Source organism: Catenulispora sp. GP43 (genome assembly GCF_041260665.1).
Lineage (GTDB): Bacteria > Actinomycetota > Actinomycetes > Streptomycetales > Catenulisporaceae > Catenulispora.
This window is the reverse complement of record NZ_JBGCCT010000026.1, coordinates 1-57671: the sequence shown is the minus strand read 5'-3', so window position 1 is coordinate 57671 and position 57671 is coordinate 1. Positions and strand designations below refer to the sequence as shown.

Genomic DNA, 57671 nt, shown 5'->3' with positions numbered 1-57671 from the left:
CTCGCGAACCACGAGGTCCGCACCGGGGATCCAGGGACCCGGCGGGTCCAGGGCAGGTGGCGTCTCGGACCAGGTCCAGTAGGTGAACCGGTCGGACGGCAGAGCGGTCGGCGGCGCGGCACGGGAGGTCACGAATGGCGAGTCCTTGGGATGGACGGCGACGATGCGGCCCGTCGCGTAGTCCTGCTCGACGGCCGCCAGCAGGCTGCCTGGATCAGGGCTCTGCTCGACGAAGCCGCGCCCCTCGACACTGGTGACCGCCACGTGGAGTTCGCCGAGGACCAGCAGGAAATCGCCGCTCGCGACGTGCTGCGCGGAAGCCGCGGCGATCATGAGGTCCGGCGAGTGCCGTCCGGCCCCGCACCAGGGCACCGTCGCACCGCCGAACTCGCGGGCGACCCCCGCGGCGAGGTCCGCCGAGGCGGCGGTGATCCGGCGGTCGTCGTCGCCGAACCCGAGGATGCGCTGCCAGCGCTGCTGGAACTCCGCCATCACGGCCCGGGCGGCGCACGGTGGTCCGTCGTCGGCGGTGAGGTCCGGGCCGCACCGGGCGAGCAGCAGCGGCAGGGGCAGCTCGTCGTGGCCGGACCGGACGCACTCGGCCCGGAAGGCGCCCGTCAGCAGGGTACGGAACGCCCGGCCGCACTCGGCGACCAGCCACCGCACGCTGTCCAGGACCAGGCCCAGCGGTGCGGCCAGGGCGTCCAGGACCGGGGTGCCGGCGACGACCTCGACGTCCCGGCGCGAGTCCTGGTACAGCAGGGTCCGGCCGGCGTAGGCCTGCCCGGCGCGGCGCGTGTCGTCGCCGCCGGTGATCTCGCGGAACCGGGCGCCCAGCGTCCGGGTGGCGGCCACGACGGACTCGGCGTCGGCCGCCTCGGCGGCCGCGTCCCGGGCCGCGATCAGGCTGTCCAACGCGGCCAGCAGGTCGTCCCGCAACCGGGCGTCGCCGATCCGGGCGATGCGGTGCCGCAGTCCCCGCTCCGGCCAGGCGTCCACCGGTCCTTCGAGCCCGATGCGGAGCGCGGCCAGTGCGACCAGTCGTTTCAGTGCCGTCTCAGGGGCGGCCACGCCGTGCTCGGCGGCGGTCCGCAGAACGTCGGCGACGGTGCGGTCACCGTCGCAGAACTCGAAGACGGCCAGTTCATCGCCGGTCAGCGGTACCGGACGGCCACGCGGCCGATACAGCGTCCGGCTCAGGACGGTGACCGCGGGACTCCGGGTCGGCGTGAGCCACTGCTCCACGTCGGGCCGGGCCGCGAACGCCCGCGCCACCTCGTCGACGGCCCACATCTCGAAATGCGTGGTGCGGCCGGCGAGCAGCTCCGGTCCGGGCCGGGACTGGAAACCGGGTGCGTCGGGGTCCAGGCGGGCCCAGCCGACCGGGCCGTAGAAGCCGATGGTGTCGTTCTTCAGGGCGTAGCGCTGGAGGTAGGAGATGACCCCGGCCTCCAACTGCCGACCGCGGGAGTTGCGCGCGACCCCGGCCGCCACCTTGTCCAGGCAGTGGCCGACGAGGTCGGGGTTCTGCCAGGCCACGGCCTCCCGGAAGCGGGGGTCGGCTGCGATACGCGTGGTGGCGGCCGCCAGCCGGGCCGAGGCGGCGGCGTAGGCCGCGCGGTAGCCGGAACCGGGATCTGGGTCGGAATCAGGGCTCGAATCAGAGCCGGAGTGGGAATTGGAATCGGAATCAGAGTCGGCGGCGGCAGCCAGATCGAGGTCCCGGATCGCCGCCACCTCCTCAGCCGCGAATCCCGCGCTGCGCAGCACGGCGTCGCACCACAGCCGCCACCCGGTCTCGCCCAGGGGAACCGAGCGGATCGACACCTGCTCGTCAGTCATGAAGGGCTCCCGCCGGGCGCGTCGCGACGAATCGGAACTCCGAGGTGTAGCGGGCGCCGTCGGCGTCGGTCAGCCACAGGTCGTCCGGGCCGGGAAGCATCTCGGTGACGGTGATCCGCGCCGAGTTCTCGGTAGTGGTATCGGCAGCGGCGGCGCGGACGGCCTTGGCCCATATCCCCACGAGCGCCGCGCTCCGGAAGTCCACCGCGATCGGCTTGCCCTCCAGCGGCGTCCTGAAGAACACGAGCTCCGGGATGTCGTTCGCCGCGCGCCACAGCCCCGCTTGCTCGAAGCGTTCGCGCTCGTCCTTCAAGAACGCCCAACGGAGCGCGGACGCGGTGAACACCCAGCACTCGCGGGCGACGACCACACGGTCCACGGTGACCCGCGGCCGGTGCCCGGCGGCCGGGAACGGCTGGAACGCGTTGACGACGACACCGCTGAGGATCTCGCCCAGCATCTCGAGCAGGTCGTGTTCGGCGCCGCCGGCCTCCACGACGAGTTCGCCGCCGGCCTCCCGCACGGTGATCCCGGCCCCGGGCAGCCTGCGACCGGGGGCGGCCATCGATTCCGGATCCGGCGACCACGACCAGTAGGTGAACCGATCGGACAGCAGCGCCGACGGCGGCATGACGCGCGAGGTCACCAGGCGGGAGGTCTTCGGCGGTGCGCACAGGATCCGCCGATCGCCGTGGTCCGCCTCGGAAGCGGCGAGCAGCCGGGCCGGATCAGGGTGCTGCTCCACGTACGAACGGCTCTCCAGCGAGTTCACCGCGAGATGGAGTTCGCCCAGGACACAGGTGAAGTCGCCATCGGCCAGCGCCGCGGCGTCGGCCGCGGCGAACAGCAGATCCGGCGAGTGCTGTCGCGCCGCGCTCCACGGCGCCCGCGCAGCCGGTCCGCCGAACGCGGCGGCGACCGCGGGCGCGATGTCCGCCGCGTCGAATCGGACGGTGCGGACGCCGTCCGGAGCGGCGAGGATGGCGGCCCACCGCTTCTGGAATTCCGCGACCGCCGCCTTCACCAGCGGCGGTGCGGACCCGGCGGCGTCCAGGTCGGGCGCGGCACGATTGACCAGATAGCCCAGGGGCACGCGGCCCTCGGGCCACCGTTCCCGTTCCCGCTGATAAAGCCGGCCGAAGAACTCCCGGTAGGCCGCTCCGACCGTGGCCACCAGCCAGGCGGCGCTGTCGAGCATCAGCCCCAGCGGCGCCGCGACGGCGGCCAGCAGCCCGGGCCCGATCCGCACGTCCACGTCGCGGACGCAGTCCTGGTAGACCAGGGTGCGTCCGGCGTAGGCCTCACCGGGACGACGGGTGGCGGCGGTCCCCGTGACGCGGAGGAACACCTCGCCCAGCACCGCCATCGTCTCGGCCACGGCTTCGGCATCCGCGGCGCGCGCGACGGCGTCGCGAGCCGCGACCAGTCCGGCGAGGGCGGTGAGCGCCGGCTCCGCCACGGCCCGGTCACCGAGCGCCTCCAACCGCGTCCGCAGCGTTTCCTCAGGCCGGGCCTCGACCGGGCCCGACAAGTCGAGCTCCACCGCACCGAGCTCCAGCAAGCTGGTGAAGACCGAGTCCGGGACCGACTGGGAGCGTGCCTTGTCGAGCACTTCATGCAGGGGGCGGACCCCGTCGCACAGATCGAGGACGGTCAGCTGGTCCGGTGACAGTTCCACGGGCCGCCGCCGCAGGCGGTGCAGGACGCCGGCCACCACCTCGATGGTGCCGGCGGGGCGCGGCGGCAGCTGCGCGCGCAGCCCGGGCAGTTCCAGGAATGCCCGCGCCGCCTCGTCGATCGCCCACGTCTCGAAGTACGTGGTCCGCCGGCTGAGCAACGCGGGGCCCGGTACCGCGGCGAACCAGGGCGCGGCCGCCTCAGTCGTCACCGTGGCCCAGCCCACGGGTCCGAACGCGCCGATGGTGTCGTTCTTCAGCGCGAACCGCTGCAGGTAGGCGGCGACCGTGGCCTCGTCGCGGCGGCCCTGCCGGTTCCGCGGGGTGTCCGCGCGCACCCGGTCCAGGCAGCGGCCCAATAGATCAGGGTTCTGCCATGCGACCGCCTCGCGGAACCGGGGGTCCGCGGCCGTCCGGGCCAGATCCGTGCCGATCACCCCGGCCGGGGCGCCGTGCACGGCCCGGGCCCGGGCCGCGGGCAGGCCCGCGCCGCGCACCGCGACGTCACGCCACACCGCCCAGCCGGTCGTCCCCAGCGGGGCCAGGTGCCCCGGCAGGCCGCTGCCGGTCAAGCCGCCGCACCGTTCTCGGACCGTCCGGTCACCGCCGCCACGAAGTCGTCGAACTCGGGGTGGTCGAACAGGGTCCGCAGCGGCACGTCCGTCCCGCAGGCCTGCGAGGACCGGGCGACGATGTCCAACGCCATGAAGGAATGGCCGCCCTCCCAGAAGAAGTCCGTGGCGCCGTCGACCGGCACCCCGAGCGCCTCCTGCCAGATCGACCGCAACTGCTCGGCCAGCGCGACCCCGGTCATCGGGCGTTCCCCTCCCCGGTCTGGTCGACGAGCCCGGCGACAGCCTCGGCCACCAGCTCCATGGGGACGCTCACCAGCGGCAGGTCCCGCTCGCCCAACGGCTCGCCCAGCCCGTCGAGCACGACCATCGCCGCCTCCTTGGGGCCGACGCTCAGATAGCCCCGCTTGTTGTCGACGCCGACGCGGCTCACCACCTCGTCCGGCTCGACCCCGGACGGCAGGCACGACGCGGCACCGAGCAGCGCCACCAGGTCGTCGTGGACGGCGACGTCCGGCGCCGACAGGGTGCCCAGGGCCTGGCCGATCCGGGCGGCCGCGAGCATGCCCAGAGCCACCGCCTCGCCGTGCGAGACGCCCTGGGCGCCGCGGATCCGCTGGTCGCAGAGCTCGACCGCGTGGCCGACCGTGTGTCCGTACTCCAGGATCAGACCCCTGCCTTGCTCCTTCGGGTCCCCGGCGGTCACCCCGGTCTTCGCGGTCAGCCCTTCGTCGAGAAGCCACAGGAGGGCCTCGGCGGAGTTCGTCGTCCCGGAGGCCAACAGCTCGCGCATCGGCTCGATCGCCTGCGGCCGGATGGCAAGGCAGTTCTTGACCGCCTCGCAGAGCCCCGACCTGCGCTCGCGTTCGGGGAGCGTCTGGAGGAACCGGACGTCGGTGAAGACCCCCTGCGGCGTGTGGTACGTGCCGATGTGGTTCTTCCCGTACGCGCTGTTGACGGCCTGCTTGAGCGACAGGGTCGAGTCCATCGCGGCGACCGTGGTGGTCGGGACGTGCACGAGCCTGACGCCCCGATACAGCAGGGCGGCCATCAGCCCCGCCAGGTTGCCGGGCACGCCCCCGCCGAAGGAGACCACGACCGAACCGCGGGTCGCACCGGCGGCGATGCAGCGCTCCAGGTGCGAGGCCAGGGTCGTCTGCGACTTCATGCCCTCGCCCGCGGGCATGCTGATCACTTCGACCGGGGCGTGCGCGGCCAGTTCCGGAAACAGCGTGTCGCCGTGCAGCCCGGCCACGGTGTCGTCGGTGACGACCAGGATGCGGTCCGGCTCCAGACGGCCGATCGACCAGGCGATGCGGTCGACGCAGTCGTAGCCGAACCGATAGGGGAAGGCGACGCCTCCCAGATCGACTGTCCGGGCCAGCCAGTCCTGCTCGGACGCGACGGTCAAGGTATTCACAATGGGTTCCCTCATCGTCCTCATTGGCTCTGATTCCTCATCGGCTGCCCGGCGGCCCCGGGCTGGACGTCGGCGACGACGACCGTGACGTTGTCCGGTCCGCCCGCCGTGAGGGCGGCGTCGACCAGGGCGTGCGCACACTCGTGCGCCGAGCGCACCGAGAGCGCCGCGGTCAGCTCCTGCGGGCCCAGGACGTCGGTCAGCCCGTCGGAGCACAACAGCAGCCGGTCGCCCAGCCGCGCCGGATGGCCGGCGATGGTCGGCACCACGTCGTCCTGGCCTTGCAGCGCCTGCGTCACCAGCGAGCGGAAGGGATGCCGCATGGCGTCGTCGGCGTTGATCTGGCCGCTGTCGACCAGCATCTGGACGAAGCTGTCGTCGCGGGTCAGTCCGGTCAAGGTGCCGTCCCGGAACAGGTAGGTCCGGGAGTCCCCGACGTTGCCGACGACGAATTCGGCGCCGTCGAACACCACCGCGGTCACGGTCGTCCCGGTCCCCTCGATCTCCGGCCGCGCCGAGACCAGCCGGGCGATGGCGCTGTTCGCGGCCAGGATCGCGGCCCGCAGCCGGCCCCGGGTGTCGGCCAGCAGGCCGTCCCGGTCCGCGGTCGCCAGTTCGGCGATGACGGTGGCACTGGCCAGCCCGCCGGCCACGTGCCCGCCCATGCCGTCGGCGACCGCGAGCAGGTGCGCGCCCACGTGGAAGGCGTCCTCGTTCTCCTCGCGGCGCAGGCCGCGGTCGGTCAGCGCGACGGCTGTCAGCACCGCGGTCACGGGCGCACCGCCGCGGCCTCGGTGACGGTCAGGCCCCTGAGCAGCCCGGCGAGTTCGCGCACTGTGCGCGCGTTGAGCGCCAGCCGGGCCGGGACCTGCCGATCCAGGGTGCGGCGCAGGCGTCCGACGATCTCCATGGCGGCCAGGCTGGTGCCCCCGGCGTCCAGGAAGTCGTCGGTCACCCCCAGGCCGTCCAGCTCCAACACCTCGCACCAGACCGCATGGATGGCCGCCTCCAGGTCGTCGGCCGGAGGTTCGGGTTCGGCGGCGGCGCCGCGGTTGTCGCCGACCGCCGACCGCAGCGCCGCCCGGTCGATCTTGCCGTTGGCGGTCAACGGGAGCCGGTCGAGGAACTCGGCGCGGTTCGGCAGCAGGTGCGCGGGCAGCCGCCCCGATATGCGAGCCCTGATCTCAGGCCACGAAGGCGCGTCCTCGGCGCATACCAGGCAGGCCACCAGGTGGCTCGGCGGGCCCTGGGCCGGGGCCGGGACCACGGCGGCCTGCCGCACCCCGGGCACCGCCTCGAGCGCCGCCTCGATCTCGCCCGGCTCGACGCGGTAGCCGCGGATCTTGAGCTGGTCGTCCAGGCGGCCGTGGAACACCAGGCGTCCGTCGCCCTCGACGCGCCCGAGATCCCCGGTGCGGTACATGCGCGCTCCGGGGACGCCCGCGAACGGATCCGGGACGAACGCCGTCTCGGCGGTCCGCTCCGGATCGAGGTAGCCGCGGCCGACACCCGGGCCGCCGAGGTGGATCTCGCCGATCAGGCCGGGCGGCAGCACGCGGCCGGCTTCGTCGAGCACGTAGACGCGTGCCGAGCCGTCGGGGAAGCCGAGGTTCACCTCGGCGTGCTCGTGGACGTCGGCCGCCGTCGAGCCGATGGTCACCTCGGTGGCCCCGTAGACGCTCACCGCGCGTGCGGTGCCGGCGCGCAGCCGGTCCCAGGTTCCCCGGTTCGGCTTCTCCCCGCCGAACACGATGAGCCGGGGCGGTTGCGGCTGGTCCAGCAAGCCCTGCGCGAGCAGCACCGCCAGCTGGGACGGCGCGCAATCGACGACGTCGAGTCCGGCACCGATGAAGGACTCGGGGTCGGCCCGGCGCTCGTCGTCGAACAGGACCAGCGTGTGACCGAGCGCGAGGATCGGGAGCACCTGGTCGATGAAGGAGTCGAAGGTGACCGGGGCCGCACCGCCCACCCGGAGCGGGCCGTCCGGCGAGGCCACCGCGAGGTAGTGCGGGGCGAGTTGGGTCGCGGTGTGTTCGGCCAGGCCGCCGTGCTCGATGAGGACGCCCTTGGGGCGGCCGGTCGAGCCGGAGGTGAAGACGACGTAGGCGAGCTGCTCCGGTGCTGTGGCGGCGGGGCGGGGATCGGCGCCGGTCCCGCCGGCGGTGGACGCTTCGGATTCCCGGGCGGCCATGACCGGCAGCGGCCACCGTGCGCCGGCCCCGATATCGGCGACGATCAGCCGGCGGGCCTGGGCGGCTTGGAGTTTGTAGCGGATCAGGTCGTCGGGGTCGCGCGGATCGAGCAGCAGGAACGCGGCTCCGGCCCGCCAGATCCCGACCATCGCCTCGATCAGGGTCCTGTCACGCGGCAGCAGGACCGCGACCACGTCCTCGGGTCCGACTCCCGCGGCGGCCAGGCGTCGGGCCCAGGCGGTGGCGGCGGCGTCCACGGCGGCGAAGGTCGCGGTGCCGTCGGCGGCCTCGACGGCGATGCGTCGCGGGTGCCGACGCGCCTGGTCCGCGAACAGCTCCGGCACCGGGCGGACCGGCGGCTCGGCGCCGCTGCTCGGGCTTTGGCTTTGGCTTCGGCTTCGGCTTTGCGACACGGAGTGCAGCACGGCGGTCTGAACAGCGGGGGACATGAGCGTCGGCACCTCGGGGGATGCGTGCTCGTGCTCTGATTCCCCGGGCGGGGCGCCGATCAGACCGCTCGCGGCGACGAGCAGGTCGGCCACCCGCGCGGCCGGGTCCGCGCGCAGCCAGTCCAGGATTCGCGCCAGGACGGTCTGCGGGACCGGCGGAGCATCGTCGGGGAGGTCCGGCAGGGTGCCGAACCATCCGACGGCGGTCTGGGACAGAGCCGGGGAGTCGGCACGCCCGTCGGTGAGCGCCGAGGCGATCGCGTGGACGCCCGCCGCTAGTGCTGACGCGTGTAGGCCGAGGCCGGCGGCTGCTTCGTTCCAGCTCGCGGTGCCCTCCGCCGCCGGATCGGCGGCACCGGGTCCGAGCCGGGCTGTGTTCTCCTCCCGATTCGGGGAATCCGTCATGACCTCTCCTCCCAGTCGGCCAGGACCCGCCCGAGCCGCTCCAGCCCGGCCCGGATCAGCTCCGGCGCCACTCCGGTGGGGAACCTGATGCTCCCGGCGGGGCTCGGCGCGTAGTTGGCCGACGTCGTCAGGACCAGCCGGTGCGCGTCGAGCGCGAAGTCGGCGAACGCCTCGATGTCCGGCACCCGCAGATCCAGCCAGTGCTGCGTGCCGCCGTCCGGCACCGGGACGTCGAGCACCGGGTGTCCGGCGGCATGCTCGCGGTACGCCTCGCGTCCGGTCTCGACGGCTGCCAGCAGGACCTCGTTCCCGCCGTCGATCACCGCCGCGGCCTCGGCCTGGGCGCGGCTGTTCACGCACACCGCCTCCCATTCCAGGCGCGGGAGAAGCCGATCCAGGGTCTGCTCGTGCGCGACGATCCAGCCGATCCGGTCGCCGGGCCGTCCGTAGTTCTTCGACATCGAGTTCACGATCGTGAACCCGCGATGGCCGATCGCCACGTCGACCGGCGCCGGGCGGCCCCGCTCCCGGAAGAGGAACGAGTCGTAGACGGCGTCGTAGAGGACGAACACGTCATGCGACGCCGCGAAATCCTCCAGTCCTGCTAGGTACTCGGCGGTCGGCACGATTCCGGTGGGATTGTGCGGGAGGTTGACGTAGAGCACCGTCGGCTCCGTGCATTCGGCGGCGAGCAGCTCCCAGTCCATGGCGCTCCCGGTCAGCGCCACCGCGTGCGGGGACAGACCGGCGGCCGCCATCGAGTCCCGGACGCCCCGGAACGTGGGGATCGCGTGCACGGTCTTGCGGTATCCGGCGTCGAAGCAGTCTCGGAGGATCGTGCCGATGGCGTTCATCCCGCCGGCCGTCACCGCGATGTGCGCCGCCCCGATCAGGGAGCTGCCGGACACCTTCCGCTCCCGTGCGGCGATGGCCTCGACCAGCGCCGGCGCGCCGCGCGAAGGAAGGTAGGAATAGGGTGCGGCGTGGTCGGCGACGACGTGGGTGAGGTCGGGGCGCTGTCCCGGCGGCCAGGCCGGTACGTTCTCCACCAGGACCAGCCAGTCCTCGTCCGGCCGGCTCTCGGCGACGGCGAGCCGGCGTTGCAGCGCGGACAGCCGAGCGGTCATGAGCGGTCCGCCAGGATCGCGGCCAGCCGGTGCGCCAAGGCCAGCGTGGTCAGGGACGGGTTCGCCGCGCCGAGCCTGGGGAACGTCGAGGGGCCTGCGGCGCTGAGTCCGCGCACCGCCCGGAAGCCCTGATCGTCGTCGAGGATCCGGCCCAGCGGCAGGGTGCCGCCTTCGTGGTCCTCGACGCCGAGGTGGCTCGACCAGGTCACGGCGACGTCCCGCGGGGCGGCCCCGATGTCCTCCGGCAGCACGAAGGCGTTGGTGCGCGCGGGATTGGTGAACGACCCGAAGTCCAGGTGCGAAGGCACGCACCCGGTGATCCGGGCGATGTCGTCGTGAACGGTCTGCAGCATTTCGCGCTGCGCCGCGATCAGTGCCAGATCGGCGTCCGAGGGCACGGCGTGCACTCGCATCGGCCACGGCCCGCGGGAAGCGGGTTCGCAGACCACCGCGGTCCGCTCGTCCGGAAGCTGCTCGCCGGTGGCCCGGATGTCGACCAGGACCCCGTCGTCGCCGAGCGGGATCATCTCGGTGAACAGGTTGGAGCGGCTCGACTCCGGACCCGCGGCGAAGTGGTCGCCGGGCCCGAGCCGCTCCAGGATCCGGCGTGCCGGCGCACCGGACAGCTTGAGGAAGAAGCCCTGCACGATGTGGTCCGCCAGGCCGGTCAGCCGCGGTTCGGTGAGAGCGCCGGCCTCGTACAGCGCTTGAGCGCCGAGCCGTGAGTTCTCAAGGGTTCCGGCGGCGAGGACGACCTGTTCGGCCGTGATCTCCATGGACGAACCCTCGGGATCGCGGATCAGGACTCCGCGCGCGGCGCCGTCGCGGACGACGACACCGGTGACGTCCGCGCCGGTCAGGATCCTGATTCCCGCCATCTCCGCCAGGGCGCCGCCCGTGACCGGATCCCGCCAGGTGTCGAGTGCCGAGTACGCGTACCAGCGGTCAGCCCCACCGGCGTCGCGGCTGACCGCCATCGGTGTCCGGCGGAACATGAAGCCGCCGAGGTCCCCGGTCTCGGGCTCGGCTCCGAAGGCGGGCCAAGGCGTCTTCGGCGTCCGCCAGGCGGCGAGCTGCTCCCGGATCCGCTCGTACAGCGAAGGCCCGCCGCGCCAGGAAGCCACCAGATCGGACACCACCGCCGCCGGCCAGTCCGCGGCGGTCAAGGCCCAGTCCTCGATCGGCAGACAGATCCCGTACCAGTACAGGGAGCGTCCGCCCAACCGGCGCCGGCGGCCGCCGGGGCTGGTGTAGTGCGGTGGATCCGCCGACTCCCACGGCCGGTCGAAATAGCGGTCCGTGCCCGGGGCCAGCCAGGCCCGCAGCGCGTCCTCGGACGAGGCCGCCGTGTTGTTGTGGCGGGGATCGCCGACCGGACCCGATTCGAGCACCAGGACGTCGGTCACGCCCGCCCGGCCGAGTTCCTTGGCGATCTCCAGTCCGGCCAGGCCGGCTCCCACTATCGCGATCCGGCACGTCCGGGGGATCGCCCCGGTCCCGTCCGGCCAGGTGATGAGGGGATGCGTGGCCACGGGGCTACCTGTAGGTCTCGAGCCGGCCGGCGCGGCGGACGTCGAGCGACACGCAGTGGAACCCGCCGCCCAGGTCGCGGGCGTGGGTCAGGCGCAGCGGCAGCACGTCCACGCCGTGCTTCTCCAGGACCCTGATCAGCTCCGGCTGGCGGTCGTCCACGATCGCCAGGTCCGGCCGCACCACGAGCAGGTTCATGCCGATCCAGCGGGACGCGCGGGCGACCGGACCGGCGAAGCCGACGTCGACGAGTTCCGGACACCACAGGTGGTCCCAGGACTTCAGGAACGCGGGCATGTTGCCGTCGTTGACGCGCTCGGGGTTCAGCAGGACCAGCCCGGGGCGCAGGGGCACGATCGTCGAGTCGACGTGGGTGGAGGCGTAGACGTCACGGCACGGATGCACCGTGTACCGCTCGCCGAGGGTGGACTGAAGCCACCGCCAGCCCATTTCGTTGCCGCTGTCGGACACCAGGTAGAGCAGGTCGGTGCCGAACCGCAGGATGTTGGCCGCGTCGAAGGCCGGCTCCAGGTCGGCCAGCTTGCCGCCCTGCGGCTGCTCGGGACGGTACATGTCGTCGTGCAGCCGCGGCCTCGGCGCGGAGATCCACCGGGCGCCGCTCTCGAAGTACTCCAGGAGCAGGTCCTTGTACGCCAGTGATTCCAGGAACCGCGCCCGCAGGACCATGGGCGTCTCGATGACGGTGTCGCCGACGGTGAGCAGTCCGTCCCGGGGGCAGTAGTCGTAGAAGCCCTCGGTCTGCCAGTCCGGGGTCGCGGTTATCGCGCTGGTGTCGCGCGGCCCCGGCCGGCGCACCCGGACACCCAGACCGGTCAGCGCGTCGCAGAGTGCTGACAGTTCGGCTTCGGTCCGCTCCTCGATCTGTGTCGGTATCGGGCCGGAGGGGATCTCCTCGGCGCAGTCCAGTCCGGAGAACTCGACGGCGTACAGCCCCCGGTCCGGCTTGGGGACGCGCGCGCCGCGCGCCGTGCCGATGATGACTTCTTCCAGCGGGTCCCACTCGTTGTGCACATCGACCAAGCTCATTGTGTCCCGATCACCTTTCCGTTCCACGTCCTGGGCAGCCGGTCCACGATCCGGACCTCGTTCGGTACTTTGTAAGGACTCAGGTGCTCGCGGGCGTGCCGCAGCAGATCGGCCGGGACGGTGCCCGGATCGGCCTCCACCTCGACCACGATCAAGCTGTCCCGCCCCGGCGTCGGTCCGGTGGCGGAGACGACCGCCTCGCGGACCGCGGGATGTGCGCGCATGACGCCTTCGATCTCCAGGGGCGCCACCCACCGGTCGCCGCGTCTGACGGCGTCGGACTGCCGACCCAGGACGGTCAGGCCCTGATCGGTCAGCGTGACCAGGTCGCCGGTGGCGAACCAGGACTCCTCGGCGTCGTGGCGCACCTGCAAGCTGCCGGGTTCTCCGGCGGGGGCCGGGACGCCCTCGTCACCCACCACCCGCCACTGCGTTCGCGGCACCGGGAATCCCAGGCGGCCCGCGGGCGCGCCCGGTTCGCTGACGGCTATCACGCCGGTCTCGGTGCTTCCGTAGATGGAGACCGGGTCCAGGCCGAAGGTCTCGCGGACCGTCCGGTTCAGTTCGGCGTCGGTGGCGCCGGCACCGACGGCGAACACCCGCAGCGAATTCGACCCGGGCGCGCGGCCGCTGTTCCCGACTCGCATGAGCAGCAGGCGGGTCAGTGAAGCGGTCAGCGCGATCATGGTCGCGCCACCGTCGATCGCGTCCTCGGCGGCGGTCAGAGCGTTCGCCGGCAGGATCAGGGTCCTGGTTCTGGTGGCCAGCGTGTACAGAATCCAGGCGAAGCCGTAAGCATGCGCCAGCGGGCACGGAAGCAGCAGCCGGTCAGCCGGCTGGGCGCCGAACACCGTGCTGAACTGGTACGCCTCCAGGAGCAGCCCCGGCTCCGGGCGGCTCACCAGCTTCGGCTCGCCGGTGGACCCGGATGAGGGGATCAAGACCGCGGGTCCCGGACCGGGCGGGTCGTCCGTGCCGTGCGCTGGTGCACAGCCCGTCGTCACGAATGCCGGCGGCGTGCCGTCCGGCACACCGGTGAGCACCGCGAACCCGCCCGCCTGGGCGAGCCGCCGTTCGACCTCCGGCGCCGGCGCCTCGGCCGGTACCAGGATCGGGGACGCCGAAGCCGCCAGCAGGCCGATCAGGCAGGCGACCCAGGCCGGACCGTATGCCGTGTGCAGCGCTACCGCGGTGCCTGACAATCCCCGTTCGCGGCTCGCGTCCGCGACTTCGTCCGCCACGGCGGCCAGCCGCCCGGCGCCCCACCCCGGGAACAGCTCATGTGCTTGATCGCCACCGTCGAGAAGCGCGCGCAGACTCTTCGAGTCCGCTATGTGTTCGTACCCTTCGACGCCCCGTTGCATGATCTCCCCGTCAGGTAGTGGTCACCTTCGCCATCTCCGCGCTGTTGTCCCAGAGCCGGGCCGCCAGCTCGGCGTCCAGGGCCGAGTCACTGGGTACCGCGGCTGCGCGCTTGACGTAGTAGGCCGCCGAAGGCTTGCCGCCTTCTGCCGAGGTGGCGAGCCAGACCAGGGTCTGGGCCCCCTTGGCCGGGCTGCCGTAGATGATCTTCTCGATCGGCTTGCCCACCCGGAACAGGCGCGAGTCGCGATTGAGATCGGTGCTGATGCTGCCCGGGTGGAAGCTCGACGCCGGGAGTCCCGTGCGACGGGCGAGTTCCGTGGTGAACAGGATGTTCGCGAGTTTGGACCGGCCGTACGACGCCGCGGCGGTCCACTGGTGCTCCATCGGGATGTCGTCGAGGTCGATCACGCCGTCGGCGTGCGCGTCGGAGGAGGTGGTGACCACCCGGCCGCCGCTGTCGGCCAGGCGGTCGGTCAGCGCCGCGGTCATCACGAACACGGCGAGGTGGTTGACCGCCCAGCCCAGTTCGATGCCGTCCGCGCTCACCTGCCGCCGGACCGGTTGGACCGCGGCGTTGTTGACCAGGACGTCCAGCCGGTCGTGGCGGTCGAGCACGGTGCGCGCCAAAGTGCGCACGCCGTCCAGCGACGCCAGATCCGAGGCGATGGGTTCCGGGACGTCCACGTCCGGCGGTGCCGCGGCGGTCATCCTGCGACGCACCGCTGCCAGCTTCTCTACGGATCGTCCGGTGATCTGCACGCGGTGGCCCTGAGCGCACAGCGCCACAGCGGCCGCGGCTCCGATTCCAGCACTCGACCCCGTCACGAGCACAGTCTTCATGTCCACCCCGTTTGTGAGGGACTCCTGATGAGGTGAGGTGTCCCGGGCGTTACTTAATCAGAGCCTTGGGATGAATGCAATGATTATTTTCGGGGTGAGGACAGCGCTCTTATATCGAGCCTGTGCCATGCTTCTCGATCGTTCGCCGCTTCGCCGACCCGGGCCGCACCGGCGCCGCCACCTCCGGCGCCCTCCTCGGCCCCGCATCAGGAGGAGGAAGGCTGTTGACATTCACTGGGGGAGTCCGGACCTGGCTGGCTCACCGGTGGCGCCTGGCGCGCTGCCTGGGCCAAGCCCCTCCCATACTGGTGGGCGCGCTGGCGCTGGCCCTGTTGATCTCGTGCGTGACTCCGGCGGCGAGCGCCGTGGCGCTGGCCGATCTGGTCAGCCGGCTCCGCGATTCCGCCGGCGGCGACCTGTTCCGGCACGCCGTCCCCGGCCTGGTTCTGTTCGCCGCGGTGCTGGCCGCCTCGCACGCCGCCGACGCCGTGAGTCAGCCGTTGGAGTACCTGGCCAAGGCCCGCATCGACGGCCGGCACCGCGATCGGGTCGCCGTCCTGGCGGCCACGACGCCCGGCGTGGGCCCGCTGGAGGACGGCGATGTCCAGGCGCTGATCCGGGAGGCGAAGGCCGATCCGGAGACCGGCGCGGAGTTCACCCCCGGCGACGGAGCGCTGGCCCAGCTGCGCTGGGCGGCGGCGCTGGCCGGCGCGGCCGCGGCGTGCGCGGTGGTGGCGGCGTACCAGTGGTGGCTCATACCGCTGCTCCTGATACCGAGCGCGGTGAACCGGTATATCAGGAGCCGGCGCGCGTTCGCGCACAATGACAAGTGGCGGCTGTGTCTTGCGGAGGAGATGCACGCCGACGTCTGGCGCAAGGCCACGGTGTCCTCCGGCGAGGGCAAGGACGTGCGGATATTCGGGTTCGCCTCCTGGATGGTGGACCGGATGCAGGCGCACATCGAGCGGGGCAACCGGCCGATGTGGTCGTACGCGATGCACGTGGTGCGCACGGAGTGGAACCAGTTCCTGCTGGTCGCCGTCGGTCTGGTCCCCGCCTATGTCGCCGTCGCCGTGAGCGCGGCGCACGGCAGCGCGTCGATCGGGGTGCAGACCGCCGTCTTCGCCGCCGGCTGGTCGCTCTACCAGGCCTTCGGGACCAGCGCCGACCTGTATCGCATGGTCGGCGCGACCGGGGTGCTCAAGGCTTCCGACCGTCTGGAGTCGGTGCTGGAGAAGGCTGCCGTCGCCGCGCCGGCCGGCGGATCCGCGCAGTCCTCGGACGGCTCGCAGGCCGACGCCGCGACCCCGGCGGCCGCACCGGCACCGGCGATCCGGTTCCAGGACGTCTCCTTCACGTATCCCGGGACCGACCGCGCCGTGCTCAACGGTCTGGACCTGGAGATCCGGCCGGGCGAGCTGCTGGCCGTCGTCGGTCTGAACGGCGCGGGCAAGAGCACGCTCATCAAACTGCTGACAGCCCTGTACGAACCCACCGCCGGTGCGATCACCGCGGACGGCCGGGTCCCGGCCCAATGGGGGCTGGACCGCTGGCGTTCGGCCACGACCGTGGTGTTCCAGGACTTCATCCGCTACCAGTTGTCCGCGCTGGACAACGTCACCCTGGGCCAGGGCCGGATACCCGCCTCGCGGGCCGCCGCCGAGGCGGCGGCGCACGACGTCGGGTTCGACGACCGCGTGGCCGCCCTGCCCGCCGGCTGGGACACCGTGCTGGCCCGCACCCGCGACGGGGGCGTGGACCTGTCCGGCGGCCAATGGCAGCAGGTCGCACTGTCCCGTGCGCTCTACGCCGTGAACGCCGGCGCGCGTGTGCTGGTGCTGGACGAGCCCACGGCGCACCTGGACGTGCGCACCGAGGCTGAGGTCTTCCAGCACCTGACCGGCCTGCGCGGCCGGGCGAGTGTCGTGCTGATCTCGCACCGGCTCTCCACGGTGCGGCACGCGGACCGCATCGTGCTGCTGGAGGGCGGCCGGATCACCGAGTCCGGCACCCACGAAGAGCTGATGGCGCTCGGCGGCGGTTACTGCCAGATGTTCACGATCCAGGCCGGCCGGCTGGCCCGGGGCTATGACGACCGGATCCCGGAGGGGGAGCTGCTGTGAGACGTTATCTCGCGCTGTGGCGGGAGTTGCTGGGGTTGTCCTTCAAACGGGTGCCGGGACAGACGGCCGCGGCATTCCTGGTCATCGCGGGCTCCGTCGTCATGGTCCCGGCGACCGCGCTCGCCCTGAAGGCGGCGGTGGACGCCGGAGTCTCCCGCGACGTCGGCGCGGCGGCCGGGTGGGCGGCGTCCGCCGCGCTTCTGTACGCCGCCAGCGCCGTGCTGGCCGAGATGACCGGTGACCTGGTCGGCACCGTGACCGACCAGGTGGCGCGGCTGGAGCTGCATCCGGCCATCCACCGCGACATCGCCACCCTGGAGGGCCTGGAGCACCTGGAACGGCCCGACGTCCTGGACCGGGTCTCGCTCGTGCGCGGCTCGACCGGCGCGTTGGTGCGCGGGCTGTGGAACGCGGTCAACGCCGCAGCCAGTTTTCTCAAAGTCCTGATCACCGTCGTCCTGCTCGGGTCCGTCGATCCCTGGCTGATGCTGCTGATCCCGCTGGCCGCCGCGCCGATCTGGTTCGACCAGCGCGGGCAGCGGGCGGTCCGGGACACCGAGGTGGCCACCGCCGGGGCGCACCGGTTGCAACAGCACCTGTTCGAGCTCGTCGTCGATGCCTCGGCCGGCAAGGAGATCCGGGTGGCGGGCACCGCCGCCGATCTGGCGGCCCGCCGCGCGGCGGCGTGGGACGACGTGGCGCGCCGCCGCTTCCGGGCCCGCGTGGTGGGGGCTCTCTGGCGGTTCTGCGGGTGGATGGTCTTCGCCGCCGGCTTCGTCGGCGCCCTGGCGATCATCGCCGCCGACACCGCGCACGGCCACGGCGGGGTCGGCGATCTGGTCCTGACCGTCACCGTCGCGGTGAGCCTGCGCCAGACCCTGCAGAGCACTGTCGCCAGCGCCACCGAGACCGCCGGTGCCGGGCGGGTCATCGAGCCCTACCTGTGGTTGCGTTCCTACGTTGCCGAGGAGCAGGCGCGAGCGGCCGGGACCCTGGCCGCGCCGGACACCCTTGCCGCGGGCATCGCGCTCGACGCGGTGACCTACACCTACCCGGGAACCGGCCGGCCGGCGCTCGACGGGGTCAGCGTCACCCTCCCGGCCGGCAGCGTAGTGGCGGTGGTCGGCGAGTACGGGTCCGGCAAGACCACCCTGGTCAAGATGCTGTGCAAGTTCTATCGCCCCGACTCGGGCCGGGTCACGGTCGACGGTATGGACCTGGCCGAGTTGGCCACCGCGGGTTGGCGGGGACGCACCAGCGCGGCCTTCCAGGACTTCGGCCGCCTCCGGACCACGTTCGGAGACTCCGTGGGCCTGGGCGATGTGGACCACATCGGGGACACCGACCGGATCCGCGCCGCGGTCGCCGCCGCGGATGCCGAGGATCTGGTGGCGCGCCTGCCCGAAGGGCTGGACACCCAGCTGGGCAGGCCGCTCGGCGGGGTCGAACTGTCCGAGGGCCAGTGGCAGCGAGTCGCCCTGGCCCGGTCGTCGATGCGCACCGCGCCGCTGCTGTACGTGCTCGACGAACCAACCGCGTCGCTGGACGCACCCAGCGAGAAGGCGGTGTTCGACCGCTACATGGTCCGGGCCCGCGAGCTCGCGGCCCGGACCGGCACGATCACCCTGGTGGTCTCGCACCGCTTCTCGACCGTCACCGGCGCGGACCTGATCCTGGTCATGGCGGACGGGAAGCTGGTCGAGCAGGGAGACCACGACCAGCTCCTGGCGGCCGGCGGCCGCTACGCGGAGCTGTTCGGCATCCAGGCCGCGGCCTACGCCCTGTCAGAGCTCTGACATCAGCTCCGTCGCCGCCGCGGCGATGTCGTCGGCGGCGGCGGAGCTCACGATCGACAGGCGGTGCCGTACCTGGCCGTGGAGCAGTCCGTCATCTCCCCACTCCCACATCACTCCCACGGAGCGCCAGTCGTCGGACACCCCCGGCGTGCGGACTGGAACCCGGGTGGCTTCCTTGCCGGCGAAGGTCGGCGCGGTGACGGCACCGGGGACCGCGTTCATGGCGACGTAGACGACTTCCGGTGCCCCCAAAGCGGTCAGGAGCGGCCGGCTGTAGACGTCACGGAAGTCCTCGCAGTCGAACCAGGAAGCCCGGATCGACCGCGTGAGTCCCGACAGCCCCGGGTCTTCGGGCCCTCGGGCCTGGACCAGCCTGGTGTTGGCGAAGTGCCCCACCATCTCGTGCTTGAACGGCTCCTCGCGGTTGGCCGACGGGACGCCCAGCAGGAGGTCCTCGTTCCCGGTCACCCGACCCACGGCCGCCGCCGACACGGCCGCGATGACCATGAACGGCGAGACCCGGCCGCGGCGTGCCGCCATGCGCAGTGCCTCGGCGGCCTCGGGACCCACGCTGAAACCCTTGGCCGCGTTGCGCAGTGACTCCGGCGGCTCCTCCGGCGACCCTTCCGGGGACGTCGGCCAGGACAACGTCGCCGGCAGTCCGTCCAGCGCCGCGCGCCAGTGGTACACGGCCCGCCCGCCGATCCGCTCCCACTCGTTGCGCTGCCATGCCGTGAACTCGGCATAGGACAACGGGAGCTCGGGAAGTTCGGCGGGGCGGCGCTCCTGCCTCGCGGAGTAGAACTCAGAGAGGTCGCGCCACATCACGGCCTCGGACGCGCCGTCGTGGACGAGGTGGTGGATGTTGAGAGCCAGCAGGATCCGGTTCCCGGAGGTGATGACGATCGGACGGAACAATGCGTCGGACCGGCCCACCTGCTCGACCGTCATGCGGCCGGCCGCCGTGGTGGCCAGGACGTCGGGGAGTTCGGCTTCGGGTACCTCGCGTCGCTCCACCGGAGCGGCCAAGCCCGGGTGGATGAGCTGGCGCCCTTGTCCGTCGCGGTATTCGACCGTCGTCCGCAGCGCCTCGTGCCGGTCGGCCAGGCCCTCGACGGCAGACGTCAGGGTCTCCAGATCGGTCTCGGCGGCCAACTCGTAGACCGACATCCAGTCGTAGCGCGCCATGCACTGCGGATACCGCGAGGTGTTGTCGAGCAGTTCCTGCTGTTGGTAGCTCAGCGGTGCCTCGATCACTGCCGTTCCCCGCTCAGTTCGGCGACCCGCGCCGCCAGCGCCGGCAGATCGTCGACGAGATCCAGACCGAGTTCGCTGTCCTCGATCCGGATCCCGAACGAACCCTCGACGCTGATCAGGAAGCGCATCGCGGACAGCGAGTCGATGCCGAGGATGTTCAGGATGCCGCGGGGCGGTATCAGCTCCGGGGCGGTGTCCAGATCCAGGGTCTGCACCAAGAGTTCGCGGATGACCGATTCCACATCGTTCATGACTGACCTTTTTCCCCGTGGCCGCCGGTGGGCGGCGCCATCCGGCTGGAGTCGGCGTCCGCCGATCATGCCGGGCATGAAAGTACGAGTGTCAGGAAACGGAGATGCTCGGGGACAGTAGCATCGGACGCCGCACCCGGTCCACGCGCTTCAGCGCGCCCCGAACAGACCCGCGCCGCGTGCCCGCGGCGCCGTACCCGACAGGACGGCCGTGCTCCTGCCCCCTTCCGATCTGGACCTCTCCGACCTCCGCCGCATGCTCGCCGACCAGTACGGGACCGATGCCGAGCCCCGCTTCGTCCCGCTGGGCGAGGACAGCTGGTGCTATCGGGCCGGCGGTCTGTGGGTCAGTCTCCGCCGCGACTTGCGCGGCCATCACCCCGCGGCCTACGCGGCCGCGCACAGCCTGGCCCGATCCGGCTGCGATTTCGTGCTGGCGCCGCTGGCCGGCCGCGACGGGCGGATCGCGCACGATGTCGGCGGCATTCCGGCCCTGGTCTTCCCCTATGTCGTCGCCGAACCGCTCGACGCCGCGACCGCCTCGCCGCGGACCATCGCGGACGCGATCACCCTGATGGGGCGGGTCCACGCCGCCGGCTCCGAGGTGGCTTTGTCCCGCGAGGACTACCGTCTCGACTTCGAACAGGACATCGATACGACCGTCGACTGCGGATCCGGCGGCGTCCGGGAAACCGGGCCCTACACCGTCCGGCTGGTGGGTTTGGTCAAGCGCCACCTCCACACCATCAGTGGTCTGCGAACCGAGCTCGCGGACCTCGCGGCCGCCTGCGCGGCCTCGGAGGATCCCATGGTGCTGACACACGGCGAGCCGCGAGCGCAGAACATCCTGGTCGCCGAGAACGGCCTGTTGTTCGCGGACTGGGGCGATGCCATGTGGGGCCCGCCGGAGCGGGACTGGTTCCATTTCCTGGAGACCCTCGGCCAGGCACCCCCGTGTCGCCCCGACTTCCTGCGGTTCTACCAGGTCCGGTGGATCCTGAGCGAGATCGCGGAGTACGGGACGCACTTCCTCGCCCCGCACGACGGTGACGAAGAGGACGCCGCGATGTGGGACCGGCTCACCGCGTTCATACCAGAGTGAGGTGAACGGAATCTCGCTTGCATATGGACATCCGTGTTCTAATATTCGAGTCCAGACTTGACGCATGGGGGTGTCGAGCTGTCGGTCGGGCCTAAACGGGGGAACGAAGGCATTCGATGACGGGGATTTCTGGGGCGACCCATCTTGCCGTCGGCTTCAGCAAGGGGCTGATGTCGGATTTCGACCGCTGCCTGCCAGCGGGGTCGGTCGCGGTGGTCGAGGAGCCCGACGTGATCGGCGCGCGCCGGGTCGCTGAGCGCTTGGCCGCCCATCCCAGCACGGCCGTCCTGGTGCCGGCGCCGATCCATGCCGAGGCTGATCCGGATGGGGTCATCGCCGCTTTGGCGCGGGTCGGTGGAATCAAAGCCGTGATACCCGCTGTCGAGTACGGCGTCGTTGCGGCGGCCGCCGTCGCCGCGCATCGGGGACTGCCCGGCGCTGGTCTGACCGCGGCACGCGTACTGCGGGACAAGGTGGAGCTGCGCACCCGCGCCGATGCCGCGGGACTCCCGCAGCCGCGCTGGCGCGAAGCCGAGAGCCCGGACGACGTCGCGGCCTTCCTCGGCGCCGCCGGCCGCTGCGTGCTCAAGCCCGCGAACCGGCAGGCGAGCCTCGGCGTCGTCATCCTGGCGCCGGGCGACGACGTGGCCGCGGCCTGGTCCCAGGCGTCCACGGTCAGCGAGCCCCGTATGCGCGCCGAGCGCGGCACGCCGCGGCGCCACCTGGTCGAGGAGTACCTGGCCGGGCCCGAGATCAGCGCCGAGGCCCTGGTGGACTCCGGCGAGGTGGTCTTCACCAACGTCACCGCCAAGACCGTGCTGCCCGGGCCGTGGCCCGTCGAGCTCGGGCACGTCGTGCCCGCGCCGCTGCCGGACCGGGTCGCGGACGATATCAGTGACCTGATGGGCGCGCTGGCGGAAGCGGTCGGCTTCGGCACCGGTGTCCTGCACGCCGAATGGATCCTGCTCGACGGCCACCGCCCCCACCTCGTGGAATGCGCGGGCCGGCTGCCCGGCGACAGCATCGACGAACTCATAGATCTGGCGTACGGGGGATCCATCGCCGCCGACTTCATCGCCCTGCTGGAAGGCTCCCGGCCGGCGCGGCCGAGGATCCCCGCGCGCGCCGCGGCGATCCGGTTCCTGTCCGGCGACGACGGGGTCGTGGAGCGGATCGACGGCCTTGACGAAGCGGTGCTCGGCGAAGGCGTGCATGAGGCCGTCGTGAGCGCGGTACCTGGCGACGTGCTGCGCCGGCCGACCAGTTCCTGGGACCGCGTCGGCCACGTCATCGCCACCGGGCAGGACGCCCAGGCGGCCCTCGACCGGGTTCGCCAGGCCGCCGCCCGGATCGATGTGGTGGTGCGATGACCCGCGCGGTACGGCGCGGGCCCTGGCCGGGCTCGCGGGCCGGGCGTGCGTTCGCACTGGTCGCCCTCGTCGACTCCGCGGGTACCGGCCTGTACCTGGCCGGCTCGACCATCTTCTTCGTCCGGGTCGTGGGCATGTCGGCCGGCACCGTCGGGCTCGGCCTCGCGGCCTCGGGCGCCGCGGGACTGCTGTGCGCGGTCCCGCTGGGCACGCTGGCCGACAGGTGGGGCGCGCGGCGTGTCCTGGTCGTGCTTCAGACCTGGCGGGCCGTCTGGTTCGTCGCGCTCGCCTTCGTCCACGGCGCCGCGGCCTTCGTCGCCGTCTCGGTGTGTCTGGGTGCTGTCGAGCGCGCGGTGTCCCCGGCCAGCCAGTCGGTGGTGGCGGCAGCCGTCCCCGGCGAGGATCGCACGCGGACGTTGGCGTTCATGCGGTCCGTGCGCAACGTCGGATTCTCGCTCGGCGCCGTGGCGACGACGCCGCTGCTCGCCACGCATTCCACGGCCGGCTACCGCGCCATCATCCTGGCCGACGCCGGGTCGTTCATCGTGGCGGCCTTCCTGTTGAGCCGCCTGCGGATCGACACCGCGCCGGCTCCGGTCCGCCGTGGCGCACTCGCCTTCATCGGTGACTTCCGGGACTGGCACTATCTCGGCCTGGCCGGGCTCAACGGAGTGCTCTACGTGCACACCACGGTTCTGACCGTGGCCCTTCCGCTGTGGACGGCGCGTGCGACGGCCGCTCCCGTGGAGGCGGTGCCGCTGTTCGTAGCACTGAACACGGTGCTGGCGGTCGTCGGACAGGTTCCGTTCACCAAGAACGTCGATTCGCCGGACGGCCCTGTAAGGGCCCTGACGTTCGCGGGTCTGGCCCTGATCGGGTGCAGCGCCGCGATGGCCGCGGCCGCGCACGCCGGCCGTTCGGGAGCCCTGGTGCTGCTGGTTGTGGCGACCGTCCTGCTGACCGCGGGCGAGTTGTGGCAGTCGGCCGGCTCGTGGGAGGTGTCCTACCGGTACGCGCCCGACGACCGCCGCACCGAGTACCTGGCGGTCTTCGGGCTCGGTGCCGCCGTCCAGGAGATCCTCGGGCCACCGCTGATCGCGGTGGTCGTGGTCGGCTGGGGGACGCCGGGCTGGCTGGCGCTGGCCGCCGGATTGGGTGCCGTGCTGCCGCTGACGCCCAGGGCCGTCCGGGCCTTGGAGCGTACGCGGCCGGCGGTGCTGATCGGGGGAGAAGCGTGATGCCGCGCGACATCCTGGTATTGCAGAGGCCGCACTCGCTGGCCCCCTACGACAGGTGGATCCGGGAAGCCGCGCCCGACGCGCGGGTCACGGTTCTGACATCGCGTGGAGCGGCGCGTGCCGGCGAGCCCGCGGCCGCCGGGGTCCGGCGGATCGAAGTGGACTCCGACTACGAGTCCCCGGCAGTGACGGCCGAGCTGTTCCGGTTGTGCGCGCAGGACTCCTTCGACCGGGTCTTCGCCAATTCGGAGGACGACGTCCTGCGCGCCGCCGAGGCCCGGACCCTGTTCGGCATCCCCGGCCAGCAGTCGTCGGCGGCGTTGGGGTTCCGCGACAAGGTCGTGATGAAGAGCCTCTTCCAGGACCCGCAGGTGCCGTGCGTCCCGTATCGGCCGGTGGCATGTTTGGCGGACGTACTGGATGCCCTGGAAGTCTTCGGCGAGACGGTGCTCAAACCCCGCGACGGTGCGGGATCAGTCGGGGTGCGGATCCTGACGGACCGCGCCTCGGTCACCGCCTTGTTCACGGCTGAACCCGCGCTGCTCTCCGAACTGCATGCGGGCCGCTTAATGGCCGAGAAGTACATCGAGGGCGCGGTCTACCACGTGGACGTGATCGTGGACGGATCGGACGCCGTCCTGGTCTCGCCGTCGCGCTACAGCTGCCCGCCGCACTTGTTCGGCGTCGACAACCTCGGATCCGTGATGCTCGATGCCGGATCCGCGGTCGCGGACACGCTCACCGCCGCCGCACGCCGATTCGTCCGGCGGCTGCCGGCCGAGCACGGCGTCTGCGTCCTGCACCTGGAGTATCTCGAAGACGCCACCGGAGCGCTGTTCGCCGGGGAGGTCGCCTGCCGGATCGGCGGAGCCCTGGTCAAGAACGCGATTCGGTTCACCTACGGCGTCGACATCTCCCGCCTGGCCTGTCTGCTGTCCCTCGGGCTGGTGCGGATCGGCTCCCCGATCCAGCCGGTCGCCGAGCGGACCGGATGGCTGCTGTGGACGGCGGGCCCGGCGCTCGCTGCCCCCGACGGCGATCCGGCCTGGTTGGTGGAGGCCGCCCACACCCCTCGCGACGGCCGGGCCGCCAGCTCGGTCGACGCCCGCGCGTCCTTCCTCGTCCGCGGTCGCGACGAGGCGGAGATCCTCAGCCACTTCGCTGCCCTGCGCTCCTGAAGCCACCGCTCTTGAAGCCCGGCCCGAACATCGGCCGGCGACCGATCCCGCACTCAGATTGGGAGAACGCTGATCCATGGACGACGTATACGACCTTGTCGGCATCGGGTTCGGCCCGTCGAACCTCGCGGTCGCGATCGCCGCGCAGGAGAACGAGCCGGCGCTGCGCACCGTGTTCTTCGACCGCAAGCCCTCGTTCTCATGGCATTCCGGCCTGTTGTTCGGGGCGGCGGAGATGCAGGTCTCCTTCACCAAGGACCTCATCACGCAATGCAACCCGCGCAGCCGCTTCTCGTTCCTCAACTACCTCTTCGAGAAGCGCCGGCTGGACAAGTTCATCAACCTTCGGACTTTCTATCCCAGCCGCAACGAGTTCAACGGCTACTACGCCTGGGCGGCCGAGCAGTTCGACAAGGACGTCTCCTGGGGCACCGAGGTCCTGGCGGTGTCAGCCGAACCTGGCCCCGGTGACCGGGTCGAGCTGCTGCGCGTCGATGTCCGTGACGTGCACACCGGACAGGTCGACCACGTCCTGACCCGGAACCTGTGCATCGCCCCGGGCGGAACGCCCCGGCTGCCCGAGGGCGTGCAGGCCGGACCGCGCGTCTTCCACGCCTCGCAGACGTTGCAGAATCTCGAGGCGCTCGAAGCGGCGTCCTCGTCCGTGCCGCGGCATTTCAACATCGTCGGGGCCGGCCAGACGGCGGCGGACGTCTTCATGCATCTCCGGCGGGCCTATCCGGAGGCCGCCATCACCACCAACATCCGCGGCTTCGCTCTGCGTCCCGAGGACGACACCCACTTCGTCAATGAGTTCTTCCTCCCGGAGACCACCGACTGGTTCTACACCCGGGACCCGGACTTCCGTACCGGGGTCCTCGCGGAATACGGACTCGCCGCGCACACCGGGGTCTCCTTCGACCTGCTTCCGACGATCTACCGGGAGTATTACGAGGATCAGGTCGGTGCGCGCGACGCCCTGCGACTGCATCGGTTCACGGAGCTGACGGCCGCCGAGGACCGCGGAGACCACGCGGTGGCGGACTACCGCAACGTGGAGGACGGCACACCGCTGCGCGTCACCTCAGACGCGGTCATCCTGGCCACCGGATACCGCTACCCGATGCCGATCCCGGCGTTGGCCGGGGTCGCGGACCGGCTGCTGATGGAGGCACCGGACCGCTATCGCATCGGCCGTGACTATGCCGTCGCGGCGGACCAGGACTTCCTGCCCCGCATCTACCTGCAAGGCTTCGCGGAGGCCACGCACGGCTTCAGCGAGGTCCTGCTGTCGCTCATGCCGTTCCGCGCCGCCGAGATCATCCGCAGCGTCGCCGTCTGCCCGGTCGCGGCCGGGAACTGAAGGGTGCTGATTCCTTGACCACCATCGATGACCTCCACGGCACGGTCCGCCGGGCGGAGGCCGACGAGATCCGGACGGTGCGCGGCATCCTGGCCCGCACCGGTGCGGAGTTCGCGCCGGACGAGACCGGCGTCGTCTTCGCCTATCCCGGCCACGGCGTCGGAACGCGGCACGGCGAGTTGTCCGGCTGCACCGCGCAGGTCGCGTTCCTGTCCGAGGAGTACCGGTCGTTGGTCCGGCTCGGGATGCGCGTCGCGGCTCTCAGCACCGAGCCCGCCGAGGCGCACGCCCACCTGCCGGAGTTCGCACCGAGCATCCTGCAGGCGACGCACGACGAGGCGGCGGTTTTGCCGCACGCCGATCTGGACGACCGCTACCTCCTGCGCTGGACGATGCTGCTCGGCGGCCGCCACGACGGCGTGATCGTCGAGGACGTCACCGACAGCGTCGCGCACTCCCGTGCCGTCATCGACCTGCTGACCCGGGAGCGGCTGAGCGCCTGGGCGGACGCCGCCGGTCTCGACGTGGAACCCGAACTGCTGGGCTTCGATCGCAACGGCGCGGATTCCGCGGGCATCGCCGCGCTGCGAGCCGGACGGGATCTCGTCGCCAAGACCGGTCCGCGTGCGGTGATCGAGCCGGAGGCGGCGTTCATCGGCGAGATCAACGAGAAGATGGCCGCTGCCGGTCTGCCGCCGCTGTTCCCGGAGGTTCTCGCTGTGCATCGGGAGTCCCGGATGGCGACCCTGCTGATGGAGCGTGCGCATCCCGAAACCCTCGATGAATCCGTCTTCACCGATGCCGGGATGACCGCCTTGCGGCCGGACGCCGCGACCTCATTGCGCCCGCACCTGGCGCTGCTGGACGACCTGTACCGGGCCACCCGGCGTCCGGAGCGCCCGACCGTGGCCGAGTACCTCTATCGGCAGCGGTTCGACGTCGTGGTTGGGCATCCGGGGTTCGTCGACACCTTCGCGGAGTTCTTCCCCGCCTGGGACGCCGCGCGGTTCCTGACGCTGGAAGCGGAACTGCCGGACGGGACTGTGTTGCGGGGTTACACGGCGGCGACGGGGATGCTGGACGCGATGCTCCCCACGCTGTTGCCCGACAGCGGATGTCTGGTGCACGGTGACGTCCACCTGAAGAACATGCTCGTCCGGATGGACGGTTCGCCGGTCTTTGTGGACCCGCGGACGATCTGGGACGGGATTGACCGTCCCGATGTCGGCTACGGAGATCCGGCATACGACTACGCGACGCTCTTGCACAGCCTGCTTCCCATGAGCGCGGTCCTCGCCGCCGTCGCCGACGGCACCACGGACTCACTCGGGGCCGAGGTCCCCGAACCGGGCGCCACCCGGCTCGATGCCCGCGGCCTGAAGCTCCCGCTCACCCCCGACCCGGTGTTGGCGCAGATCGAAGCCGAGATGGCCGCCACGATCGGCGGCGATCCGGCCGCCGCCATGGCCCGGCTGCGGGTGGGCGCGGCGAACGCCCTGGCCGGGTGGTTGAAGTACGGATCGGCCTTGGCCACTCCGCAGGGATGGCTGGCTGTCTATATATATGTCCTCTGGTATCTGGACCGGGCGCAGCAGGCCCTGGGGGAGCGCGCATGAGTACGATCGCCCACCGTGAGCCGCCGCGGGTGCTCCTGATCAACTCCGGAAAGGCCGAGGCCCTGGACCGGCTGTTGGCCACCTTGCCCGACGCCGAGGTCGACGTCCTCACCGAGGCTTCCTACGCCAAGCAGTACAAGGCCGGCACGCGTCTGCATTTCGTCCAGGACATCGGCGACCTGACCGAGGTCAAGCGGGCGGCACTCGGGATCCTCGGCGCTCACCGGATCGACGCCGTCGTGGGCCCCTCGGAGCGCAGCCAGCAGGCCGCCGGGTATCTGCGTTCGTATTTGGGCCTGCCCGGGATCGGCTACGAGACCGCGAACCGGTTCTCGAACAAGGCGGTGATGAAGAGGGAACTTACGCGGGCCGGCATCCCGGTCGCCGACCACCGGGTCGTCGTCGGCCTCGCCGGCGTCGCGGCCGCCGCCGAGGAGATCGGCTGGCCGGTCGTGGTGAAGCCGGCACTCGGGACGGGCTCGATGAACACCTTCGCGCCGCGGTCGGCGGCCGAGTGGGAAGCGTTGCTGGCGTCGGGGTCCTGCGCCGGGTTGGCGAAGGGGGACTGCCCGCTCCTGGTCGAGCGGTTCGTCGAGATGGAAGGGGAGTACCACTGCGACGGAGTGGTCCGCGACGGTCGTGTGGAGTTCGTCGCCGTGTCCCGGTACTTCATGCCCCTGCTCGGCGGCACGGACGCCTTCACCGGCTCGTACATCCTGCCCGAGGAGAATCGGGACGCTGATATCCTTCGGGCGCTGCATGAGCGGGCGGTGGCGGCGCTCGGGCTGTCCGAGGGGGTCACCCACTTCGAGGCGTTCAAGACCGCCGGGGGCTTCGTGGCCGGCGAGATCGCCTGCCGCCCGGCGGGCGGCGGCATCGTCGAGGCGATCATCCTGCAGTTCGGCGTCGATCTGTGGGACGCCTACATGCGCTCCGCGCTCGGGCTCCCCGTGGCACTGCCGGCTCCCGTGCGGCGCACGCGTCCGGACATCATCGTGAACTGCGACCTGCCGATCCGCCCGGGCAAAGTGGTGCGCGTGTCCAGCGCGCAGGAGCTGGCCGGGCTCCCCGACGTCGTCCGGGTCACGATGGGCACCGCGGCCGGCGACGTCATCGGCACCCGCCTGCACTCGGCCTCGACCACCGGCCTGGTGTACCTGGCCGTGGCCGAGGAGCAGCAGGTCGCCACCCGCGTGGCCGAACTGTCCGCGGCCTACGTGCTCCAGACCGAGCCCGTGGCGGACTGAGCGCGCACGCTCACCCCATCGCAGCGGGATCCGGCCGCCCGGATCCCGCGCGCTGGCCGGCCAGCAGGCACACCAGGTCCAGCAGCAGCGACGTCCCGGCCAGCGCGGTGATGTCGGAGACGTCGTACGCCGGCGTCATCTCGACCATGTCGATTCCGACGATGTCCAACCGATGCCCGGCCAACTCGTACACGATGTCCTTGACGTCGCCCACGCTCAGACCACCCGGCACCGGAGTCCCCGTCCCGGGCGCCACCGAAGGGTCCAGACAGTCCAGATCGAAGGTGATGTAGACCGGCCCGTCCCCGATCCGGCCGGCGATGGCGGCGGCGAGCTGAGCCGGATCACTTCGCCGCACCGTGTGGGCCGTCATCACCAGCGAACCGTGCGAGACCGGATTGTGAGTCCGGATCCCGACCTGCACCAGCCGCCGCCGATCGACGAAACCGTCCCGCATGGCGTGGAAGAAGACCGACCCGTGATGCCGCACCGGATCGACCCACGTGTCCGAATGCGCGTCGAAGTGCAGGAGCCCCAACTTCCCATGACGCCGGGCCAAAGCACGCACAGCCGGGTACGACGTGAAATGGTCACCCCCGAGCGTGATCGGCACCGCCTCCCCGAACCCCGAATAGGCCTGGTCAGCAGCCTCCAGGAACGCCTCGCTCCGCGAGAGGTCGAACGCGATGTCGCCCCAGTCCACAGCGGCCAGCACATCGAACGGATCAAACCCCCACGGCCACACCGCCCCATGACTCAACGCGGACGAAGCAGCCCGCATCGCCCGCGGCCCGAACCGCGACCCCGGCCGCCCCGAACTGGCCGAATCCAGCGGCGCTCCGACGAAGACGGCATCGGCCCCTTCCATCGATTTGGCATACCTGCGCCGGAACATGCTCGTGGCACCGGCGAACACCGCCTCGACCGCGGTCCCCCGCAGCGTCTGGCTCGTGAACGCCTGGTCGGGAAGTCGGCGTTGCGGCATGGTCGTTGCACCCCCGTGTACGTGGCCTCGGCATGGAGCTTACGACCTCCGGTCCCAGGAACAATGTGTGCTTTCAATGCTGCTGTGTCTTGTATCGACGCCACGCACGGCGATCACATCGGCGCACCACGGACTCGAACCGAACACAATCCATATCGGAGGATGTCTTTATGGACAATCGACCCTTGACCTTGATGGCGGTCCACGCCCACCCCGACGACGAGGCGACAGGCACCGGAGGGGTCTTGGCGCGCTACGCGGCCGAGGGCATCCGCACGGTCCTGGTCACCTGTACCGACGGCGGCTGCGGTGACGGACCGGGCGGCGTGAAGCCGGGCGAGCCCGGCCACGACCCGGTCGCGGTGGCTGCACTCCGGCGTGAGGAACTCAAAGCCAGCTGCGACGTCCTGAACATCACCCACCTCGAGATGTTGGACTACGCCGACTCCGGAATGATGGGCTGGGCGACCAACGACGCGCCCGAATCCTTCTGGCGCACACCCGTCGAGCAGAGCGCCGCGCGCCTGGCCGAGCTCATGCGGCGCTACGAACCCGATGTGGTCGTGACCTACGACGAGAACGGGTTCTACGGCCACCCCGACCACATTCAGGCGAACCGTGTCACGGTGGCGGCCCTGGCGCTGACCGACCTGACGCCGAAGGTGTACTGGACGACGATGCCGCGGTCCGCCATGGCCAAGTTCATGGAGACGATGCGCGAGTTCGACCCGGACTGGACCGAGCCGGATCCGGCAGAGGCCGCGACGGTGCCTGAGATCGGGCTTCCCGACGATGAGATCACCACGTGGGTGGACGTCTCCGAGTTCGGAGGCCAGAAGTTCGACGCGCTGGCAGCGCACGCCAGCCAGGGCGAGAACATCTTCTTCCTGAAGATGGGCCAGGAGCGCTTCACGGAGCTGATGGGCGTGGAGACCTTCGTCCGGGTCCAGGACGGCACCGGCACCGGCGCGGACGTGCCCGAGAACGACTTGTTCGCCGGACTGCGCTGACCTGACGGAATTCCGGCACCGGCGGCCGTCCTGCGCCTGGACGCCTAGATGCACCTGTCGCCCCAGGTCAGCGGCATGCCGACCTGGGGCGACAGCAGTGGTGCGTGTCCCTCCTGACCCGCGTTCCAGCGGGTCAGACCACCACGGAGTGCGTGATGCCTCGTCTGGCGGCGAGATCGTCTCTGCCGGCGGCAGCGCTCAGCGGATCCACTGACGCGGGTCGAATCGGTGGCGGCACGAGGTCGGAACGCACCGCCCGCCCGATATTCTTGCGCACGCAAGAAGAACGTGCGCGAATGTGATGGAGGCCAGGTCCGATGGCGAGTAGCAGCGATCTCGAAGCGAAGGTCTCCGGCCTGCTGGAGGAGACCGCGCTGTGGCAGGCCTTCCTTGGGACGCACCGTCGGCTCGTGGACCGCCTCGCCGATCAGATGCTGAAGGACCACAAGCTGCCGCTGGAGTGGTTCGACGTTCTCATCCATCTCGCCGACGTCCCCGACAGGGGCCTCCGGCAGCGCGAGCTGCGCGACCGGATGCTGCTCAGCGAAAGCGGCGTGAGCCGGATGCTGGCGCGGATGGCGACCGCCGGCCTGGTGGAGCGCCGACCTGCCGACGATGACCGTCGGGGTGTTGAGATCATGCTCACCGAGGCTGGCGCAGAAGCCCTGGCGTCAGCCGTGGAGTCCCATCGCGAGCTGGTGGCGACATCGTTCACTGACAAGCTCACCGCCACTGATCGCCTCGCGCTGGAACTCATTCTGGCCAAGCTGACCGGCGACGCTGAGGCCTCCGGCAGCTGAGGATGAGGCCCGCGGTGGTGAAGAGCAATCCGCCGGCCCAGGCGAGCGGCCCCTGGAGGCCGGGCCACAGAGCCATGTAGTGCGGGACGAGCACGAAGATGACGAAGCTGACATCGGTGACGAACGCGATGCCGAAGACGAGCCAGTACGCAGGCTGCCATCCGCGGAAGACGGCCAGAACTGAGAACACGGCGATCAGGCCGGCGGCGAAGTAGAGCGTCCATGCATCCTGATACAGCCTCGCCTGGACCATCGAGTGATGCTGGGAGCGGCCGAGCCGAGCGACGGCGTTGCCGGCTTGCACGTGCAGTGCGGCCCACAACAAGTAGAACGCGTACCCGAGGGTGCTCAGTATCCGAGCGGTCACGAAAGGCTCCCTAAGCGCGGATACCGAACGGGCCCAAGGCGCCGCCATCGATGCGCAGCGACTCGACCATGGTGTAGGCGTTGTCGATCGTGTAGACGTCGGCGGCGGCGAGCACTCCGGTGTACTTGGCGACCACCGGTGCCGCCGCGGTCTCGGCCACTGCGGACAGGTAGGTTTTGAAGATCGCCCAGGCGTTGCCGGTCGGGCCGTACTTGGCGAAGAACTCCGTCGGGTCGACCGACGAGATCGCCGCTTGGACGCTGGACCTCAGATCGTTCACGTACTGAAGCTGCGTCTGAGCGTCGGAGCGGGTTCCCAGGCGTCCCAGGTGTCCGCCGACGAGTGTCTGCCAGGAGTAGTCCAGCGCCGTGTTGTGCGCGGAGACCCAGTCCGGGACGTCCGACGAGAAGGCCAGGTTGGCGAACGGCGCCCAGCCCGGGAAGAGGACGTCGACGACCATCAGCGTGTCGTGGTTGGGCGCGTGGATGAAGATGTTGCCCGGTGCGTGGTTCGGACCGTGGTACTCCAGCACCAGGTGCTCGCCGCCGACCTCGACCTCGTACCGGTTCTTGAACGTCACGGTCGGCGCGGGCCGCTGGGGGTCCGCGTCGCGGGCCAGCAGCGCGGCGGTGTCCGCGTGGGCGATCCGGATCGTGTCCGGGCCCCCGAGCAGCGCCGCCGCGCCTATGTGGTCGGCATGGGAGTGCGAGTAGATCACGTGCGTGACCTTGGCGGGGCGGCCGTTCGCGCGGGTCACGTCATCGATCGCGCGCAGCAGGTTGTGGCCGATCGTCGGTGGCGCGTCCACCACGACCACGCCGCGCGGGGTCGACAGGAACATCGCCTGGTAGTACCCGTCGGTGACCCAGTACAGGTCGCCGGATATCCGGCCGACGTAATAGCCGTCGACGTTCAACGCGGGCCCGAACGCCTGGGTCGGAACCGGCGCGAAGTCCGGCAGGCCGGGTGCGGCGTCGGTGCCGGCGTGGGCGGTGCCGCTGCCGACCGTACCGAGCAGCCCGGCGGCGGCCGGGACGGTCAGGACGGTCGCCGCGCCGATCAGAAAGCTGCGACGGTCGGCCGAAGAAGCTGGTGACGGTGTCATGGAAGTTCCCTTTGAAGAGTCCCGGTGTCTATGGGGACCGATATCCCCCCGACGGATGGCGGGCTGTCATCCCGCCTCAATGTAAGTCTAGATGATTGCGCAAGCAAGTAGTTAGAAAGGTCGCTGCCCGCTGGATTCAGCGGTCAGTGCTATGAGATGGATGGCTTCCCGTAATCCCGGGGGCGATAATTGCATGCGTCGGCAAGTATCTCGATGCGTGCGCCCGCCGAAGCGCTCGCTCAGCAGGGCCTGGTGACCTCGATCAGATCCAGCCCCAGCCTCTCCATCTGCGACAGCACCCCGTAGAGCCCCGAAAGATCCAGAAACCCGGTGAGTACGGTCTGCCCGACTGGAACCTGTCGCTCGGCGACCAGCGAAGGGAACGCGGACAGCGCGGTGGCGCCGAGGTGACCGTTGACGCGGATCGTGAACAGGGCCGGTTCTGCGCTCATGCGTCCATGGTTCGTCCGCATCCGGTGACCCTTCATCACCCGAACACGGTGAACGCGGCCTACCGCGACGGCCCGGTGCCCAGCAGGTGCAGCTCCCGAGCGCGTCGCACGGCCGAGGATCGGTCGGTGGCCTGCAGCTTGGCGTAGATCCTGCGGACGTGCGTCGACACGGTGTTGACCGACACGGATAGCTCGCCGGCGATCTGCGGCCGGGACAGGTTGGTCGGCAGGTACCGCAGAACCCGCAGCTCGGTCGCGCTCAGATCCGGGACCGGCCCCGCGCTCGCCGCCGTCGTGACCCGCGCCGAACCGTTGATCACGTCGAGGACGTCGGTCAGCAGCACGCCGTAGGCCGAACGCTGCCGGGGAACCGTTCGCAGCAGCTCACCGGCGTCGGCCATGACGAACGGCAGGATCAGGCGCTCGGGTTCGGCCGCCGCCAGCGCGCGCTCGACGGACTGCCGGGCCCGGTCGGGGGCGCCCAGCGCCTGGTAGGCGAGCCCGGCCAGCACATCGGCCTCGACGATCGTGGTGGCGTGCGCGACCGGGACGGTTCCCTCTGTGACGGCCGCGGTCGCCTCCAGTGCGGCGGCCGGATCGCCGGTGGCCAGCGCGATCACGGCCCGGGCGTTGGACACCTCGCCGGAGCCGGCCAGCGTGGCGTCGAGGCCGGCGAGGAAGGCTCGCGCCTCGTCGACCGTTCCGAGGCGCGCCCGGGTCGCGGCCAGCCAGGCGGCCACGTAGCCGCCGAGCGCGTGCGGGTGGGACATGCGTGTCTGCAGTTCGTAGCCGGCGGCGAACTCCGCTTCGGCTTCGGACAGGCGGCCCCGGGCGAGATGCAGCAGTCCTTTGGTCAACCTGTGCAGCACCCCGATGTCGGCGCCCGCATCGGCGCGCAGCGCCTCGTCGGCCTGGGCCAGCGTGTCCTCGCAGCGGCCGAACTCGCCGTTGAACACCTGCGTGCACGCCAGCGCGACCAGAGCCGGGGCGAGGATCGGCGCGGTGTCCCAGCCGTGCTGCTCGGCGAGCGCGATCGCCTGCTCGCAGATCCGGCGCGCTTCGGTGAAGCTGCGCAGCTTGGTGGCGAACCCGAGCTGGGCCAGGCCGGCCACTTCCAGGTACGGACGGCCGATGAACTGCGCCAGCTCCACGGCCTCGGCCAGGTGCCTGGCGCCGTCGGCGAGCCCGAGGGACCAGGCCTCGACGATGCCGAGGTTCATCAGGGCCAGGACCCGCAGGTCGGCGCCCAGCGCGACCTCTTCGGCGGAGGCGGGGGGCGCGGGCGGGGCGTTGAGCAGTTCGGCGTGCCGCAGCACCTCGGCGAGGTCGCCGCGGCGCCGCGCCAGCTCCAAGCTGAGGGCGCTCACCGTGGCGTCGGCCTTCGCCGGCCGCTTCGGCGGCGCCTCGGTGATGCAGGACGTGGTGGCCGCCAGGTGCGCGGCGGCGTCGTCGAGACGGCCGCGCCACAGGTCGAGCATCGCGCGGACCGCGCTGAGCTCCGGCAGATCGGCCGTGGACGGGGGAGGGAAGGCCTCCAGCAGCGACTGCATCGTCTCCTGCTGGCCGTCGAGCATCATGCCGAAGGCGTGGTCGGCGAACAGCGTCGCCGCCGCGGGCCAGTCGCCGGCCGCCTGGGTGTGCCGGACGGCCTCGACGGTCATCCCCGCGTCGGTGAACCAGGCGGCGGCCCGGCGGTGCAGCCCGCGAACCTCGTCGGGATGGATACGGCGCAGCTCCAGGTGCAGCAGGTCGGCGAACAGGCGGTGATAGCGGAACCAGGTGCGCTCGGTGTCCAGGGAGACCACGAAGGCGTTGGCGTCCTCGAGATCGAGCAGGATCCGCTCAGAGCCGGGCCGGCCGGTGAGCACGTCGGCCAGATCGCCGCTCACCCGGGTCAGGATCGAGGTGCGCAGCAACATGTCCTGGACGTCCTGCGGCTGGCGGTCGAGCATCTCGGCGACCAGGTACTCGGCCACGGTCCGGTCGCTGCCGCTGAACTCGGCGACGAACCGCTCCGGGTCCGGGTGGCCCGACAACGACAGGACTGCCAGCCGGAGGCCGGCAGCCCAGCCTTCGGTGCGCTCGTGCAACCGGGCCGTCGCGGCGTCGGACAGGGCGATCCCGGAGGCTTTGAGCAGCGTCCGGGTCTCGTCCTCGGTGAACCGGAGTTCGGCGGCGCGCAGCTCGGCCAGCTGGCCGTCCAGCCGCAGCCGGTGCAGCCGCAACGGCAGATCCCGGCGGGCGGCCAGGATCACGTGGACGTTGTCCGGCAGCCGCGTCAGCATCCGGGTCAGCTGGGTCAGGACCTCGGGCGATGTCAGTTCGTGGACGTCGTCGATCAGCAGGCTGACCCGGCCGGGCAGGTCGGACAGCTGGTGCAGGACGCGGTCGACGACCGCCTCGCCGCTGAAGTCCGGCGACGCCACCGGCGGCATTTCCTCCGTTGTCCGGAGGTCGAGGTCCTGGGCCAGACCGTGCACCGCGTTCAGCACCGCCAGCCAGAACAACTGCGCGTCCGGCTCTTGCTGGACCTGCACCATCGCCAGCCTGTGCCCCGGCTCCTGCCGGTCGGCCCAGGACCGCAGCAGCGACGACTTCCCGCTGCCGGCCGGCGCCGTAATGATCGTCACCTTGCTGGTCGAAGCCCGCTCCAGGGCCGCGAGCGGCCCCTGGCGGGTGATGAGGGGCGGACGCCCCGGGCCTCCCGGCTCGTCATGGGGGGATGAGTGCGCAGGGGCAGCTGGCGTTACCGACACTTTCCACTCGACCATTGCGCGCACCCGGTGTCAACGCGGCCCCACAATCACCAGGTTCGGATGACGTGCGGTCACCTGGCTGGCGGGGAGCCTGGTCCCGAAGCACGATGAAGCATCCGGCAGACGTCGCAGGACGTCGCGAGAGACAGGGTGACGGAAATGGCTGAGCGTGTCGCGTTGGTCGTCGGCGCCGGCGGGCCCCTGGGGCAGTCGGTCGTGGAGAAGCTGGTCGCGGCGGGGTACCGGGTGGCCGGGGCGGACCGGAGAAAGGACGGTCTGGAGACGCTGCCGTCCGAGGTGGTGCGGATCCCGGGAGACGCCACCGACCCGGAGGCGGCGCGGCGCATCGTGGAGACGGCGGTGTCCGAGCTGGGGACGCCGTCGGTGCTGGTGAACACGATCGGCACCTACGGCATGGGCGACGCCCTGTCCGCGACGCCGGAGCAGCTGCGCCTGATGATGGACGTGAACCTGGGACCGGCCCTGTGGCTGGCGCAGGCCGCGGTGCCGCACATGCAGGCCGCCGGCGGCGGGTCGATCGCGTTCGTGTCCTCGCGCTGGGGCGCCGAGGCCGAAGCCGGGGTGGCGGCGTACAGCCTGAGCAAGGCGGCGCTGAACCACCTGGTCGTGGTGCTGAACCACGAACTGCGCGGTTCGGGGATCCGGGTGAACGCGGTGGCGCCGCAGCTGATCGACACCCCGCTGAACCGCTCGTTCCTGCCGGCGGATGTGCTGGCGCACGCGACGGCGCCGGACGCGATCGCCGACCAGCTGGTGCACCTGGTCACCGACGCGGGCGCCCCGGTGTCGGGAGCAATCCTGCCGGCTTACGGGTTCTAGCGGTCATGGGTGAGACAGCAGCGACCCATGTGGTCAACAACAGCGACGCGAACCGGTTCGAGATCCTCGTCGACGGCCAGCTCGCCGGCTACACCACGTACCACCGCAACCATGCGCGGATCGTGTTCATCCACACCGAGATCGACGAGCGCCACCGGGGCAGAGGCCTGGCGTCGGCCCTGGCCCGGCACGTCGTCGAGGACGCGACCGCCCGGGACCTGACCATCGTCCCGGTGTGCCCGGTCGTCGCGGGATGGCTGCGCAAGCATCCGGACGCGCCGGCGAACGTCGACTGGGATGCGGCAACCGCGCTGACCGCGGAAGCGAAGAAGACGGACACGGCGGGCTGATCGAGCCGCCGAATTCCGTAGTGCTCGTAGTCAGTGGCTACGGACACTGCGGACTTTGTTGCTGCGATCGTCTCCGGGATCACATACGCGGGGGAGTGGGAGCCGCGAAGCGCGCCAGCATCGCTTTCAGCTCCGCAGCGCTGACGTTCGCGCCGAACGCCTCGGTGCCCGGTCCGAGGCGTACTCCGTCGGCCAGCGTTCCGGCGATGACCGGGTCGAACCCGAAGCCGTCGACCAGGTGGGCGACGGCGTTCAGGTCCTGCTGGTCGTCACCGGCGATGGCAATGGCCCGGCGTCCCGGGGCGCCGGCGGGCCGGGCTCCCTCGTCCAGATCGTGGTAGCCCATGTGGTTGAAGGCCTTGACCACACGGGCCTGGCCGAAGTACGCCTGCACCAGCTGGCTGGAGGAGACGAGCGGATCGGTGAGCTCGGGGCGGATGCCGTCGACTTCCCACCAGTAGTTCATCGCGTCGATGACCAGCTTGCCGCGCAGCAGCTCGGCGGGGATGTCCTGGTACTTGCCCAGGGGCAGGGCCAGGATGACGATGTCCGCCTCCGCGGCAGCCGTCCCGGCGGTGACCGCGGCGGCGCCGGGGGTGAGGATCTCGACGGTCAGGGCGATCTTGGCGGGGTCCCCGGAGCCGGCGATGAGCACGCGGTAACCCGCGGCCAGCGCCAGCCGGGGCAGCACCGTGCCGACCTTCCCGGCGCCCAGGATCCCGATCGTCTGAGCCGGGGCCGACGAGGCGTCTTCGATGTCTGATGGGGGCAAGGATCAGCCCGCCAGCATGTCGTGGACCATCGGGATGACCTTGGAGCCGAACAGCTCCACGGTGCGCAGCCGGGCGCTGATCGGCTGTGCGCCGTTGGTGTAGATGAGGTCGAAGCGGCCGACGTCCAGCGCCTTGATGGCGGCGGCCATCTTCCGGGCGACCGTCTCCGGCGAGCCGACGTAGAGAGATCCGTGCTCGATCTCTGCCTCGTATTCGTTCTTGCGGACCGGCGGCCAGCCGCGAAGCGCGCCGATGCGGTCGCGGATCACCTTGTAGTGCGGCCAGTGCACCTCCCTGGCCTGCTCGTCAGTGTCGGCGATGAACCCCGGGGAATGCATGCCGACCGGATATGCGGTGGTCTCGAACTGCTCGGCAGCGCGCCGGTAGAGGTCGACGTACGGAGCGAAGCGCGCCGGCGACCCGCCGATGATCGCGATCATCAGGGGGAGCCCGTACTTCGCGGTCCGCACCACCGACTGCGGTGTACCGCCGACGCCGACCCACGTACTCAGGTGGCCGGACTCCGTCTTGGGAAAGACGTCGGCGCTGTCCAGTGCCGCACGCTTTGTGCCGCTCCACGTGACCGGCTTCTCCTCCAAGAGCTTGGCGAACAGTTCGAGCTTCTCCTCGAAGAGCACGTCGTAGTCCCTGAGGTCGTAGCCGAACAGCGGGAACGACTCGGTGAAGGACCCCCGTCCGAGGATGACCTCGGCGCGGCCATCGGACAGCGCGTCCACGGTCGAGAACCGCTGGAAGACCCGGACCGGGTCGTCGGAGCTGAGTACGGTCACCCCCGAGGACAAACGGATCCGCTCGGTCCGGGTGGCAATGCCCGCCAGGACCGTCTCCGGACTGGAAATGGCGAACTCGGGCCGGTGATGCTCGCCCAGGGCCACGACGTCGACGCCGGTCTGTTCGGCCAGCACCGCCTCGTCCACGACCTGCCGGATGGCCCGGGCGTCGGACACCGGGGACCCGGTGTCGTCTTCCGGCACATCGCCGAAGGTGTCCAGACCGAAGACCAGATCAGGCATGTCAGGCTCCCGTTGTGATGGCTCTGTTCGCAGTGTTCACGCACCAGAATCGAGCCTGTCCAGGTGAATCCCCATCACCTGAAGGTGGTGACATTCGGCTCGGGGGCGAGGATCACCGACTTCGGGTGACGGCCGGTCACCGGCTGCGTTGCGAGCCTGGCGAAGCCCGCGATGAACGCTGACAACGAACGGAGCACATCATGAACGCCGCCGCGACACCCGCCGAAGTCTTCAAGCAGAGTCAGGAGGCATTCCTCGCCAAGGACATGAGGGCCTGGGCAGACCTGTGCGCCGAGGACGTCCTGGTCGAGTTCCCGTTCTCGCCCGAAGGGCTGCCGTCGACACTCCAGGGCCGCCAGGCGATCTTCGAGTACCTGCGGTACTACCCGACGATCATCGATATCCACGAGATCGATTCCGTCACGGTCTACGCGACCGACAAGCCTGAGACCGTCGTGGCCGAGTGGAGCGTCAAAGGCCACGTGATCCCGAACGGCAACAAGTACGACATGGCCTACGCCACGTTCGTGACCGTCCGAGCCGGGAGGATCACAGGCTACCGCGAGTACTGGAACCCGCTCACCTTTGGCCAGGCCCTCGAAGGTGTGTCCTTCGGCTGATCCGCCATCGTTCCCCGGTCCCAGGCGATCTCCATGAGGGGGCCACTTTGAGCCCGACTTGTGGAGCCGTGGAAGCAGCCGGGCCCCCTGGCAGCCTCCTGTCATTCAACGACAGTTCTACACCGGGCCCTGCGCGGAGGTGTTCGACGATGAGGGCGACGTGGCCGCCAAGCGTGCCGTGATGGTCCGCGGCCAGGCCTCGCGTGCCGCGACGGTGATGGCGCCGACCAGCGTGGCCGCGTCGCCGAGCCTGGAGATCTCGACGCGGGGCGGATACGGGACGAGCTCGGTCAACCGGTCGCGGATCGGGTCGAGCATGATGCCGCCGTTGAGGCCGATGCCGCCGCCGAGCACCACCAGGGGCACGTCGACGACCAGCGCGATCATGGCGATCGTGCCCGCGATCCGCTGCGCTTCCTCCCGGACGACCCGCACAGCCAGCGGCCATCCGGCCCTGGCTGCTTCGAAGAGTTGCGTCGGGCTCTCGGGCACTGCCTCATCCCGGGATCCCGCGCGGTTCTTCGCGGCGGCGCCGTAACGGTCTTCGACCAGTTGTCGCAGGGCGTCGGCGGCGGGGCTGTGGGCCGCGAACGGCCGGTGTCCCGGGTAGTCCACCTCGCCGGCGGCCCCGCGCGCGCCGCGCCGCAGCCGGCCGTCCAGGACCAGCCCGGAGCCGACGCCGGTGCCGATCGAGAGGAAGGCGAAGTCGCCCTCGTTCTGCCCGGCGCCGCGGGCCAGTTCGCCGAGTGCCGCGAGGTTGACGTCGTTGTCGACCTCCAGCGGTCCGGGCAGGACGGTCGCCAGATCTTCGACGACCGGCTGTCCTTCGAGGCTCGGTTCGCTGCTCAGACGCAGTCGGCCCGCTGCCGGGTCGACGACCCCCGCCATGGCGACGATGGTTCCGACGATTCCATCCGCGCCCGCATCCATGGGGGCGAGCAGGTGATTCCGGACTGCGCTGACTGCGGTGAGCAGGGACGGGATGTCGTCACCGCCGCGCGGATGGTCATAGCGGGCGAGGACGGCCCCGCCGAGGTCGCCCAGCGCGCCGCGGACGAATTGGGCTCCGACGTCGATGCCCAGGACGTGGCCGACCTCGAGCGCTGGTTCGTAGTAGATCGCGCCGTAGTGCGGGCCGCTCTCGGGAGGCGAGGATTCGCGAACGAGTCCGGCGGCGGCCAGCGCCTCGATGGCGCGGTTGGCAGTGGGTTTGGCCATTCCCAGCCGGCGGGCCACCTCGGCCCGCGACAACCGGCCGTTGTCCACGAGCGCACCGAGGACACTGCGGGCGTTGAGTTCACGCAGTGTGCCGAGGGTGGCGTTCGTGCTGGTCATGGGATGCATCATAGTGATGAGCGCTTACCGGCTTCCGTTCGTCGTAGCCCCGGAAGACCCGCAGGGAAGGGGCGAATCCCCGGCTCAGAACATCCGAACCGGGGCTTCGCGACTACCGGGGTCTTGCGGATCAGGTCACAGTGACGTCGTCGTAGGTAGTGCTGGTCGGGTCGGCCGAGCCTGAGTCGCCGTCGTCGTGGCTGGTGAGGGTGAGCGTGTAGGTGTCGCCCGCGGTGATCGGCGAGGTGATCTGGTGCCAGTCGGTGTCGGCCGGGCAGGTGTGCGGCAGGGCGGTGGTGCCGGCGCCGGTGGTCGTGTCGACGAGGGTCGCTGTGGACCAGCCGTAGCCGGCGTCGCCGTCCTGGCAGTCGCTGCGGTACCAGAACGACAAGGTGCTGGTGCCTGGTGCGGCGGTGAAGGTCTGGGCGATGGAGGAGTCGCCGTTGGTCTCCTTCTTGTACGACCCGACCAGCGCCGCGTGGCCGCCGGAGTGCACGGTGCCGGTGATGACCGAGGTCGTGCCGGAGCGGGTCCATCCGGTGAGGTCGCCGGTCTCGAAGTCTCCGTTCACCACGCTGCCGCCGGTTCCGCCGCCCCGGCCCGTGACGATCAGGGTGAAGGTGGCCGTGTGGGTGCCCGAAGTCCCGGTGCCTGTGACGGTGACCGGATAGGTTCCGGCCGGGGTGGCCGCAGCCGTGGTGATCGTCGCTGCCGCGGAGCCGCCGGACGTGACGGAGGCCGGGTTGAATGTCGCGGCGGCGCCTGTGGGCAGGCCCGAAGTGCTCAGCGTGACGGCCTGCGCCGAGCCCGAGGTGGTCGTGGTGGCGACGGTCGTGGTCGTCGATGCGCCGGCGACGACGGAGGCCGAAGTCGGGCTCGCGATGATGGAGAAGTCGTTGCCGGGGATGCTTCCGGCCACGGTGCCCCGAAGGACGGTCATCGAGAAGGGCAGGAACGTATAAGACGTGGCTTTGCCGGCCGAGGAGATGGTCGTGTGCGCGGGGCCGTTGTCCGGGGACGCGGAGCCGTTGTTGCCGCTCTGGCTCCAGGCGTACTGCTTCGGGCCCCAGGAGTAGGAGTCGACAGCGCCGCTGAAGCCGTTGCCGCCGCTGATGCTCACCGGGAACTTGTAGGTTGCCGTTTTGCTCTTGTTGATGACCATCAGGGCCCAGGTGCCGTCCGGACGGTGTACGGCATAGGCGGTCAGCAGTTGCTGTCCGGTCGAGGCCGGAGTCGAGGGCACGGTGACCGGATAGAGCTGCTGGGCGGCGTCGACCGGCTGGAGCCAGGTATTGCCCAGGATGGAACTGGCGAAGTAGGTGGAGGTGTTGCCCGTCCACTGGCCGTTCGAGTCCGCGGTGAACAGGTTGGACGCCATCCCGCTGAACAGGTGCTGTGGCAGGGCCTGGTAGTTGTAGTCGGCGGCCAGGCCGCCGGTGAACATGGATCCCAGGAAGTCGGCCTGCCACAGGCCGTCTTGGACGTCGTCGCCGTAGGACGACTGCTCGGTCACCATCAGCGGGATGTCCGCCGGGATCGTCGCCTTGAGTTGCGCGAGCACGCCGGCTGAGCGGCTGGGTTCGTTGAGCAGCAGATTGTAGGCGTCGGTTGAGTTCTTGACGTTGAAGACCGGGTACTGCTCGAAGGAGTAGAACTTCAGGTCACCCAGGTGTCCGTCGGCGCGCAGCGCGGCTATGAAGCGTGTGCCCCAGTCGGTGGCCGTCTTGTCCGTGTCGTTCCAGGCGGCCGCCGTGGAGTCCTGCAACGCGGGCCCGCCGAGGACCAGCGCGGGGTCGAAGGCGTGGATCGCGGTGGCCCACTGGGACCACAGGGCGGCGTAGTCCTCAGGGGTCGTGTACTGCCCGTCGGCTTCCTCGCCGATCTCGACCGAGGCGATCCTGCGGCCCTTGGCTTCGAGGTACTTGATCAGGTCTACCGCGTTCTCCGGCGTGCTGTACAGCACCGGGACCGGGACCATCACCGGCAGGTTCTGGGCTGCGCCGCTGTCGAAGACGGTGTCGATGCCGGGCTGGTCGAACTGGCGGACCGAGGAGGCGTCCTCGACCGGGTCGTTGGAGGAGGTATAGGTCGCGGACTGCACCGTCTCATCGCCGTGCTTGACCGCGTCGGTGAAGGTACCGCCGCTGGTCTTGCCGACGTACAGTTCCTTGATCGCGAAGCCCAGGCAGTTGCGGGCGTCGCTGCTGTCGCCGTTGGCACAGGTACCGGACGAGGCCTGCATCAGGACTCGTGCGAACTCGGCCTTTGTGGAGCCGATGGACAGGGTGGCCGTGCCGCCGGTCCCGTGGGTGACCGAGCCGCCGGAGGCCGTCTTCCAGACGCCCTTGTCGGGGTCGTCGAACGGGCTCGTCGCGCCCGAGTCCGGCACCCAGGTCTGGACCTGGTACGACACCGCGTACGGATCAGCCCACGCGATCTTCACGGTGTTGATCGTGGTGGACTTGCCGAGATCGACGACGGCCCAGGTCGGGTGCAGGGCGTTGCTCTGCCCGGTGTACTTCTGGTCGAGGTAGGGGTTGCTCTTCCAGAACGAGCTCGCGTTTCCGTCGTCCAGCCGCGAGATGTAAGCGTTCTCCCCGCCGGGCAGCGACGTTCCACCGTGGGCGATGTCGTAGCCGTAGGACTCGGTAACGGGTGCGGAGGTCGCGGTGCCGCTGCTGTCCCAGTAGCCCTTGGTCCCCTCACTGAAGGTTCCGCCGTTGCCCCAGTGCCAGGCCTCTTCGCGCAGTTCGGTGACGAGCCGATAGGACAGCGGGCGCAGTCCGCTGGTGGCGAGATGGGCCATATTGCCGGGGCTCATGGCCTGCGCGGTGGTGAACAGGTCGGCGTCGAAGCCGGGCTTCGGGCGGGTACCGGGCGAGCCTCCCGAGGGGTCGGTGTCGCCGTTGGCCAGGTTGTGGGTCATGCCTTGGACGGCGTCGAAGGAGTCGATCGTCGTGCCGAGCCCCTGGTACGGGTTGAAGCTCGCGGAGGAGGTCGCGGCGACAGTGATCGCCGTGGCGGAACCGGCGGCCGAGGCGCTGTGCAGTGTGCCGGCTCCGGCCGCGACGAGTGCGCCTACGACGAGGCCGGAGGTGACCGTGGTCTTGCGTCTGAACCGTGGCATGGGCGGTTCCCTTTCGTGGGGCTGATCCAGAAGAGGCAGTGGGAAACCGGGAGCTTGGATCTCACGTGGCGCAGAATCTAGTTAAGAGTCGTTACCATGTCAATGAGCATTGAACCTTGCTCGAACCCTGAAGCGCACAGATCAAGGTGGCTGCTAGGTCACTACTGCCAGCAAATGACCGAGCGAAGCCTCAGCGGGAGCGTCGATTTTTGATAATGACTCGATACTTGGATCCCGGTGGCGCTGCCGAGTGGGCTTCATCATCCGGTCGTTGAATGTGAGACTGCCGCCTCAAGACCATCCGGCCTGTTTCGGGCCCAGACGAGGCTCGAAACAGGCCGTGCAGCTGCCCTGAGCGTCTCTTCGCCGGCTGAGGTCCTGTCAATTGGCGACGGCCTGAGACATCGAACGGCTGCTCGGAGTCGGCCAGGACCCTTACATCGTGTTCCCGCCGGCTGTATTCTCGGAATCGTTCCCGACGCTCCAGACCCCGGCGCCGTACACGGCGCTGTAGCGCGTCTGGTCGGCGGACTGCACCTGGTCTTCGTCGCCGATGTATCGCCGCGCACGACTCGAAGGCGCGGTCGCTCCATGGACGTCTACCAAGTCGATCGGTGTCCGGTTCACGCCGTCGTCGCCGTACGCGGCGAACTGGATTTCGCCGCCGCGGACGGATTCGTGGAGTCCTTTCACGCGCATCTGGGCGCCTGCAAGCCGCCCGGGATCGGCGTGGACCTGTCCGGGGTGACTTTCCTGGACTGCGCAGGGGTTCGAGCCCTGTTCTCTGTAGGGCGGCGCGCAGCTGATCTGGGCGTCACGATCTGCCTGGTCGCCGAGTCGCCCGCCGTCGGTCATCTGCTGGACCTGCTTGAACTGCCTCCCGGATCCAGCTACCTCGCCAGGCCTGTGGGTGCCGCCCTGACCATCAGTCGGGCGTGCGAGGTGCCAGGTCGGCTGGCAGCTTGTTACGAAGGGCGGCGGGTAGCGGCGAGGTCGGACGGTAGCCGATCTGCGTGTTCCGTGTGCAGATTGGCTGTGAACTGCAATCTCACGCCGGCGCATCTCGGGTACTGGCGGTCTGCTGCTTAAAGATCGGGGAAACAGGCTCAACTCCCCGCGTTTCATTGGTGCCGGTGTTCGAGGGCTCCCGCGCGATTCGAGCCACGCTACACTGAGTGACAGTTCCGCGACGCTCCAGTCCCCGGCGCCGTGTTCATCGGTGTGGACTGCGTCTGTGTGAGGCACCCGTCCGGGACCTGACAGTGAGCCCTTCGCGCAGTCGACACCTCCGTCGACGACAGCGCTGGGGGAAAAGCATGAGCCCGTTCCCACGCAGACCTCATCGGCACCATCCGATCGTGTACCGGTCGCTGATCCGGGCTACCAATGCGCCGACGTCGTCTCCCGGTCCCGCCGACGATGTCGTGGCTCACGCCGAAGACGTCGTCCGCGACTCGTGGCTTCGGGTGCTGCGCGGTGAGTCCGACTACACCGGAGCCGAAATGCAAGCTGCGTCAGCCCGCTGTGACCTCGCGCGGCGGAATCTGGCCGTTGCTCTTCTCGGATGCGATCCCGAGGCGATCGGCGTGGCTTACGCCGATCTGGATGGCAGGCTCGCCGGCGCCCGGATCGCGGCGCGCGCCCACGGGCAGGCTCGCGCAGCGCTGGATCGGGCGCTCAGCGCTGCGGATCGGCGAGCCGGCGAGCAGTTCTTCGACGTGCACGTCGGCCGCCGATGGATGCTGAGGAAACGTGACGAATCCACGTTCGCTCGTGGGGCGAAGCGACGGGTGCGGGCCTTGGTCGCCGGTGGCTGGCTTTCCCAGCATGTTCTGTCGAAGCGCAGTCGCTGATGTCGGCCGACGAAGCTGTCGAAGTCGTGACGCGCGGCCGCGGGACGGGCGCGCGCTTTGAACCAGACCCTTTTGGCTCATTGAGTACAACCTGCTGGTGATCTCGGCAAGCGTCTCGACGCCGCCCCTTCCCGGGATAAGAGTTTCCGGCGAGAACTCGAAAGTAAAGCGGTGAAAGCCAAATCTGGGCAAGATCCACTCGTAAGAGTGGGCGAAGTTTTCTGTAACGAAAAGCCGTGTGCGGTGAATACGCCGGATATGAGTGGCCGTTCAGGCTGCGCTCCTGTAAGGCCGACAGTAGCGGCGCGACCTCCTCGATCGCGCCGCTGAAGGCCTCGTCTGCGCTGTTGGTCCATTCCAGAGATCGCGGCTGAAGTCTACATATTCCCACGATAGGTACGATGATCGGCCTTTCGTGTCGCGTCCGCGTGGATTGATGTACATGCCTTATTTCCGGCTAGCATCTTGCCCGAGAATCCTCCGGTATATCGCTTCTGGTGTACACCGTGAGGAAGACGGGACAGCCTTCAAGGGAGTAGACCTCGAATGAAATTAAGAAATCCTGATTCGCCGCCGTTGCAAACGCCGTATCTGTGGTTCGCGACGGCCCTCGCGGGGGCGCTCACCCTCGGCGCCCTGGCGCTGGCTCCGACGACAGCGCAGGCGATCGCGACCGAGGTTCCCCTCGGGACGCTGCAAAGCGTCGCGGTCCTCGGCGGCCAGTCGGTGACCAATACCGGCCCTTCCGTCATCAACGGCGACCTCGGGGTGAGCCCGGGGACGTCGGTGACCGGTTTTCCCCCGGGAATCGTCAACGGGACCATCCACCCGGCGGACGCCGTCGCGGCCCAGAACCAGAGTGATCTCACCGTGGCGTACAACAACGCCGCGGGACAGGCCGCGGACGCCTCCGTCCCCGGGGATCTCGGGGGCCTGACCCTGGTTCCGGGCGTCTACAACGCCTCGTCGTCCACCGGAATCACCGGCACGCTCACGTTGAATGCGCAAGGCGACCCCAACGCGGTCTGGATCTTCCAGGTCGGATCGACGCTCACCACCGCGTCCTCGAGCACGGTGGCGCTGATCAACGGCGCTTCCCCGTGCAACGTCTTCTGGCAGATCGGGAGCTCGGCGACGCTGGGCACCGGCACGAACTTCACCGGTACCATCCTCGCTCTGACGTCGATCACCGTGAACACCAACGCGACCATCGCGGGTCGTGCGCTGGCGCGCAACGGCTCGGTGACCCTCGACACCAACACGATCACCCGGCCTCTGTGCGCCACCACCACTACGGGGACCACCACGGCCACTCTCGGCGCCACCGGCACGACGGGTACGGCGGCGACCGGAGGACTCCTTTCCGGCGGCCTTTTGACCGGCGGCACCTCCAACGGGCTGCTGTCCGGCGGTCTGCTCGGTGGAATCACGACCGGCGGCATCACCACCGGTGGGATCACGACCGGTGGCACGTCGACGACCACCAGCACTGGTGGTACGACCACGACGACCGGTGGCTCCACGGTCGGCGGGACCGTGGGCGGCACGACGACGCAGGGCGGGACCGTCGGCGGCACGACGACGCAGGGCGGCAGCGTCGGTGGCGGCACGACCGGCGGAGGCGGCACGACCGGTGGAGGCGAGTGCTGCCACACCCCGCCCCCGCCGCCCCCGTGCCAGCCCTGCCACCCCAAGCCTCCGCGGCCCAAGCCGTGCCCGTGCTCCGAGCACCCGCACCCGCAGCCGCCTCCGGCACCCAAACCGTGCGAGTCCTGCCACTCTTCGGGTGACAGCACGTCGGGTGGCTACAGCAGCACGTCGGGTGGCCACAGCAGCTCGTCGGGCGGCTACAGCGGCGGCTCGTCAGGTGGCTACAGCGGCAGCTCGTCGGGAGGTAGCGGCGGCGGGTGGCGCAGCGGTTCTTGATGACTCAGCCGGCGTCCCCTGGGCTCGCCGGTGATCAAAACGGTCCGTGACATCACAGGACGAGGTGAATGCACCTCCCTGACGAGGACCGTGTCGGCGGCGCCTGACGGAGATCCGTCACCGTCGGGCGCCGCCCCGCAGAAACGACCACCGCGGAATCCGCCGGCGGCGCACTGGCCTGTTCAGCGAGCGCGCCGACGGCGGCCGGGCCCGGACCCGCACGGTGTGTCATGAGGTACATCGATTGGAGCAGCAGGATGAGCAGGGCCAAGTGTCGCCGCGTGCTAAGGGACTTGATCCGGTGGATGTGAGGCAACGTGATTCGGAGGCGCTCGAGGATCAGGTTGAGGTCCGCGCCGAGCCTGTGGAGACGACTGAGCGCACGCCGCCCGGGCTGGCGGGCCTCTCGCGCCCGCTGCGGGCGCTGACCGGTGCCGCGGTCGCGGTCTGCCTGGTGGGCACTGTGGCGCATCTGCTGATGGTCGGCCTCTACGTCGCGCCGGTGAATCCCATTTCACAGCGCTATTCAAAGCAGATCAACGCCTGGATCGACCCGGTTTTCGATCAGAACTGGCAGCTGTTCGCGCCGGAGCCCCAGTCAGGCAACTGGCAGATCTCCGCCAGGACGATGAGTGCGGGGCCGGACGGCAGGCCTCGGATCAGCCCCTGGTTCGATCTGTCCGCTCTGGACAACGCGGCGATCAAGCACGACGTCTTTCCGAGCCACACCGCGCAGAACACGCTGCGCAGGGCCTGGTCCGCCTACGTCGACGCGTTCGGCACCGGCGATCAGGCCGGTTCGGACTGGGCGGTATTGGTGCGGGACTACCTGCGGAACATCGCAGTCGACCGGGTCGAGGCCCATCGCAAGGGCGATTTCGACAGTATCCAGCTGCGTGTGGTGACGCAGCCCATCGCGGCGCAGGCCGTGCCCGGCGGCCCGCGCCCGGCGCAGCCCGCCGCCGATATCAGAAACCTACCGTGGTGGAAGGCGCCGTCTCGTGGCAGGTGAGCAGGGATCGACCGTGACATCCACAACGGAACATGAGGACTTGCCGGCCCGCGGTGCCGGCCTGGTGCGTGTGGTGGGCCGCCTTGACGCGTTCGGAGTCGCCCTCACCGAGCGGCCGATCTCGCTGTACGCCGCCGCCGCGCTGCGCATCGGATACGGCCTGATCTATCTCGCCTATCTGCTGCGGGAATTCCCGCACCGCGACGAGCTCTGGGGCCCGGGTTCCCCGCTGACGCCCACGCTGTCCCGAGAGTTGCTGAAGCACACAGGCTGGTTCAGCCTGCTGGCCTTCTCGGACCGGCCGATCTACTTCGAAGCCTGCTACGCGCTGGCGGTCGTGGTCTGCGTGCTGTTCACGCTCGGCTGGCGAACCAGGATCCTCTCGATCGTGTTCGCGCTCGTGGTGACCTCGTTCTACGCCAGGTCCATCCTCATGACGGATGGCGGCGACAACCTGATCACCCTCATGAGCATCTACATGATCTGCATCGCCTGCGGTCGACGATGGTCGCTCGACTCACGCAGGGCACGGCTTCGAGGGCCCGGCTACCGGCGCAGGCCTGAGTTCGCACGGGTCGCAGCGTCCGAGCATGCCCGGCAGCTCGGTGTGGCAAGACGGGTATTGGTCACGGTGCTGCACAACTGCGCCATGGTCGTCATCGGTGCTCAGATCTGCATCCTCTACGCCACAGCGGGCCTCTACAAGGTGCAGGGCAGTGACTGGGACCACGGCACCGCTCTTCACTACGTTCTCAACCTCAGTCTGTTCCGGCCGTGGCCAGCGCTGTCCGCCATGGCGGACAGCCATCCGATGATGATCGCGGTCGTCGCTTACCTGACCGTCCTGGTGCAGGTGGCGTTCCCGTTCGCACTGTTCGGCCGACTCAAGTACGTCGTGCTGTCCATGTTGCTCGGTATGCATCTGAGCATCGCGGTACTCATGGGGCTCCCGATGTTCTCCGGCTCGATGGTCATCGCGGACGCAGTGTTCCTCTCGGACCGCTTCTACATGAATGTGGGACGGCAGGTGCGGCGACTCGTGCGGCGGGCCGCGTCGCCGGCACCGGACGCCTCGCGCCTGATGGAGAGCACTCACATCCCGCCACAGCAGGTTCGGCCGTCGAAGACGCTGGATCGCATGTGACAGCAGACGACGACGGGCTGGGCAGCGCGACATGTGGCCGCCCAGGCGTTGCGACGACGACTCCGGACGTTCTATGACGTCCGCGGTCGTCGTCGGCTCCGGGCCCAACGGGCTCGCGGCCGCCGCCCTCTTGGCCAAGGCAGGACTGCAAGTCACGGTCCTGGAAGCCGCGGACGAAGCCGGCGGAGGAACCCGCAGCCATGAAGCCATCCTGCCGGGGCTGCTGCACGACCACTGCTCGGCCATCCATCCGATGGCCGTGACGTCACCGGCACTGCGCGCACTAGAGCTGGAACGTCATGGACTGCGGTGGCTGCTGCCGGACGTCGACTGCGTCCATCCGCTCGATGACGGGACAGCCGGCGTCCTGTTCCGCTCCGTGCAGCAGACTGCGTGCGGCCTCGGCCCCGACGGCAACCGCTACCGGCGGCTCCTTGGACCGTCGGTACGTCACTGGGAGTCACTCGCCCCGGACGTGATGGGCCCCATGCTGCGCATCCCCACTCACCCCTTCCTGCTCCTACGCCTCGGCTTGCCGATACTGCTGCCGGCCGCCATCGTCGCGCGCCTGTTCGAAACCCCCCAGGCGCAGGCGCTGTGGGCCGGGGTCGCTGCCCACGCCTACCGCCCGCTGTCCGATCCGTTCAGCTCGGCGATCGGACTCGGCATCCTCACCGCCGGCCACGCCGCGGGATGGGCGGTCGCCGAAGGCGGCTCCCAGGCCATCGCGCGCAGCATGGAGCGGGTACTGCGCGAGCACGGCGGCACGATCGAAACCGGCGTGCACGTCACCGATATCAAGCAGATTCCGCCGGCTGAGGTGACTCTCCTGGATCTCGACCCCGGCCAGGTCGCCTGCCTCTACGGCGATCGGCTGCCGGGCCGGGTACGGAACGCATACCGCCGATTCCGCCGGGGCCCGGCCGCATACAAACTCGATCTGGCGGTCGAGGGCGGCGTGCCCTGGACGAACGAGTACGCGCGACGCTCCGGCACCGTCCACCTTGGTGGCAGCTGCGCCGAAGTGGCGCTGTCGGAAAGAGCCGTCGCGGCCGGGCGCATGCCCGAACGCCCCTTCGTACTCGTCGGCCAGCAGTACCTGGCTGATCCGAGCCGTTCGGTCGGCGACGTACACCCCGTGTGGGCCTACGCCCACGTTCCGCACGGCTTCGACGGCGACGCCACCGACGCCATCATCAAGCAGCTCGAGCGGTTCGCCCCCGGCGTTCGCGAGCGCATCATCGGGGCGCACGTCACCCGGCCGACCGACTTCGCGGCAGGCAACCCCAACTTCGTCGGCGGCGACATCCTCACAGGGGCGAAGGCACCGTGCCAGCTCCTGCTCGGAGCCCGCCCCGCGCTCGACCCCTACTCCACCGGCCTACCCGGCGTCTACCTGTGCTCGGCCGCAACTCCGCCTGGTCCGGGCGCCCACGGCATGTGCGGCGCGGGAGCGGCGGCGTCCGCACTCCGCCACCTCGGCCTCGCAGGCTGTAGTTCACCGTCATGAGGCCGTCAGTGGCACAGGGCCGCGCCGTCGATGATGATGCGGGATCCGCACCAGCGGTTTCAGATCAGAACATCTGAAGCCGACGTGCGATCCTCGCCTTGCTGCCAGGGTCCCGCTCTTGATGCGCCAAGCGCGAGATCTGGCCCAGCCGCTGAACCTCGCTGCCTGCGCGGTCTTCGGTACCAGGATCTAACAGGCGTATGCTGGCAAGAAGCCCAAGTAGAGCTATTGTCCCTTCGCGACCGGAGGGAGATCGGCGGTCTCACGATGAGACCCGACAAGAATCACGTCATCGGCGCCGGCGCCCTTCATGCGACTGAGTATCGCCACGTCAGCGCGCCAGACAATGAAACGCGAGCACGGGGCGTCCCCCCACAATCCCCCCGATCGCCTCGCTCCGGCAGGGAGCTCAGGCTGGACGAGCGGCTCAGGCGGCTGCTCAGCCAGAAGAGGGGCCCGGACGCCGTCATGCTCGCTGCGCTCTCCGTGGCTCTGCTCTGTGGCCTGATCGGCTTCGCCGTGCACTTCATGTGGGTCGTCGCCATCATCGTGATGGCGTTGGCACTGGGCTTCGTCATCGCCGACAGCCGGCGTAACCGCATCGACATCGCCAATCAGCGGGACGAAGGGAAAGACGGCTGACGTCCGTGAGTCAATCGCCGGCGTGACGCGCCGCCGGCCGGCGCGGGAGGAGACACGATGATCCAGGCAGCGGATCTGCGGGAGTGGCGGACCTGCGAGGTGGTCGACTCCGGTGGGAACAAGATCGGCTCCTTGGAGGCGGTCTACGTGGACACCAGCACCGACGAACCGGCGATGGCCACCGTCCGGGTGGGCCTGCCCACCAGGCATCGCCTGGTGTTCGTCCCCCTGGACGGCGTGATCGTGGGACCCGGCTACGTCAAGGTCAACTACGCCAAGTCGCTCGTCAAGGGCAGTCCGGCGATCGGCACCGACGACATTCTGCCCTTCGAGGACGAGGAAGCCGTGTTCCAGCATTACGAGCTGCCCTACGAGGCGGGTGCCTCGGGAGAGCGGCAGCTCGCCCGACGCTGAATCACTGTGCTCGGCAGGAAGGAGCGCCATGGTCGTGTTCCTGCTCCTTCGTCGCGGGGCGAGTCCATGGCTGTCCCGCCGGCTCCTCTGATTCGGGAGCCTGTCTTTACACGAGGTCTAGACTTGAGGTACGCCCGGTCGATCTGGGCGGTCTCCCCGGACCCTGGTGACGCTTTGCACACCTGCGGCACGTCTTAGGAGGCCGTCATGGCGGGCATCACCTTAGATGCGAGAACCGACCCCGGTCAGCAGGGTTCCGACACTTCGCCGACGTCGTTGTGCATCTCGGTGGACTTGACCTCGGGCGGTCCGGTGGTCGCCCTGGCCGGTGAGCTGGATGTCGCGACCGCTCCCGCGGCCACGGCCTGTTTCGACGTTTTCGACGTCTACCGCAACCCGCGTGTTGTCGTCGATGTGGCCGGATTGTCCTTTTGTGACTGCGCGGGCCTGAACGCGTTAGTACACGCTCACCGTCGGGCTCTTGTCGGCGATGGGTGGTACCGGCTCTGCGAGACGAGCGCCCTGCTGCGGAAGATGATCGGTATCACGGGACTGGCATCGACGCTGCGTTGTTATCCGACTGCCGCCGATGCCTTCGCTGATGTCGAACGAAACGTGTGCGATGAGAGAGACAGGAACGCTCATGACAGAGCTCGTCATCCGTCCGGAGGAGATCCGGGACGCGTTGGAGCGTTTCGTCAGCTCCTACCAGCCGACGGCGTCGCCGAAAGATGAGGTCGGGGCCGTCACTGTGATCGGTGACGGTATCGCCAAGGTCGAGGGTCTGCCCTCGGCCATGACCAACGAGCTGCTGAAGTTTGAGGACGGCACCCTGGGCATCGCCCTGAACCTGGACGTCCGCGAGATCGGGGTGGTCGTGCTCGGCGACTATGAGCGGATCGCAGAAGGCCAGTCTGTGTCGCGCACCGGCGAGATCCTGTCCACGCCGGTCGGTGACGACTTCATGGGTCGGGTGGTGAACCCGCTGGGTGAGCCGATCGACGGCCTGGGCCCGATCGAGGCCGAGGGCACCCGCATCCTGGAGTTGCAGGCGCCGGGTGTGATGGCCCGTCAGTCGGTGAAGGAGCCGCTGCAGACCGGTATCAAGGCCATCGACTCGATGACGCCGATCGGTCGCGGCCAGCGTCAGCTGATCATCGGTGACCGGCAGACCGGCAAGACCGCGGTGGCCGTGGACACGATCATCAACCAGAAGCAGAACTGGGAGTCGGGCGACCCGAAGAAGCAGGTCCGCTGCATCTACGTCGCCATCGGTCAGAAGGGCTCCACCATCGCTGCCGTGAAGGGCGCGCTGGAGGAGGCCGGTGCGATGAAGTACACGACCATCGTCGCGGCCCCGGCCTCCGACGCGGCCGGTTTCAAGTACCTGGCGCCGTACACCGGCTCGGCCATCGGTCAGCACTGGATGTACGACGGAAAGCACGTCCTGATCGTCTTCGACGACCTGACTAAGCAGGCCGAGGCCTACCGTTCGATGTCGCTGCTGCTGCGCCGCCCGCCGGGCCGTGAGGCGTACCCCGGTGACGTCTTCTATCTGCACTCCCGCCTGCTGGAGCGCTGCGCGAAGCTGAACGACGAGATGGGCGGTGGGTCGATGACCGGTTTGCCGGTCATCGAGACCAAGGCCAACGACATTTCGGCGTTCATTCCGACCAACGTCATCTCGATCACCGATGGTCAGTGCTTCTTCGAGACCGACTTGTTCAACTCTGGTGTGCGTCCGGCGATCAACGTGGGTACCTCGGTGTCCCGTGTCGGTGGTTCGGCGCAGGTGCGTGCGATGCGTTCGGTGTCCGGTTCGCTGCGTGTGGACCTGGCCCAGTTCCGTGACCTGGAGGCGTTCGCCGCCTTCGCCTCGGACCTGGACGACGCCTCCAAGGCCCAGTTGTCCCGTGGCCAGCGCATGGTGGAGATCCTCAAGCAGGGTCAGTATGAGCCGTACCCGGTCGAGGAGCAGGTGGCCGCGATCTGGATCGGCACCTCGGGCTCGGTGGATGACGTTCCGGTGGCCGACGTGCGCCGTTTCGAGAAGGAGTTCATCTCCTTCTTGAAGACCGACCACGCCGGCGTGCTGGCGACGGTCCGCGAGACCGGTCAGTTCTCCGACGACACGGTCTCGGCGTTCAAGGACGCGGTCGCGCAGTTCAAGCGCGGTTTCGAGCTGAATGACGGCACGCTGCTGGCCGACCAGGACAAGGCCGAGGCCATGGACGCCGACAACGTCGGCCAGCTCAGCATCACCAAGCACGTCAACGGCTTCACCGAGGCCCCAGGTCGCATGAAGTAGGTTGCGCCACCCCGTTTGGATCCGGCGATCCGGGTACTCATGGGCGGAAGCCCCTTTGAGGAGGCGCACATGATCACAGCTGCGATCATCATCTTCATCGCCATCGTCCTGGTCGTCGCCGTCGTGGCGATCCGCGGCCGGCGCGAGTACGCCAAGCGCGAGATCCGAACCTCGTTCGGGCCCGAATACGACCGGGTGCGGTCCGAGTACGGCGGAACGCGGGCCGCGGACCGTGAGCTGACGCGGCGCAACCAGATGCACAGCAGGCTGCGCCTGGAACCGATCAGCGCGAACGACCGGGACTTCTACGCCTCGTCCTGGGAGCACATCCGAGGGGGTTTCCTCGACGACCCGGTGGTCGCCCTGTCGAGCGCCGAGCAGCTGATCGCCCGGCTGCTGGAGGCCAGGGGCTATCCCGTCGACGACCGCGGCGAGCAGTTGGCGCTGCTTTCGGTCCAGCACGGGCGCGCCATGGCGGACTACCGTCAGGCGCTGTGGGTCAGCGAGCGTATGCGGACCGATCCGGCATCGATGCCGACCGAGGTGAAGCGCGAAGCCCTGATGCAGTACCAAACGCTCTTCGAAGACCTGCTCACCGGACCCGGTGCGGTGGTCCCGCGCGGGATCATGCAATCGGAGGCCACGCCGTGAACGCCGAACCGATCCTGAACCAGAACCAGGACACCCTCCTGACCGAGCCGACCCATCGGTGGGCCGACGACGGGGGCGTGCTCACCGAGGAGCGGCAGCCGGAGCCGGAGTCTGTGGAGCCGGAGACGTCGATGGCGGCGCCTTCGGACCCCCTCGTCCGCGAGCCGCTCCTGACCGACGAGGCGGAGCAGGCCTTCCTCAGCCGCTGGGCCGAGATCCAGGTCGGGTTCGTGGAGGACCCGGCGGAGTCCGTACGTGACGCCGACAGGCTCATCGACGAGATCGCCACAGCCCTGCTCAGCTCCTTCCAGGCACGCAGGACCGACCTGGCGGTCGACTGGCAGCACGGCAGCCCTGGAACCGAGGAGCTGCGCCTGGCCCTGCGGCGCTACCGCGCTTTCATCGGCGTCATCCTCCCCAAGTAACATCCCTGGACCGGTGCCGCGCCTCACCCCGCGAGGCGCGGCCGGGGCTTCTTCTACTTCCTGACCGGGTTCGGTGTGACCGTCGGCTTCCACAGACTGCTGACCCACCGGAGCTTCAACGCCAGGCCGGCTTTGCGTGCGGGGCTCGCGGTCGCGGGATCGATGAGCTTCCAGGGTTCGGTCATCAGCTGGGTCGCGACCCACCGGCGGCATCACGCGTTCACCGACCGGCCCGGTGATCCGCACTCGCCCTACCGGTACGGCACCGGGCCGGTGGGCCAACTGCGCGGCCTGGTCCATGCGCACTTCGGCTGGCTGTTCGGCGACGATCCGACCGACGTCGGCCACTTCGCCCCAGACCTGGTGGCCGAACCGGTCATGCGCCGGGCTTCCGGGTTGTTCCCCGCGCTGTGTGTGGCGTCTTTGGCCGTGCCGGCTCTGGCCGGCTGGGCGATCGGCGACTTCGCCTGGACCGCGGGAGTCACGGCGCTGATATGGGCCGGGCTGGCCCTGCTGTCGATGGGGGAGAGCTGGCACAACACCCACCACTCCGATCCGTCCTGCGCGCGGCACGGTGTGGACCGCGGCCAGATCGGCCTGTCCCCCGACGCCTGGCCGAACACCGGCTTCAGCCAGCCGCCGTGCCCGCATCCGCGCTGCCGCGTACCGGACCGCTGGCCTCTCGCGATCGCGCCGGGTAGGAGTTCGGGGCGCTATATACGGACCATGCCGATTCGCGCTAATGTGGCAGTAACTTCATACGCCCCAGACTTTGGCGCCGTGAATTCCGCCGCGCCGTATGCGGTCGGGGCAGGCACCGGTTTCACCTTCGGCCGCGAAAGCCCTCCCACGCAGCCGACGCCCCATATGCGAAAGCGTAGGGCGTTCCATGGGCACAACCTCCACCAGCACGCCGACAAGCTCGGTCCGACCGCACGCGCTACGAGATCAGCTGCGCCGTTCCCGGACGGTCCCTGGACTCCGCCCCCGTCCCAACGCGACCGCCGGTGACGCGACTGTCGCCGTGCCTGTGACGCGCCAGCAAGTTCAGGCCCGCGAGCGCGCGTCCGAGCCGCGGATCGGCCAGGGCTTCGATCGCAACGGTTGTGACCGGTCCGATCAGCGAGCCCTGGCGCTGCGGTCCTTGGACCGGATGCATCGCCTGGCGCCCGGCGACGCCGAGCGGTCCGCTCTGCGGGTGGCCGTGATCACCGAGTACATGCCCT

At 69.9% G+C, this 57671-nt stretch carries 50 protein-coding genes (1 of these 50 running past the window's edge); 28 read left to right on the top strand and 22 right to left on the bottom strand.

From position 1 onward, the window contains the following. The 11 genes in view from ABH926_RS38690 to ABH926_RS38640 are tightly spaced (at most 29 nt apart) and all read right to left on the bottom strand, a layout consistent with a single transcriptional unit that may run on beyond the window. On the bottom strand, window positions 1-1842 hold the 5' portion of the coding sequence (locus ABH926_RS38690) for a lantibiotic dehydratase (protein WP_370370952.1). Its footprint begins 528 nt before the window's first position; only the first 1842 of its 2370 coding nucleotides appear in the window; its start codon is at window positions 1840-1842; its stop codon lies off the left edge, out of view. Further along, complete coding sequence (locus tag ABH926_RS38685) at window positions 1835-4090, bottom strand: lantibiotic dehydratase (protein WP_370370951.1); 2256 nt, start codon at window positions 4088-4090, stop codon at window positions 1835-1837. Before ABH926_RS38685 ends, ABH926_RS38690 begins: the two co-directional genes overlap by 8 nt. Next, entirely contained in the window at window positions 4087-4332 is a 246-nt protein-coding gene (locus ABH926_RS38680) for a phosphopantetheine-binding protein (protein WP_370370950.1), read from the bottom strand. Before ABH926_RS38680 ends, ABH926_RS38685 begins: the two co-directional genes overlap by 4 nt. Continuing rightward, a complete protein-coding gene (locus ABH926_RS38675; protein ID WP_370370949.1) occupies window positions 4329-5501 on the bottom strand; it encodes a 2-deoxy-scyllo-inosose synthase in 1173 nt (390 codons plus the stop codon). Before ABH926_RS38675 ends, ABH926_RS38680 begins: the two co-directional genes overlap by 4 nt. A 29-nt stretch (window positions 5502-5530) precedes the next feature. Further along, the gene (locus ABH926_RS38670; RefSeq protein ID WP_370370948.1) at window positions 5531-6283 is read right to left on the bottom strand and encodes a PP2C family serine/threonine-protein phosphatase; all 753 of its coding nucleotides are present in this window, start codon (window positions 6281-6283) and stop codon (window positions 5531-5533) included. Continuing rightward, on the bottom strand, window positions 6280-8556 hold the full coding sequence (locus ABH926_RS38665) for an amino acid adenylation domain-containing protein (protein WP_370370947.1): 2277 nt from the start codon (window positions 8554-8556) through the stop codon (window positions 6280-6282). Before ABH926_RS38665 ends, ABH926_RS38670 begins: the two co-directional genes overlap by 4 nt. Beyond that, entirely contained in the window at window positions 8553-9683 is a 1131-nt protein-coding gene (locus ABH926_RS38660; RefSeq protein ID WP_370370946.1) for a beta-methylarginine biosynthesis bifunctional aminotransferase, read from the bottom strand. Before ABH926_RS38660 ends, ABH926_RS38665 begins: the two co-directional genes overlap by 4 nt. Next, window positions 9680-11215: a GMC oxidoreductase gene (locus ABH926_RS38655; RefSeq protein WP_370370945.1), complete on the bottom strand. Its 1536-nt coding sequence runs from the start codon at window positions 11213-11215 to the stop codon at window positions 9680-9682. The genes ABH926_RS38660 and ABH926_RS38655 overlap by 4 nt, the downstream gene beginning before the upstream one ends. Before the next feature lie 4 nt (window positions 11216-11219). Then, a complete protein-coding gene (locus ABH926_RS38650; RefSeq protein ID WP_370370944.1) occupies window positions 11220-12260 on the bottom strand; it encodes an inosamine-phosphate amidinotransferase 1 in 1041 nt (346 codons plus the stop codon). Then, window positions 12257-13624 carry a class I adenylate-forming enzyme family protein gene (locus ABH926_RS38645; protein WP_370370943.1) on the bottom strand — a complete coding sequence of 456 codons (1368 nt, stop codon included), beginning with the start codon at window positions 13622-13624 and terminating at the stop codon, window positions 12257-12259. Before ABH926_RS38645 ends, ABH926_RS38650 begins: the two co-directional genes overlap by 4 nt. A 10-nt stretch (window positions 13625-13634) precedes the next feature. Further along, window positions 13635-14465 (bottom strand): SDR family NAD(P)-dependent oxidoreductase, encoded by an 831-nt coding sequence (locus ABH926_RS38640; RefSeq protein ID WP_370370942.1) that lies wholly within the window; start codon window positions 14463-14465, stop codon window positions 13635-13637. A 224-nt stretch (window positions 14466-14689) separates the two neighbouring features. Here ABH926_RS38640 and ABH926_RS38635 point away from each other — a divergent pair, with 224 nt between their 5' ends. Together ABH926_RS38635 and ABH926_RS38630 are read left to right on the top strand one after the other, a co-directional pair. Then, window positions 14690-16588, top strand: coding sequence for an ATP-binding cassette domain-containing protein (locus ABH926_RS38635; protein ID WP_370370941.1), 1899 nt, complete (start codon window positions 14690-14692; stop codon window positions 16586-16588). Further along, window positions 16585-18384 (top strand): ATP-binding cassette domain-containing protein, encoded by a 1800-nt coding sequence (locus tag ABH926_RS38630; protein WP_370370940.1) that lies wholly within the window; start codon window positions 16585-16587, stop codon window positions 18382-18384. The genes ABH926_RS38635 and ABH926_RS38630 overlap by 4 nt, the downstream gene beginning before the upstream one ends. On the opposite strand, the gene ABH926_RS38625 is transcribed toward ABH926_RS38630, so the two are convergent. Further along, a complete protein-coding gene (locus tag ABH926_RS38625) occupies window positions 18373-19641 on the bottom strand; it encodes a condensation domain-containing protein (RefSeq protein WP_370370939.1) in 1269 nt (422 codons plus the stop codon). The two genes, ABH926_RS38630 and ABH926_RS38625, sit on opposite strands and share 12 nt — an antisense overlap. Continuing rightward, complete coding sequence (locus ABH926_RS38620; RefSeq protein WP_370370938.1) at window positions 19638-19892, bottom strand: acyl carrier protein; 255 nt, start codon at window positions 19890-19892, stop codon at window positions 19638-19640. The genes ABH926_RS38625 and ABH926_RS38620 overlap by 4 nt, the downstream gene beginning before the upstream one ends. 211 nt (window positions 19893-20103) lie before the next feature. Between ABH926_RS38620 and ABH926_RS38615 the strand changes: the two genes are divergently transcribed. The 7 genes from ABH926_RS38615 to ABH926_RS38585 all read left to right on the top strand — a co-directional run bounded on the left by ABH926_RS38615 (window position 20104) and on the right by ABH926_RS38585 (window position 29006). Beyond that, on the top strand, window positions 20104-20994 hold the full coding sequence (locus ABH926_RS38615) for a phosphotransferase (protein WP_370370937.1): 891 nt from the start codon (window positions 20104-20106) through the stop codon (window positions 20992-20994). 116 nt (window positions 20995-21110) lie between these two features. Further along, a complete protein-coding gene (locus tag ABH926_RS38610; RefSeq protein ID WP_370370936.1) occupies window positions 21111-22364 on the top strand; it encodes an ATP-grasp domain-containing protein in 1254 nt (417 codons plus the stop codon). Next, window positions 22361-23602 (top strand): MFS transporter, encoded by a 1242-nt coding sequence (locus ABH926_RS38605; RefSeq protein ID WP_370370935.1) that lies wholly within the window; start codon window positions 22361-22363, stop codon window positions 23600-23602. The genes ABH926_RS38610 and ABH926_RS38605 overlap by 4 nt, the downstream gene beginning before the upstream one ends. Further along, window positions 23602-24780 (top strand): acetyl-CoA carboxylase biotin carboxylase subunit family protein, encoded by a 1179-nt coding sequence (locus ABH926_RS38600; RefSeq protein ID WP_370370934.1) that lies wholly within the window; start codon window positions 23602-23604, stop codon window positions 24778-24780. Before ABH926_RS38605 ends, ABH926_RS38600 begins: the two co-directional genes overlap by 1 nt. Before the next feature lie 76 nt (window positions 24781-24856). After that, a complete protein-coding gene (locus tag ABH926_RS38595) occupies window positions 24857-26143 on the top strand; it encodes a lysine N(6)-hydroxylase/L-ornithine N(5)-oxygenase family protein (protein WP_370370933.1) in 1287 nt (428 codons plus the stop codon). Between the two features lie 14 nt (window positions 26144-26157). Then, window positions 26158-27759, top strand: a complete 1602-nt coding sequence (locus ABH926_RS38590) for a phosphotransferase (RefSeq protein ID WP_370370932.1) — start codon at window positions 26158-26160, stop codon at window positions 27757-27759. Then, the gene (locus ABH926_RS38585) at window positions 27756-29006 is read left to right on the top strand and encodes a hypothetical protein (protein WP_370370931.1); all 1251 of its coding nucleotides are present in this window, start codon (window positions 27756-27758) and stop codon (window positions 29004-29006) included. Before ABH926_RS38590 ends, ABH926_RS38585 begins: the two co-directional genes overlap by 4 nt. 10 nt (window positions 29007-29016) lie before the next feature. Here ABH926_RS38585 and speB read toward each other — a convergent pair whose 3' ends face one another. Next, a complete protein-coding gene (speB, locus tag ABH926_RS38580) occupies window positions 29017-29991 on the bottom strand; it encodes an agmatinase (RefSeq protein WP_370370930.1) in 975 nt (324 codons plus the stop codon). 170 nt (window positions 29992-30161) lie between these two features. Between speB and ABH926_RS38575 the strand changes: the two genes are divergently transcribed. Further along, window positions 30162-31001 carry a PIG-L family deacetylase gene (locus ABH926_RS38575; RefSeq protein WP_370370929.1) on the top strand — a complete coding sequence of 280 codons (840 nt, stop codon included), beginning with the start codon at window positions 30162-30164 and terminating at the stop codon, window positions 30999-31001. A gap of 410 nt (window positions 31002-31411) precedes the next feature. Then, window positions 31412-31801, top strand: a complete 390-nt coding sequence (locus tag ABH926_RS38570; protein WP_370370928.1) for a MarR family winged helix-turn-helix transcriptional regulator — start codon at window positions 31412-31414, stop codon at window positions 31799-31801. On the opposite strand, the gene ABH926_RS38565 is transcribed toward ABH926_RS38570, so the two are convergent. The 4 genes from ABH926_RS38565 to ABH926_RS38550 all read right to left on the bottom strand — a co-directional run bounded on the left by ABH926_RS38565 (window position 31755) and on the right by ABH926_RS38550 (window position 36355). Then, the gene (locus ABH926_RS38565; RefSeq protein WP_370370927.1) at window positions 31755-32168 is read right to left on the bottom strand and encodes a hypothetical protein; all 414 of its coding nucleotides are present in this window, start codon (window positions 32166-32168) and stop codon (window positions 31755-31757) included. The two genes, ABH926_RS38570 and ABH926_RS38565, sit on opposite strands and share 47 nt — an antisense overlap. A gap of 10 nt (window positions 32169-32178) precedes the next feature. Then, window positions 32179-33273, bottom strand: a complete 1095-nt coding sequence (locus tag ABH926_RS38560; RefSeq protein WP_370370926.1) for an MBL fold metallo-hydrolase — start codon at window positions 33271-33273, stop codon at window positions 32179-32181. 239 nt (window positions 33274-33512) lie between these two features. Beyond that, the gene (locus ABH926_RS38555) at window positions 33513-33725 is read right to left on the bottom strand and encodes a hypothetical protein (protein WP_370370925.1); all 213 of its coding nucleotides are present in this window, start codon (window positions 33723-33725) and stop codon (window positions 33513-33515) included. Window positions 33726-33784: 59 nt separating this feature from the next. Continuing rightward, window positions 33785-36355 carry a LuxR C-terminal-related transcriptional regulator gene (locus ABH926_RS38550; protein ID WP_370370924.1) on the bottom strand — a complete coding sequence of 857 codons (2571 nt, stop codon included), beginning with the start codon at window positions 36353-36355 and terminating at the stop codon, window positions 33785-33787. Window positions 36356-36640: 285 nt separating this feature from the next. Between ABH926_RS38550 and ABH926_RS38545 the strand changes: the two genes are divergently transcribed. After that, window positions 36641-37321: an SDR family NAD(P)-dependent oxidoreductase gene (locus tag ABH926_RS38545; RefSeq protein WP_370370923.1), complete on the top strand. Its 681-nt coding sequence runs from the start codon at window positions 36641-36643 to the stop codon at window positions 37319-37321. A 5-nt stretch (window positions 37322-37326) separates the two neighbouring features. After that, entirely contained in the window at window positions 37327-37671 is a 345-nt protein-coding gene (locus ABH926_RS38540) for a GNAT family N-acetyltransferase (protein WP_370370922.1), read from the top strand. Window positions 37672-37750: 79 nt separating this feature from the next. Here the strand turns inward: ABH926_RS38540 and ABH926_RS38535 are convergent, their stop codons facing one another. Both ABH926_RS38535 and ABH926_RS38530 read right to left on the bottom strand, forming a co-directional pair. After that, window positions 37751-38443, bottom strand: coding sequence for an NADPH-dependent F420 reductase (locus tag ABH926_RS38535; protein ID WP_370370921.1), 693 nt, complete (start codon window positions 38441-38443; stop codon window positions 37751-37753). Window positions 38444-38446: 3 nt separating this feature from the next. Further along, window positions 38447-39478, bottom strand: coding sequence for an LLM class flavin-dependent oxidoreductase (locus tag ABH926_RS38530; RefSeq protein ID WP_370370920.1), 1032 nt, complete (start codon window positions 39476-39478; stop codon window positions 38447-38449). Window positions 39479-39678: 200 nt separating this feature from the next. Here ABH926_RS38530 and ABH926_RS38525 point away from each other — a divergent pair, with 200 nt between their 5' ends. Next, window positions 39679-40098, top strand: coding sequence for a nuclear transport factor 2 family protein (locus ABH926_RS38525; protein ID WP_370370919.1), 420 nt, complete (start codon window positions 39679-39681; stop codon window positions 40096-40098). Window positions 40099-40215: 117 nt separating this feature from the next. Here ABH926_RS38525 and ABH926_RS38520 read toward each other — a convergent pair whose 3' ends face one another. Both ABH926_RS38520 and ABH926_RS38515 read right to left on the bottom strand, forming a co-directional pair. Next, window positions 40216-41433 (bottom strand): ROK family protein, encoded by a 1218-nt coding sequence (locus ABH926_RS38520; protein ID WP_370370918.1) that lies wholly within the window; start codon window positions 41431-41433, stop codon window positions 40216-40218. A 130-nt stretch (window positions 41434-41563) separates the two neighbouring features. Continuing rightward, window positions 41564-44560: a hypothetical protein gene (locus ABH926_RS38515; RefSeq protein ID WP_370370917.1), complete on the bottom strand. Its 2997-nt coding sequence runs from the start codon at window positions 44558-44560 to the stop codon at window positions 41564-41566. Between the two features lie 591 nt (window positions 44561-45151). Here ABH926_RS38515 and ABH926_RS38510 point away from each other — a divergent pair. From ABH926_RS38510 to ABH926_RS38445, 14 genes are all read left to right on the top strand, one after another. Further along, window positions 45152-45649 (top strand): STAS domain-containing protein, encoded by a 498-nt coding sequence (locus tag ABH926_RS38510; protein ID WP_370370916.1) that lies wholly within the window; start codon window positions 45152-45154, stop codon window positions 45647-45649. A 269-nt stretch (window positions 45650-45918) separates the two neighbouring features. Further along, window positions 45919-46413 carry a hypothetical protein gene (locus ABH926_RS38505; RefSeq protein ID WP_370370915.1) on the top strand — a complete coding sequence of 165 codons (495 nt, stop codon included), beginning with the start codon at window positions 45919-45921 and terminating at the stop codon, window positions 46411-46413. A gap of 546 nt (window positions 46414-46959) precedes the next feature. Continuing rightward, on the top strand, window positions 46960-48339 hold the full coding sequence (locus tag ABH926_RS38500) for an ice-binding family protein (protein WP_370370914.1): 1380 nt from the start codon (window positions 46960-46962) through the stop codon (window positions 48337-48339). Window positions 48340-48583: 244 nt separating this feature from the next. Beyond that, window positions 48584-49351: a DUF5819 family protein gene (locus ABH926_RS38495; RefSeq protein WP_370370913.1), complete on the top strand. Its 768-nt coding sequence runs from the start codon at window positions 48584-48586 to the stop codon at window positions 49349-49351. A 61-nt stretch (window positions 49352-49412) separates the two neighbouring features. Further along, window positions 49413-50495 carry an HTTM domain-containing protein gene (locus ABH926_RS38490; protein ID WP_370371083.1) on the top strand — a complete coding sequence of 361 codons (1083 nt, stop codon included), beginning with the start codon at window positions 49413-49415 and terminating at the stop codon, window positions 50493-50495. Between the two features lie 73 nt (window positions 50496-50568). Continuing rightward, a complete protein-coding gene (locus ABH926_RS38485) occupies window positions 50569-52005 on the top strand; it encodes a phytoene desaturase family protein (RefSeq protein ID WP_370370912.1) in 1437 nt (478 codons plus the stop codon). A 468-nt stretch (window positions 52006-52473) separates the two neighbouring features. After that, complete coding sequence (locus ABH926_RS38480; RefSeq protein WP_370370911.1) at window positions 52474-52647, top strand: hypothetical protein; 174 nt, start codon at window positions 52474-52476, stop codon at window positions 52645-52647. Between the two features lie 57 nt (window positions 52648-52704). Further along, window positions 52705-53061 carry a PRC-barrel domain-containing protein gene (locus ABH926_RS38475; RefSeq protein WP_370370910.1) on the top strand — a complete coding sequence of 119 codons (357 nt, stop codon included), beginning with the start codon at window positions 52705-52707 and terminating at the stop codon, window positions 53059-53061. Between the two features lie 207 nt (window positions 53062-53268). Next, window positions 53269-53796 (top strand): STAS domain-containing protein, encoded by a 528-nt coding sequence (locus tag ABH926_RS38470; protein ID WP_370370909.1) that lies wholly within the window; start codon window positions 53269-53271, stop codon window positions 53794-53796. After that, window positions 53705-55369, top strand: coding sequence for a F0F1 ATP synthase subunit alpha (gene atpA / locus ABH926_RS38465; RefSeq protein WP_370370908.1), 1665 nt, complete (start codon window positions 53705-53707; stop codon window positions 55367-55369). The genes ABH926_RS38470 and atpA overlap by 92 nt, the downstream gene beginning before the upstream one ends. 69 nt (window positions 55370-55438) lie before the next feature. Further along, on the top strand, window positions 55439-56020 hold the full coding sequence (locus ABH926_RS38460) for a hypothetical protein (protein ID WP_370370907.1): 582 nt from the start codon (window positions 55439-55441) through the stop codon (window positions 56018-56020). Next, entirely contained in the window at window positions 56017-56445 is a 429-nt protein-coding gene (locus tag ABH926_RS38455; protein ID WP_370370906.1) for a hypothetical protein, read from the top strand. Before ABH926_RS38460 ends, ABH926_RS38455 begins: the two co-directional genes overlap by 4 nt. Before the next feature lie 75 nt (window positions 56446-56520). Continuing rightward, window positions 56521-57456 (top strand): hypothetical protein, encoded by a 936-nt coding sequence (locus ABH926_RS38450; protein ID WP_370370905.1) that lies wholly within the window; start codon window positions 56521-56523, stop codon window positions 57454-57456. A gap of 19 nt (window positions 57457-57475) precedes the next feature. Beyond that, window positions 57476-57671 (top strand): hypothetical protein (locus ABH926_RS38445; protein ID WP_370370904.1); only part of this gene is annotated, 196 nt, incomplete at its 3' end.

Bases quoted from the DNA above. Each gene is read 5' to 3' on its own strand.
- ABH926_RS38650 (WP_370370944.1), bottom strand. From the start codon at position 12,260: ATGAGCTTGGTCGATGTGCACAACGAGTGGGACCCGCTGGAAGAAGTC.
- ABH926_RS38665 (WP_370370947.1), bottom strand. From the start codon at position 8,556: ATGACGGATTCCCCGAATCGGGAGGAGAACACAGCCCGGCTCGGACCC.
- ABH926_RS38540 (WP_370370922.1), top strand. From the start codon at position 37,327: ATGGGTGAGACAGCAGCGACCCATGTGGTCAACAACAGCGACGCGAAC.
- ABH926_RS38585 (WP_370370931.1), top strand. From the start codon at position 27,756: ATGAGTACGATCGCCCACCGTGAGCCGCCGCGGGTGCTCCTGATCAAC.
- ABH926_RS38680 (WP_370370950.1), bottom strand. From the start codon at position 4,332: ATGACCGGGGTCGCGCTGGCCGAGCAGTTGCGGTCGATCTGGCAGGAG.
- ABH926_RS38545 (WP_370370923.1), top strand. From the start codon at position 36,641: ATGGCTGAGCGTGTCGCGTTGGTCGTCGGCGCCGGCGGGCCCCTGGGG.
- ABH926_RS38620 (WP_370370938.1), bottom strand. From the start codon at position 19,892: ATGAACGATGTGGAATCGGTCATCCGCGAACTCTTGGTGCAGACCCTG.
- ABH926_RS38485 (WP_370370912.1), top strand. From the start codon at position 50,569: ATGACGTCCGCGGTCGTCGTCGGCTCCGGGCCCAACGGGCTCGCGGCC.
- ABH926_RS38500 (WP_370370914.1), top strand. From the start codon at position 46,960: ATGAAATTAAGAAATCCTGATTCGCCGCCGTTGCAAACGCCGTATCTG.
- ABH926_RS38560 (WP_370370926.1), bottom strand. From the start codon at position 33,273: ATGACACCGTCACCAGCTTCTTCGGCCGACCGTCGCAGCTTTCTGATC.
- ABH926_RS38475 (WP_370370910.1), top strand. From the start codon at position 52,705: ATGATCCAGGCAGCGGATCTGCGGGAGTGGCGGACCTGCGAGGTGGTC.
- ABH926_RS38530 (WP_370370920.1), bottom strand. From the start codon at position 39,478: ATGCCTGATCTGGTCTTCGGTCTGGACACCTTCGGCGATGTGCCGGAA.
- ABH926_RS38460 (WP_370370907.1), top strand. From the start codon at position 55,439: ATGATCACAGCTGCGATCATCATCTTCATCGCCATCGTCCTGGTCGTC.
- ABH926_RS38610 (WP_370370936.1), top strand. From the start codon at position 21,111: ATGACGGGGATTTCTGGGGCGACCCATCTTGCCGTCGGCTTCAGCAAG.
- ABH926_RS38480 (WP_370370911.1), top strand. From the start codon at position 52,474: ATGCTCGCTGCGCTCTCCGTGGCTCTGCTCTGTGGCCTGATCGGCTTC.
- ABH926_RS38640 (WP_370370942.1), bottom strand. From the start codon at position 14,465: ATGAAGACTGTGCTCGTGACGGGGTCGAGTGCTGGAATCGGAGCCGCG.
- ABH926_RS38575 (WP_370370929.1), top strand. From the start codon at position 30,162: ATGGACAATCGACCCTTGACCTTGATGGCGGTCCACGCCCACCCCGAC.
- speB (WP_370370930.1), bottom strand. From the start codon at position 29,991: ATGCCGCAACGCCGACTTCCCGACCAGGCGTTCACGAGCCAGACGCTG.
- ABH926_RS38520 (WP_370370918.1), bottom strand. From the start codon at position 41,433: ATGACCAGCACGAACGCCACCCTCGGCACACTGCGTGAACTCAACGCC.
- ABH926_RS38510 (WP_370370916.1), top strand. From the start codon at position 45,152: ATGGACGTCTACCAAGTCGATCGGTGTCCGGTTCACGCCGTCGTCGCC.
- ABH926_RS38525 (WP_370370919.1), top strand. From the start codon at position 39,679: ATGAACGCCGCCGCGACACCCGCCGAAGTCTTCAAGCAGAGTCAGGAG.
- ABH926_RS38645 (WP_370370943.1), bottom strand. From the start codon at position 13,624: ATGCAACGGGGCGTCGAAGGGTACGAACACATAGCGGACTCGAAGAGT.
- ABH926_RS38555 (WP_370370925.1), bottom strand. From the start codon at position 33,725: ATGAGCGCAGAACCGGCCCTGTTCACGATCCGCGTCAACGGTCACCTC.
- ABH926_RS38605 (WP_370370935.1), top strand. From the start codon at position 22,361: ATGACCCGCGCGGTACGGCGCGGGCCCTGGCCGGGCTCGCGGGCCGGG.
- atpA (WP_370370908.1), top strand. From the start codon at position 53,705: ATGACAGAGCTCGTCATCCGTCCGGAGGAGATCCGGGACGCGTTGGAG.
- ABH926_RS38595 (WP_370370933.1), top strand. From the start codon at position 24,857: ATGGACGACGTATACGACCTTGTCGGCATCGGGTTCGGCCCGTCGAAC.
- ABH926_RS38660 (WP_370370946.1), bottom strand. From the start codon at position 9,683: ATGACCGCTCGGCTGTCCGCGCTGCAACGCCGGCTCGCCGTCGCCGAG.
- ABH926_RS38600 (WP_370370934.1), top strand. From the start codon at position 23,602: ATGCCGCGCGACATCCTGGTATTGCAGAGGCCGCACTCGCTGGCCCCC.
- ABH926_RS38515 (WP_370370917.1), bottom strand. From the start codon at position 44,560: ATGCCACGGTTCAGACGCAAGACCACGGTCACCTCCGGCCTCGTCGTA.
- ABH926_RS38470 (WP_370370909.1), top strand. From the start codon at position 53,269: ATGGCGGGCATCACCTTAGATGCGAGAACCGACCCCGGTCAGCAGGGT.